The sequence below is a fragment of the Lysinibacillus sp. FW301-JW8 genome, from assembly GCF_058788755.1.
The window spans coordinates 1-57,671 of sequence record NZ_JBYTBB010000022.1; the positions used below are offsets into that span (position 1 = coordinate 1).

The following is a 57,671-nucleotide window of genomic DNA, read 5'->3' on the forward strand; positions in this document are numbered from 1 at the left end:
CTCGTTTTGAAAAAGGGCTATACTTTTTAATTTGTCACCTTGATGTCATTGACATAATAGTATTTCAACAACATGAACCTTACTTTGTTTAAATACAAAGTAAGGTTCTTTTTTATGGTAAAAGGCTTTATTTTATTATGAAAAAAATGGTTAATTGTTCTTTTGGAATGAACATATGTATTTTATATGTTTTTTTAGCACAATATTTTCAAGGGCTCATATACTGAAAATAAGGAATCATGCGTGGTATTTCACAAATATCTAAACATAAATGTTGTGTTTTTTATATGAACACATTATAATGGAAAACATCGAAAGTGTTATTAAATCAATGTTTACACATAATAAATTGTACTTTCCAAAAGTACAATTGTTCATAGGTGGAGGTTTGGAGAAATGAAAAAGATTATTGTTACCGGAGCACTTGGTCAAATTGGTTCTGAGCTTGTAGAAAAACTTCGTAGTATTTATGGAGAGGACAACATCCTTGCTACAGATATTAGAAAGCTAGAACATACTAAGGGACCATTTGAAATATTGGACGTGACAGATGGACAAAGAATGCATGATTTAGCAAAGGATTTTGGTGCAGACACAATGATGCATTTAGCAGCATTATTATCTGCAACAGCTGAAAGAAATCCATTGCTGGCATGGAATTTAAATATGGGTGGTTTAATGAATGCATTAGAAGTTTCGCGCGAGTTAAATCTACAATTTTTTACACCGAGCTCAATAGGTGCATTTGGTCCATCAACACCGAAGGACAATACGCCACAGGATACGTTACAGCGTCCTACAACAATGTATGGTGTGAACAAAGTAGCTGGTGAACTTCTATGTGATTATTATTACAATCGCTTTGGCGTAGATACACGTGGTGTACGATTCCCAGGATTAATTTCATATGTAACGCCTCCAGGAGGTGGTACGACAGACTATGCTGTTGAGATTTTCTATGAAGCGATTGAACAAGGTAAGTACACCTCTTATATTCAAAAAGGCACCTATATGGATATGATGTACATGTCAGATGCATTACAGGCAATTATTGATTTAATGGAAGCTGATAGCAGAAGCTTGATTCACCGCAATGCCTTCAATATTACAGCAATGAGCTTTGAGCCAGCCCAACTTGCAGCTGAAATTAAGAAGCATTTACCACATTTCCGTATGGATTATAATGTAGATCCAGTCCGTCAAGCGATTGCAGATAGCTGGCCAAATTCTTTAAATATTGAAGCTGCTCAGAAAGAATGGGGCTTTAAAGCGGAGTATGACCTAGCAAAAATGACAGTTGATATGCTAGAAAAATTAAAAATCAAGCTACAAACAAAAGCAATCTCATAAATAAATACTTTTTATATGAAACAGATGACGATTACACAACTAGTTTTCGTTATCTGTTTTTAATATGCCTAAATACATCTTTATTTTAGAAAAATTTAACAATAAAAAGAAAATTATTGGAATATATAGCGTAATTTATAAATTTAAAATATAATAACATTCAGAATATTAGTAGTATTCGGTTAAATAAAAACTATTAATATTCTGTAAGGGGAAAAGTTTACGAGATGAAGGGATGGATGGTTTTATGATGCAAACGCCATTAGTTTTAACAAGCTTTTTTAAACGAGCGGAAAGTTATTTTGCTAGAAAGATGATAGTCTCTCGAACAAGTCCAGAAAAAATTCACCGCCTAACATATGGTGAGTGGGCAAAAAGGACACGTCGTTTAGCAGATGCACTAACAAAGCTAGGAATGAAAAGAGGAGCGAAAATTGGCTCCTTTGCATGGAACCAGCATCGCCATTTAGAGGCATATTTTGCAGTACCATGCTCAGGTGCGGTCTTGCATATGGTGAATATTCGACTCTCGGAAGAGCATTTAATATATATTATTAATCATGCAGAAGATGAGATTTTAATGATTGATCAGGATCTTGTACCAATCATTGAAAACATTGCGCCAGAGCTTAAGACAGTAAAACATTTTATTATTATGACAGATGATGACGTTTTACCTGAAACAACATTGCCAAATGCATTATCCTATGAGGAGCTATTAGCAGCAGCAGATGAAAATTATCAATTCCCAGAGGATTTAGATGAGGATGCACCTGCTGGTATGTGCTATACAAGTGCGACAACTGGAAATCCTAAGGGGGTTGTTTATTCACATAGAGGCTTAGCATTACACAGTATAATGCTGAGTATGTCTGATTCCATGGGGATTGCGGAGCGAGATGTTGTAATGCCTATAGTACCGATGTTTCATGCAAATGCATGGGGACTACCTTTTGCAAGCGTTAATGTCGGCGCAACGCAAGTATTACCAGGTCCGCATTTTACATCAGCCTTAATTTTAGATTTAGTGGAGCAGGAAAAGGTCACACTAACAGCTGGAGTCCCAACGATTTGGATTGGGGCATTACAGGAGCAGGAGAAGCGCGAACGAGATATTCGTTCATTACGTGCAATTTGTTGCGGCGGCTCAGCTTCACCAACTCGACTAATTCGTACTTTTGAGGAATCATATGGTATACCATATATCGTTGTATATGGTATGACAGAAACAACACCAATCGTAGCATTATCGAATTATATGTCTTGGATGGATGAATGGCCAATTGACAAAAGAATTGAATCGCGAGCTATGCAAGGAATGACAATGGCAGGCATTGAATCTAGTATTGTGAATGATAATGGAGAGGTGCCTTGGGATGGAGAGACGATGGGTGAGTTACGCTTACGTGGTCCGTGGATTTCCCATGAATATTATCGTGATGAACGTACGGCTGATGCCTATCGAGATGGCTGGCTATATACAGGAGACATTGCAGTACGAACAGAAGATGGCTTTATTAAAATAACGGATCGTACAAAGGATTTAATTAAATCAGGAGGGGAATGGATTTCCTCAGTTGATTTAGAAAATGCATTAATGACTCATGATTCCGTTTTGGAAGCCGCAGTTATAGCGATACCGCATGCCAAGTGGCAAGAACGACCTTTAGCTTGTGTTGTGTTGAAGGAAGGGTCGTCTGCAACAGAAGAGGAGCTGCTAGCATTTTTAGAAAGTCAATTTGCAAAATGGTGGGTACCAGATGATGTTGTATTTTTAGAGGAAATTCCAAAGACATCTGTAGGAAAATTCCTAAAAGCGAAACTAAGAGATAATGTAGCAGAAATTTATCCTAAATTAAATACACTTGTATAATAAAAAGAGCGATTTCCAGTATTGGAAGTCGCTCTTTTACTAACAATAGAATATTATTTATTCAGCATTTGGAATACTTGCTCTACGTCTTTATCACCACGACCTGAGATATTAATAATAATACTTTCTTCAGGCGATAGAGTTGGTGCTAATTTAAGAGCATGTGCCACAGCATGAGAGCTTTCAAGTGCTGGAATAATGCCCTCAACTTTAGACAGCACCTGGAATGCTTCAAGCACTTCCTCGTTTGTCACGGTAACATATTCACCACGGCCAATTGTTTTTAAGTAGCTATGCTCTGGGCCTACTCCAGGGTAATCTAATCCAGCAGCAATCGAATAAGTTGGCAATGGATTACCCTCTGCATCCTGCAGCACTAAACATCTGAAGCCGTGTAAATCACCTGGAGTTCCTTCATTAAGTGAGGCTGCCTTATCGGGCTCAATACCGATGAGACGCACATCCTCATCTGAAATATACTCTGCAAACGCACCAATGGCATTACTGCCACCACCTACACAGGCAAGTACAGCTGTTGGCAACTTTCCTTCTTTTTCTAAAATTTGTTCACGACTTTCATGGCTAATAACAGATTGGAAGTGTTTCACCATGGACGGGAATGGATGTGGTCCTACTGCTGAACCTAGTAAGTAGAAAGTAGTTTCATAGTTTTCTACTAAGTCAGCAAATGCCTCATCCACCGCATCCTTTAGTCGTCCTTGGCCTTTATCGACAGCGACTACCTTTGCACCAAGAAGCTCCATGCGGAACACATTCAATGCTTGTCGTTTTGTATCCTCTAAGCCCATATAGATTGTGCAATCCATACCAAACATTGCACAAGCTGTTGCCGTTGCAACGCCATGTTGTCCAGCACCTGTTTCAGCAATAACGCGATTTGCACCCATGCGTTTTGCTAGTAAAATCTGTCCTAATACGTTATTGATTTTATGTGAACCTGTATGGTTGAGATCTTCACGCTTTAAATAAATTTTTGCGCCACCCAATTGCTTTGTTAGATTCTCTGCAAAATAAAGCGGCGATTTGCGCCCAACATATTCACGGAAATAATAATCTAGCTCATTTTTAAAGTCTTCATCGTCTTTGAATTTCTGGAAGTTTTCATCTAAAATATTCAATACATTTTGAAGCTCCTCAGGAACAAAGCTACCGCCAAATTCACCGAAATATCCCTTTTTCTCTGCTACTGTACCCATCTCTCTCGACTCCTCTTTCTAATTTTTCCATAAAAAAAGTCACTTCAATCCTTCTGGTAAAAAGGACGAGTAACCGTGGTGCCACCTTTATTCGCAAAAACTGCGCGCTTTCGTACTCCGGTAACGGGGAGTAAATTCGACCTCACATTTTTATGAGGCTGCTCCAAAGTCCATTCACAAGTATGTACTACTGATTTGCACCAGCCATCAGCTCTCTTTAAGTACTACTGCTTGCTACTATTCTTTTTCTTTGCATTTATTATTGAAAAGAATTGTAGAATATTTTCAGAAAACTGTCAAGAGCATAAAAAAGACGAATCTACAAGACTCGTCTGTTAAATCAATTGATTAAAGTTTAAACGTTTATTCAATATATACATAATCGGTGCACCAACTGCTAAGACCACAAATTCACCAGCAGCAACAGTTAACCATGTCCAGAAGAACGGTAATTCTAAAGCTAAGTTCAATTCAAAGGCGATGATGAACATTGTGCATGTAAATAAAAATGTATTGATGATTAAACGTGCCCAAATATTTTTAACAAATTTACAGATTAATATAAGCAGTCCTAGAGTAATCATGGAGTGTCCTACACCAAATAATAAATCATAGATGCCTAATGGTGAAAACAGATTGGAGATAAATACCCCAAGAATAACTCCAACGGCAAAGCGTGGATTAAAGGCCACTAGATGATTAAAAATTTCCGATACGCGGAACTGGACCTCTGTAAAGCCGAATGGTGCGACTAGCAATGTAACGGCAATATAAAGTGCTGCAATAATACCACTTGCCGCTAAAAACTTTATTTTCATATTCATTTCTCCTTAGTTTTTTTGCGTGGGATGGTTACGAACCACGGTGCTTTTCACACAATTAAATATTTTAGTATAGAAGGCTGAATAAAGTCAAATGTAAGAAATAGCAATCCTCTTATTGACAAATTAATTAATCAATAATATTGTTTTATTAATTGATTAATTAATCAATTAATAAAAGTTTGGAGGTTGTGTATGTTAAGAGTCGAGAATTTGGTTAAATGTTATCAAAATGGGAATGAATTGCTCTATGCGTTAAATTCAGTTTCGTTCTCCATTGGTGAAGGAGATTTCGTTGTAATCTTAGGCCCTTCTGGATCTGGTAAATCTACACTTCTAAATGTAATTTCTGGGTTAGAGCAGCCTGATTCAGGAAGCATAATATATGATGACTACGAGATTTGTGGATTAAATCAAAAGGAATTGACCATGTTTAGGCGAGACAAAACAGCTTTTATTTTTCAGGCATATCACTTACTCCCATATTTAAATGTGGAATCTAACATAAAGATGGGAGCTGATTTAAAAGGAAATCAAAATATTACTGAAATAATTGATGGAGTAGGGCTTAGTGGATTAGAACACCGTCTTCCTTATGAACTTTCAGGAGGACAGCAGCAACGAGTGTCAATTGCACGTGCATTAGCTAAGAAGCCTGATTTCTTATTTTGTGATGAACCAACTGGAGCATTGGACGAAGAAACAAGCAAACAAATATTAACATACTTGAAACGGCTTCAAAATCAATTGAAATTTACAATTATTATGGTAACCCATAATGTTAGTATTGCTCAGATTGCATCGAAAGTAATTAAGATGACTAGCGGAAACATAGTAGAAATCATTAACAATGCTCATCCACGTAATGTGAACGAGATAAAATGGTAAAAGGGATGGTGCACTAATGAAATTGAATAAACAATATCCGATAGTATTAGTTGTTGTCTTTTCTATGTTTATTTGTTCATTACTTGTTTTCTATCTTCAAAACACAAGTTCTATAAAAAAGGTTCTAGCAGGGCAGAATCAACAGGATTTTACACTTATTCTACAGAAAGAAGAAATAATAGAAGATCTTTCAAACGAATATTCTTTTACATATGAACCGCTAACATACAAAGTTATTTATGAAGAGAATAATATATTTCGTGTAATGAAAAATACACGTAGCATAGATATACCAATGTATGCTGAAGGTGTAGCACCTAACGAAATGAATGAAATTGCGATAGATAGAAATTTTTCCAAGCAGAATGAACTGACAGTAGGCGATTCAGTTGCTATCGGCAATACATCCTATTTTATTAGTGGCGTTTTTACTTTACCAGACGCAGTCACACCAGTAGTAGCGGATAATGGTATAACTTATAAATCAAATAATCAGGCATTTATACTATGTAGTGAAGCAATGTACTCAATTTGGGATGAACAAGAGAGAATAAGTTATTCTGGTCGATTTTCTGAGCATTTGTCAGAGAAGCAAAAGCAAAATTTCCTAGAAAAAATGCTTATAAATCCAAATGTAAAGTCAGTAGTAAGCAAAGAGGATAATCCTCAAATACTTTCTACATTAATTGCGAAAGAAAAAATGTTTAAAGTCTGCCTGATAAGCGCACTATGCTTCCTGATATTAACCATAGTAATATTACTTACTATAACCATAATCCAAAATATAAATGAAACAAAATCTGATATGGGTGTTTTCAAAGCACTTGGCTATACTACCGTACAGATTGCTAAAAGATATCTTTTAGTAGGCGTATTTGTATTAATCGGTGGAGTAATAGGATATTTAACTTCCTATATAATCAGTCCACTGTTTATTAATCGAATCAATTCTACATTTCTTGTACCGAATGTGTTACAAAAATTTGATACTGTACAATTTATTCTATTTACAACAATTCCAGCGCTGTTTTTCTCTATACTAGCTTTTGGAATTGCCGTATTTACCTTAAGGAAGCCACCATTAGAAATGATTCATAATGCAGAGTCAGTAAAATTAAATATTTTTGTTAAGCGAAGACAAAAAATTAGAGAAACTAATTCCTTTAAAAAAATAGTATTTAAATCAATTATTGCTAATAACATTTTATTAGTTTTATTGACTTTGCTCACAGGCTTTATGGCTAGTGCAAATTTGCAGATTGCTTTTTCTTTGCAAACAATGGCTGATAAGGTATCATCATTAACACTTAAGGGAGCCGAGTATGAAAGTAATGTTCGGTATAATGAGGCTAAGACAATGGAATCTTTGGACTCAGGAATACCTTATTTTGCGATAGATTGTAGATTTGAATTTCCAAACGGTAATGTATTGAACAATGGACAATTTATGGCATTATCTAATAGTTTGTCTATTTTTAAGCTCTATAGTATTCAAAAACAGGACAACATAGATATTTCAGAGCAAGAAGGTATTGTTGTGAATGATTGGATGCGTAAGAAATATGATTTGTCGATTGGGGATACAGTAAAGATATATATAAATAATGATGTTTATCAGCTACCTATAACCGCAGTTGAGCAATCAGTGTATGGAGAAATAGTTTATAGTAGTATTGAAACTGCGAACAAAGCTGGCATCTTAGAAACAAAAGAATATAATGGTGTATTTACGGATGACAATGTAGAGTTTGACAACAAACAGCATATATTTGTTTCAAAACAAGAAGATATAATTGATTCAAGCACTCAGCAAAAAGGAACGTATGTGGCTTTATCATTTTTATTTATCATAATTGGTTTAGCTTTAAGTATTTTAACAATTAGTATTGTTGTAAGGGTTATTATTTCTTCCAATCGAAAATATTTAGCATTGATGAAAGCTTTTGGCTATACGGATTCTGAATGCAATCGAATAGTCTTGTCAGGATTTCGTATAATTGCATACATTGGATTTATTATTGGAACATTTTATGCGATTATTTTGTCTAAATTTTTGTTTGATGCACTAGCTAAATCTTCTACAATGGCAATACCGATGACACCAGATATTAAGGTGATAGTACTTTCCCTTGCAATCTTTGCTGTTTCATACGAGGTCATTATGTTAATCTATAAAAAAAGCTTCAATGCTGTATCAGTGCAGGAGGTTATGATGAAATGAATAAACGCCGCGAACAGAAGGAAGTTAGACGAGAGCAAATTCTAAACGCGGGCTTGGATTTGTTTATAAGAAATGGTTACCATGGAACTACAACGAAAGAGATTGCAGACACATTTGGAATTAGCCAAGGATTGCTGTTTCATTATTTCGGCTCTAAAGAAGAGGTATACCTTGAACTATTAGAACGAGCTAAAACAAGTATGTCTGATATTCATATTTCTGAAGAGGAATTAGAGCATCCTTTAGAGCATTTAAATACGATGGTTACTATGATACTGGATTCTTTTAAAACTTATCCGTTATCAGCAAAATTATTTATGTTAGTTGCACAAACACAGATTGCAAGTAACTTACCGGATACAATTCAACAAGTGTCTAAGGATATCGCTGCCTCTAAGGAGTTTGAAAGTTTAGTTAATGCAGGCCAAGTTAAAGGGGTAATACGAGAGGGTGATTCTAAAGCACTTGCAGGTTGTTTTTATTCTGCAATTCAAGGTGTTGCGCAAACTTATGTTTGTTTCCCTGATATCCCTTTACCTCAAAGTAGCTGGTTAGTAGATATTTTGAAAAAGTAAAACTATAAAATAAGCCTGACATTTCTATTGAAAATTGTCAGGCTTTTTAATGTATATTTTGAAAATCAAATGTCAGAAAAATAAAAGTTTTTTATTTTGTCGATGTCCATTATATAACTTCGCAAAATTGTCATAAAAAAATTTATTATGTTAGAAAAAGAAATCACTTAATTAAAACAGCGTAATTTAGCGGTTTAAAGCGACAAATTGAATGAAAAACTAAAATATTTCGCCAAATGTAAAAGTCAGAACATTCATAATGTTGTTGACGAACCTCGATAATCACGATAATATAGCGATACGTTCACACTTTGTTTGAGTGAAGTGTGATAGGTATCAGAGAAAATAGTCGGGGGGATTATTTGTGAAGGGCAATTTAAAAAAGCTTTCGTTCCTATTATTTGGATTAGTATTGTTACTTGCTGCTTGTGGTAGTGGTGGCTCTAGTTCATCTGATTCAAAGGGAGACGAGAAAAATAATGCAAGCGATAGCAGCAAGGAAGCAGAAAAAACATATAAAATTGGGATTACTCAACTTGTCGAGCATCCATCTTTAAACGCAGCAACGGAGGGCTTTAAAAAAGCAATCGAAGACTCAGGCCTAAAAGTTGAGTATGATCCACAAATAGCTCAAGGTGATAACAGTCTTAGCACAACAATTGCCAACAATCTAGTAAGTGCAAATGTAGATTTAATCTTTGCTAACTCTACGCCGTCTGCACAAGCAGCAGCAACAGCGACTAGTGATATTCCAATTATCTTTACCTCAGTAACAGATGCAGTTGGTGCACAGTTAATCGAATCGATGGAGAAGCCAGGAAAAAATATTACAGGTACGATTGATTTACATCCTGAAACGATTGCTAAAACAGTAGCGTTCTTAAAAGAACTTGGCGTTAAAAATGTAGGTATGGTCTACAACGCTGGTGAACAAAACTCAGTAGCGCAAATAAAAGAAGTGAAAAAAGTGATGGCTGAGCAAGGTCTTGCGGTTAAAGAGGCTTCTGCAGCAACTTCTGCAGAGGTAAAACAAGCTGCTGAATCATTAATCGGTAAAGTGGATGCATTCTATATTATTACTGATAATACAGTAGTTAATGCTTTAGAATCTGTGATTGATGTAGCAAATGCCAATAAATTACCTCTAGTTGTAGGAGAGCTTGACTCTGTAGCACGTGGTGGCTTAGCTGCATATGGTTTCGAATATTTTGACATTGGTTATGAAGCTGGGCAAATGGCTGTGAAAATCCTAAAAGGCGAAGCAACGCCAGCTGATACACCAGCACAATACCCACAAAATCTGAAACTATTAATCAATAAAAAAGTGGCAGATGATTTAGGAATCGAAATTAAGGATTCTTGGGGAGCAGAACTTTTAGAAAAGTAATGTCCAAAGTGGCATTATATTGGGGTTAAGCGGGGGAGGATTGTCCCCGCTTTCTCTTCATTTTATACGATAATTTTAGGAGATGATTCAACGATGTTTTCAGCATTATTTGGCGCAACGGAGCAAGGAATCATCTATGCAATTATGGCACTTGGTGTGTACTTAACATTCCGTGTGTTAGATTTTCCGGATTTAACGGTTGATGGAAGCTTTGTAACAGGGGCGGCTACAGCAGCAACGATGATACTGCTTGGCTATCACCCAATCTTAGCGACTATAGTGGCAATTGTTGCTGGATTTATTGCAGGATGTATGACTGGAATTCTTCACACAAAAGGGAAAATTAACCCGTTATTATCGGGAATTTTAATGATGATTGCTTTATATTCTATTAACCTACGTATTATGGGGTTAACTGCAGAAAATACGATAGGTCGTCCGAATATTCCATTATTGAACTCAGAAACGTTATTTTCAAAGTTTCAAGCATTTTGGAGTAACTTAGGCATCGATGCTGCAATAAATAACCTATTAAAAGGCATGGGCGTTCAGCAAGTTCCAGCAACATGGGGCACGCTAATTGTCGTTTTAATCATCACGATTTTAATTAAGTTAATTGCAGACTGGTTCTTAAAGACAGAGGTCGGACTGGCTATCCGAGCAACTGGTGATAATAAGCGAATGATTCGCAGCTTCTCAGCAAATACAGATACACTTATTATTCTAGGGCTAGGTCTTTCTAATGCACTTGTCGCATTTTCTGGAGCTTTAATCGCACAGTATTCGAAGTTCTCAGATGTAAGTATGGGAATTGGTATGATTGTAATTGGTCTAGCATCCGTTATTATTGGTGAAGCCATCTTTGGTACAAAAACAATTATGCGTACAACTTTTGCTGTTATCGCAGGGGCTATTATTTATCGTATTATTTTAGCTTTAGCATTACGTGTAGATTTCCTAGATTCAGGAGATATGAAATTAATCACAGCCATTATCGTTATTCTAGCGCTTATCTTACCTCAATTTATCAATAAGAGTAAGGAGCGCAAACGTAAGATCAAACGCGCAGCAGAGCGTTCACAAGTAAAGACTGTTGAGCAGGGAGGAGGGAAAGGCCTTGCTTAAGCTAAACGGTATCAATAAAATTTTTAATGAAGGTACACCTGACGAAAAAATTGCACTTGCAGAAATTAATTTGCATTTAAAGCCAGGTGATTTTGTCACAATTATCGGTAGTAACGGTGCTGGTAAGTCGACGATGATGAATATGATTTCAGGTGCTTTAACGCCTGATTTTGGCTCGGTTTTAATTGATGGAAATGAGGTAACGACTTTACCTGAATATAAACGTTCTCACTACATTGGCCGTGTATTCCAGGATCCAATGGCGGGCACAGCGCCAACGATGACGATTGAAGAAAACTTAGCATTAGCTTACTCGCGAAATAAAGGAAGAGGCATACGAATTGGTGTTGATAAAAAACGTCGAGAGTTCTTTAAAGAATCTTTAGAGATGCTTGGCTTAAATCTTGAAAATCGTCTATCAGCAAAGGTTGGCTTATTGTCAGGCGGGGAACGTCAAGCTCTGTCACTTTTAATGGCTACATTTACAAAGCCATCTATTTTATTGCTTGATGAGCACACAGCGGCACTTGACCCTTCTCGTGCAGAGTTAATCACTCGCATTACAAAGTATTTAGTTGATAAGGATAACTTAACAACTTTAATGGTTACACATAATATGCAGCAAGCATTGGATTTAGGAAATCGTTTGATTATGATGGATAAAGGCCAAATTATATTAGAAGTTGGCGAGGATCGCAAACACGAATTGACGATTCCAGATTTAATGGCAGAGTTTGAACGCATCCGCGGAGAGAAAATGAATTCTGATCGTGCTTTATTAGGGTAATGAAAACGCTCATACATAGGTATGGGCGTTTTTTTGCTGTATGTAGATAAACAGATGAAAAGTTTCGATAAATCTCAAAGTTGTTTCGATAAAATGTATTATAATCTTGGGAAAGGAGGTGAAAAATATGCTATTGAAAAAGAGAGAAGTATCGTCGAAGCAACAGATGTTAGAGATAATTGAAAGAAGACTACCGAAATCTCACACAAAGTATACTTATTATCAAGACATGTTAAATAGAATAAAGGCAGGGTATGCTGGAGAGCAAAGAGTAGATCAGGAATGGCATGAGATTTATTTGGAGCATATATACTATGTATTGCACGATGTTGAATTGAAAGTTGATGGTGGATTAATACATCAAATTGATACATTATTCATATCACAAAATTTTATTTTAATAGTGGAGATTAAAAATATTTCTGGTCGTGTCGATCTTATGGTAGAAAACCATCAGTTCATAAGAGTTACTTCTGATGGAAGAGTAGATGGTTTTCGCAATCCGTTAGATCAGGTAAAGCGACATGCTAGATTTATGTATAGAATACTTCAAATGAGAGGGCATCCTATACCAATAGAATTTTTGGTTGTTTCTGCAAATCCAAATATGATTATGTCGCATCGTTTCAAGTCTCAGCCAATTCTCCATGTAAGTGGCTTGGCAGAAAGAATTGAGCAATTGTACAAGAAGCATCAACGAGTTTATATAAGTGAAGCTGATTTAATTGAGCTCTCGGAACATATGCTACAGATGCATAAGCCAACACAGTGGATTCCAGATATTCAGCTAGATGAGCTAAAGAAAGGGGCTTTGTGTTCACAATGTAATTTTGACCATATTTTATGCTATACACGTGGAAAATGGCGTTGCAGCAATTGCGGTATAATTGATAATCAATCAGTGCTTGTTGCATTGCATGATTTTCGATTAATGAGAGGTAACCATATTTCAAATGCTCAATTTCGTGATTTTTTTGATATTAGCTCAGAGAAAGCGGTTTATTATTTATTGAAGAAATTAAAATTTGAAGCACTTGGTGAAAATAAGAATAGAAAATATATAATTCCTACAAAATTGTTAGATTAGCGACTAAAACTATCGAGCGGTCAGATGGTGTCGATTTTAAGGTAGATGTCGATATTTTTTATAAGTTGGGCGATAACGCGCTGAAAAGTTTCGATAAACCAGAGAAAAGTCTCGATAAAACCCAAATTTGTTTCGATAAACCTCCCTTCATCCCCATAAAAAAGCCACACTTTCATAAAAAGTGTGACTCATTATATTAGACGAGTAAGCCAAAGAGCTGAATATCGTTATTTACCTCTTTATATTTAAAGCCAAACTCATTCATACGTGCTAGTAAACCTTCATACTCGTCACGATTGCCAAGCTCGATACCTACTAAGGCAGGTCCACTCTCTTTGTTGTTTTTCTTTGTATATTCAAACGTCGTAATATCATCATTTGGCCCTAGCACACTTGTGAGGAATTGGCGAAGTGCCCCTGCACGTTGAGGGAAGCTTACAATGAAGTAATAAAGTAGACCCTCGTGAATTAAAGATTTTTCTTTAATCTCCTGCATGCGCCCAATGTCATTATTACCACCGCTAATGATGACAACCACTGATTTCCCTTTAATTTCTTCTTTATAAAAATCGAGTGCAGCAACAGATAATGCACCAGCAGGCTCTGCAATGATGGCATGCTTATTATAAAGATCTAGAATTGTTGTGCATACTTTACCTTCAGGCACTAGGACAATGTCATCTAAATAGCGGCGACAAACATCATAGGTATGATGGCCAACGCATTTGACCGCAGCGCCATCAACAAACTTATCTATCCAGTCAAGTGCCACCGCACCACCCTCAGCAAATGCAGCTTTCATACTGCCCGCACCAGCCGGCTCTACACCAATGGCTTTACTTGTTGGAGAAAGGTTTTTAATATAGGCAGAAACACCAGACATTAATCCTCCGCCACCGACGCTACCAAACACGTAGTCAATAGGTTCCTCTATATCATTCATAATTTCAACTGCGACAGTTCCTTGACCAGCGATTACATCAAAATCATCAAATGGGTGAATAAAGATTTTGCCATGCTCTTCACAGTAGGCTAATGCACTTTCAGCAGAATCGTCAAAAGTATCACCTGCTAAAATAATTTCCACATATTCTCGACCAAACATACGCACTTGATCAATCTTTTGCTTAGGGGTAGTTTGAGGCATAAAGATGCTTGCATGAATTTTTAATTGTGCACAGGCATACGCGACACCTTGTGCATGATTACCCGCACTTGCACAAACAACACCAGCTGAGCGAGCCTCTTCTTCGATCTTTTTAATTTTATAATAGGCACCACGAAGCTTAAATGAGCGTACATGCTGTAAATCTTCACGTTTGAAATAAATATTAGCTCCGTATTTCTCGGATAAATAGTCGTTTTTCTGTAGCGGTGTGTGCACGACTACATCTTTTAAAAAATGATGTGCAATTAAGACATTCTCTACTTGCACAGTTCTAGTATCAGCAACTTCCATAGTGTTCATCCTCCGTTTTACGTATAAAACATTTATCTATGATAGCATACTTTATTAGAAATTTGTTATTAATTTTTAGTAAATTCTAAATTTTCGGTGTCTATTTTATGTTTAGCATGACTCGTATAAGAATAATGAATCGTATTCGAGAAAAAACAATGTTTATCGAGTTTCAAGAGAATGCCTGTTATTCAAAGAAATTTTCCTCATAACGAAAGTGGTCAAGCATATACTAGACTAGCTTAGGACTAGTAGGAGGGTATGTAATTGGAAATCATTCAAGGGATTCTATCTACATACATTCAATTTTTTGATTGGGACATGTGGAAGGAAGTTTTAACAGATCCTGTATCTTGGGGATTGATATCAACACTTATTGTTATCGAGGGTTTACTTTCAGCCGATAATGCGCTTGTATTGGCAGTACTAGTTAAGCATTTACCAAACAAGCAGCGAAAACGAGCGTTAATGTATGGTATGATGGGTGCCTATTTTTTTCGATTCCTGTTTATAGGCATCGGTGTATATTTGGTAGAATTCTGGTTTATAAAATTACTAGGGGCCTTGTATTTAGGATGGCTGTGTGTCGCTCATTTCTTACAAATAGGGGAAGCGGATAGTGTCAAGGAAGTTAAAAAATCAGGCTTGATGGTTCGACTTTTCGGGACGTTTTGGGCAACCGTCATTTCGGTAGAATTAATGGATATTGCTTTTTCGGTTGACGCCATATTTGCCGCATTTGCGATATCCAATCAAATATGGATATTACTGGTCGGTGGAATGCTAGGTATTTTAATGATGAGAACAATAGCAGGCTTATTTCTTATCATTATTGAAAAGATACCTGAACTTGAGACGACAGCCTTTATTATCATTGGCATCATAGCGCTGAAGATGCTAGTTAGTATAGTTGGTGTTCATGTTCCGCATTATATGTTTTTTGTTGTTCTCATTATTGTCTTTACGATTACTTTTATTATTCATTATTTGAAAAAATTAAGAGTGGCTTAACAAAAAGGTTCTGTTCTCAAAAAAAGAGAGCAGAACCTTTGTTAAATTACTTAGCATAATGATCAGGGTTTACAATATAGAATTTTTCGATATTCAGCCAGCTTTCGCTCATTGGCTCCCCGTCATCAATGCGCTTTTCGGTTTCCTTCATCATCCAAGCTGTTTGAGAGGCATGTGCCTGTAAAGCTTTCACTTTGTCCATCTTCATCTCACGAATATCATAGACAACATGAGGCTCTCCATTTTTCTCAATAGTATCATTTGCAAAGGCACAGCCAAATACTTGTGGACGCTCAGCTTTAGGAATACGACGAACAGCCTCAACTACTGCACGAGCAGTGGCCTCATGATCAGGATGAACAGCAAAGCCAGGCAGGAAAGTAATGATAAGAGAAGGCTTTAACTCTTCAATTAAACCTTCCACCAGCTTTACCATTTTTTCGTCGTCTTCAAACTCAATTGTTTTATCACGGAAACCAAGCATACGTAAATCCTGTATACCCATAGCCTCTGCAGCAGCAATAAGCTCCTTACGACGAATTTCAGGTAAGGATTCACGTGTAGCAAAAGGTGGATTTCCTAAATTACGCCCCATTTCACCTAACGTTAAGCATGCATATGTAACAGGGGTATTCATCTTCTTAGTATAGTAGGCGATTGTCCCAGCAACTGAAAAAGCCTCATCATCTGGGTGAGGGTAAACAATTAAAATATGACGTTGTGGTTGTAAATTCAAATAGTCGTCCCCCTTAATAAGTAAATGGCGTTTCACTAATTTCAAGCGCAATCGCCAATTTTCCAGAGTAGTCTAGCCCAGCCATCAATAAACGGCCTAAATCATCTAATTCATAATGTGTGATGCCTTGAGCATAAACCCATCCATGCGCCATTTTTAAGCCGACACGATGGGGTGAATCATCTACTACTTTTGCTAGCTCGTAATTAATCTTTGCATTGCGAATAAAGGCGCCTGCATTAAAAAAATTTTCATCAAAGTGTGCTGCATAAGAACCGTTCGTTGTCTCAAGATGAATATAAACGTCTTTGTTGGCGAAAGAATTCAATAATTCCTGCAACGTCTCTACTTGTACTTCTTGCATCTTAACACTCCTCTCGATTATTTCTAATTTAAGTATAGTAAAAAAAATTCACAAAGGGAAATTGAATGCTCTTTAGATGATAAATTAATCAGTTGTTTAAAATAAATAAGCATCTTTTAATCTATGACGTATTCATAAGCAATATTCTTGAAAAAATTATAGTAATGTATCAATATAAGAGTGTGAAAGCAATTTTGTACAAAATGTGTCGTTTTGTATAGTAAACGATTTCACAACTAATAAGATATTGCAACTATGGCTTCTTTTTGATATGGAGTATAGATAATTGTTTATGTTGAAGGGAAATTAAACTAGGAAATTTTACGAATTCTATCTTGGTACAATAGATGACGCTCCTTCAGCATGAATTAGTTATGTAGCTTAAAAAGGAAAGAAGACTGAAAGCTAATTATCATAGTATAGTAAAAAAGCCGCAATTCTCCATAACAGAGAATCGCGGCTTTTCATAGTGTTGAAAAATTAAATAGTCAAGGGACTCTTTGTGAATATTTAGTCAAAATGAAGGTGATTTCCGTTCCAGGCTACTCGCTTTCCTGTGGGCGAGCGACGAGCCGCTTCCTGCGCTGACGCTCCGTGCAGGGTCTCGTCTGTCTCGCTATCCCACGGGAGTCGAGTAGCCTTGCGCTCCAATCAGCAATAGTGTAGAACTTTCAATATTTTCTTCCCTCAAAAGTAAAGTAAAGTAAAAGTATGTTACTCACCATCATTAAATGGATAGAATATTGGTACAAATTCTATAGCTGTTAACCTACATTTTATGCGTAAAACTACTTTGTCACTTTACATAAAGTACTCCTCTGTTTTCGCATAGAAAAATGTTATCAAAGCTCCATTTTTGCACAATATAATGATGGCTAAGACTTCAAATTTATCACTATATATTTGTGTGAATTGCCAGAAGAAAATACGATGAGCAAAGGTTGATTGGAGTGTAGACTGAGTGACTCCTCGGGGATTCAGCGTCACAGATGAGACCCTGGAGCGAGCTACGCGAGTGAAGCGGCTCATCGGACGCCCCCAGGAAAGCACTCAGTCGGAACGGAGATCAACCCCTCGTTTTGAAAAAGGACTATACTTTTTAATTTGTCACCTTGATGTCATTGACATAATAGTATTTCAACAACATGAAAAGCCGCAATTCTCCATAACAGAGAATCGCGGCTTTTTAAAAGTGGCTGAAGGATTGGAAATATGTATCTTTAATATCTGTTGAGCTTTCGTTCGATGGAATCTAAACGATTATTAACATTCTGTAATTGTTTATACATTTGCCTAAACTGTAAATTTTGATCCTGTGCCTTTGATGTCTTTTCTTGAGCCAATTCCTCTTCCTCCTGCAATGCTAATATATTGGCGAGGGTTGATAATGAATAACCGAGTGTTAAAACAATTGAAGCAATTACTTCAACTTTGGAGGAGGTTATTTCTCCAGCTAATATACCAGATTCTTCATTCGTTCCTTCATATTTATGCTTTTTCATTTATCTCCCTCCCATATACAGCTAATATATGGTGGAGAAAGCGGTAGCGTAACTTGTCCTTCATTTTTCACATTGGAGGCTATAATTCCTTATTAAGGATTTGTAATTTTCTAATAATTTAATTGATTTTTCTAGAAGAATAGAGCATTATAGTAGAAATAAACCTATGTTTTGAGGGGGAATTGTTGTGAATAAGGGCTTTAAATATTGTAAAGAATCCAGAGTTATGCGTACAAGTCGAGTGTTTCCAAACGACGTTAACAATCATAATACACTATTTGGTGGTCGATTAATGAGTGATATTGACCAAGTGGCCTCTATATCTGCTGCAAAGCATAGTCGTAGGGATTGTGTAACAGCCTCAACAGATTCAGTTGACTTCCTTTATCCAATTCGCCCAACGGATTCTGTTTATTTTGAATCCTATGTAACATGGACAGGAACGTCTTCCATGGAGGTGTTCGTAAAGGTTATTTCCGAAAATTTAAAAACGGGGGAGCGGAAGGTTGCAGCAACGGCATTATTAACATTTGTAGCTTTAGATGAAAATAATAAGCCCGCACCGGTTCCTCGCGTTATTCCTGAAACAGTGGAGGAGACAAAGCTACATGAAACTGCCGCAGAACGAGCAAAGGCACGCGCAGAGCGGAAAAAAGAAAGTAAAGCGCTAGCTCAGTTTATTTCAATGAATGATCCATGGGATTATCGGCTCGAAATGATGGAAAACTATTATATGTGAAAAAATAGGCATCCGATTAGTAAGCCTATGCTAATCAGATGCCTTTTCATTTATAGTTCTGTCACCGTTACATCAGGTGCTCCAAAACGTGATTTTGCACCGTGCATCACTGGTCCAACATAGTCATTTAAAGCCCAGCCATGAGCAATTGCAGCAGATACAAACTCTTTTGCCTCTATGACTGCTTCTTTTACTGAAAGACCATTTGCAAGGTTTGCGGTTACTGAAGCCGCAAATGTACAGCCTGCACCATGATTATAAGTGGAAGCCACTTTTTCAGATTCTAATAAATAGAACTTCTCACCATCAAAGAATAAATCCGTTGCTTTTTCAGTGGCTAACGCTTTTCCACCTTTAATGACAATAGCCTTAGCACCTAGCTCATGAATTTTACGAGCTGCTGCTTTCATTTCTTCTATCGTTTTTGGTGTACCTGTTCCAGCTAATTGTCCAGCTTCAAATAAGTTAGGGGTTGTGACCGCAGCTAGTGGCAATAGATATTGAATCATGGCGTCTGTGTTACCAGGGTTTAATACTTCATCCTCGCCTTTACAGACCATTACAGGGTCAATGACAACATTGGATGTACCCGATTTCGCGATAGCATTTCCAGCAATACGAATAATTTCTTCAGTTGACAGCATCCCTGTTTTAATAGCATCGATGCCTGTTGATAGCGCCGTATCAATTTGTTTTTGCAGAAGTTCTGTTGGTAATGGTGTGACGTTATGTGTCCAACCATTTGGATCCATCGTAACAATTACTGTTAATGCCACCATGCCATATGTTCCGTGTTCCTGAAATGTTTTTAAATCAGCTTGCATCCCTGCGCCGCCTGAAGTATCTGAACCAGCAATGGTTAAAGTTTTTTTAAGAGTCATGTGAAAGATCTCCTTTATAGTTGAAAGTTTTAAAATTACCATCTAGTATAGTCTGATTCTGATTCTATAAAAATAGCCAGAATGCTATATTTTTACAGGGTCAGTTCGAATCTTTTTCAACTGATGTTCAAACATTCGCCGATTTAGAGGAACTCTGGCTAAAGCCCCAAGCCGCAATTATATCGATGCATAATTGATCTGATACTTGAATTCAACATTATTTTTTTGTACCGTTGAAAGAAGAGAAAGGGGCTTATAAAAGATGAAACAAGTATTCCCGAATGACTGGCAAGCAATACTAGCAGAAGAAATGGAAAAAGCATACTATAAAAAACTACGACATTTTGTAGCACATGAATATTCAACACAAACAATTTATCCACCTATGAATGATGTCATGAATGCCTTTAATACAACATCTTATCGTGATGTGAAGGTTGTTATATTAGGTCAAGATCCTTATCATGGTCCAAATCAAGCACATGGATTGAGTTTCTCAGTAAAGCCGGGAATTCCACATCCGCCGAGTTTACGTAATATGCTGCAAGAATTACAGGACGATGAGGGTTGTCCGATTCCTCAGCATGGCACATTAACGAAATGGGCGCAGCAGGGTGTCATGTTATTGAACACAGTTTTAACTGTTCGGGCAGGTCAAGCAAACTCCCATAAAGAACAAGGATGGGAACAATTTACGGATGCTGTGATCGATAAATTAGCAGCAAGATCAGAGCCTATTATTTTTGTGTTGTGGGGCAAGCCGGCACAACGAAAAAAACCATTGATTCGTAAATATTCAACGCCTCATGTTATTTTAGAGGCACCTCATCCAAGTCCACTTAGTGCCTATAGAGGTTTTTTTGGTAGTAAACCATATTCTAAGATTAATGCACAGCTACTAGAATGGGGAGAGCAGCCTATTGATTGGTGTCTAGCATAGATTGGCACAAATCGTTTATCTTCATTCAGAAGACTCCCACCTCTTCAAGTGGTGAATTGAATGTCGTTTTGGTTCCTTTTCATGTGGGTGTCCAAACCTGAATGAAGATAAGCCTCCGGCGGATGTCACGGATTTTCAAAGGAATGAATTGTGCAGGCACAATTCAAAATCCGGACGCAATTACGCCAAGGCGAAATTGATACACTATTAGATTCGTGATACAGTTACTTATAGAAGAAAGTGAGGGGCAACGATGAAGGTGAATTGTTTCAAATGTCAACATTTTAAAGTAACATGGGACCCGCAAACGCCACGTGCCTGTGCGGCATATGGCTTTAAAACAAAGCAAATACCATCCGTTGTCGTAAAACAATCCTCTGGCATGGACTGTTTAAAATTTGTACCCAAAGCAGAAAGTGGGAGAATGCAATGATTCCTTATCAAGCCGTTATTCAACAACTTGAAAAGCAATTATCAGGTGTGAAGAATGCTGGAAATGAGCAACAAATTCGAGAAGCCTTAACTGCGATTCGAGCATTATGTGATGTAGTATTAGACTCAGCTGAGGGCATATCAAAAGCACAGTCTAAGCATATACCACAAATGTTAGTATCAGAGCCAAAGCCATCAAGTTTATACACAGCAAAAATTGAAGAAGAAGACGGAGCAAATGGTGATTCAATTTTTGATTTTTAACCATTATTAAAGGCAGGGAGAATAACATGAAAAAATTTATCGTGACAGGTGCACTTCATGGCTTTTTAGCAGTAGCATTCGGTGCGTTTGGTGCACATGCGTTAAAAGAAGTTTTAGATGATTATGGTCGTGGTATTTGGGAGACAGCCGTACAATACCAAATGTTTCATGCGACAGGCTTGCTTGTTATTGGCTTATTAATGAGCTCAAAATTATTAGGAGAGGTAAAGCAATTAAATTTAGCTGGTATTTTCTTTAACCTCGGTATTGTCTTCTTTTCAGGCAGTTTATATATATTAGCCATCAGCGGCATTAAAGTATTAGGAGCTATTACCCCAATTGGCGGTGTACTATTTTTAGCAGGGTGGGTGCTCATTATCTTAACTGCTCTTAAACATGCTCGATAAAATTTTTGAGCAGTGATTCAACTTCAAGCTTATGCAGAATAAAAAATTAAACACTTTACTCCTTCGCATTATTTGTGAGGGGGTTTTTAGTTGTAGCATCTATTGAAAGCTCAAAAAAATTATTCTATCAATCTTCATTTTAATTCCTATTGTTTTTGTAAGGATTTATAGTACACTATTATTACCAAAAGAGTTCGAGTTTGAGAAAGTGAGGATTGTGGAATTATGGATAAATTATTTACATTACTTGATCATAATTTTGATGAAATGGTCGCCATTCGTCGACATTTACATGAGTATCCGGAATTATCCTTTGAAGAGGTGGAAACACCAGCATATATAGCAGCCTATCATCGTGCATTAGGGCATGATGTTCGTGAGCAGGTAGGAGAGCGTGGTGTTGTTGCGACATTACGTGGTGGGAAGCCAGGTAAGACGGTGGCGTTACGAGCTGATTTCGATGCATTAGCCATCCAAGAAGAAAATGAGATTCCATATAAATCTAAAATAGATGGTAAAATGCATGCTTGTGGTCATGATGGTCATACAGCAACATTATTAGGACTTGCGAAGGCATTAAATGCGATTAAAGAGGAAATTGCAGGAAATGTAGTATTTATTCATCAGCATGCAGAGGAGATTGCCCCAGGTGGAGCAAAGCCTATGATAGAGGATGGATGTCTGGATGGAGTAGATGTTATTTTCGGTACACATTTGTGGGCACCCACACCAATAGGAGATCTGTTGGTAAGAGGTGGAGCGATTATGGCTGCTGCCGATAAAGTGGAAATTACGATTCAGGGTAAAGGTGGTCATGGGGCAGAACCACATCATTCGATTGATGCAGTTGTGCTTGGATCACAATTTGTTGTAAATGCGCAGCAGCTTATTTCCCGTCGAATAGATCCATTAAAATCAGCAGTGTTAACGCTTGGTCATTTTGAGGCCATAAATCCTTTCAATGTGATTGCTGACCGAGTTGTGCTTGCAGGAACAGTCCGTACATTTGATGAGCAGGTGCGACAGCAGATGGAGGATGAACTGGAGTGTGTATTAAAGGCAACTTGCCAAACCTTTGGGGCAAGCTATGACTATCGCTATACAAGAGGTTATCCGCCTGTTTACAATCATGTGGAGGAGACAGCATTTATTGCACAGCTTGCAAATGATGTACCAGGAGTAGAAAATGTCATAACATGCCCACCATTTATGATTGGTGAAGATTTTGGCTATTACCTAGAAAAAGTACCAGGTACATTTTTCTTTACAGGTGCTAAAAAGCCTGAGTGGGAAGAAGCATATCCACATCATCATGCACGCTTTGATTTTGATGAACGTGCGATGCTAATTGCTGCCAAAACTTTAGGAAAAGCAACTTTACAATACTTACAGAAAAATGAATAGTCAAATGGCATGATAGGAATGTTCCTAACATGCCATTTTTAGTAAGTATCAATAATAACAACAGACTATTATTAGCTAGATAAGCAATGAATTATGGATTCTGATTAAAATAGGACATCTCTTCATCATATTCAGCAAAATCAAAGTAAATCATAGGGAAGAGAAAGCGATGATTTGATTTAAGCTCACGTATAATTACATGATCTCGACCAGCAGCTTCAACTACACCCCGCACAGTTTTAGTATTTTTTCCTTGCTCAATAGCATGCTCAAAAGAGAAATGGAAGGTAGCTGGTTTTCCACGATTCAAACGCAAAATATTTTCAATATAGGACTCTTCCCGTCCAGGTGGTCGTCCGCTACTTGGAATTGTTACTTGTGGGGGCATTTGTTGCGTTGTCGGTGTCCAATAATATGGCATCATCGATAATCAACCTTCTTTCTTTTAAATTTGTGGACAGTCTTCCTCAGTTGGTGAGAAAAAGCAATGCGATTTATATCTTCCTGTGTTCCATTGACCATACCATTGTGCTGGACAAGCTCCTTCAGGTCTAAAAAACCAGAGGGAGCGGGTTGCAGGATGGAACCGTTCACCTTGAATCACTCGTTTTGCTAAACGAATATCTAGATCACGTGCTCGTTGATAAAAGTAACCCTTTTGTGTTGCCTCGAAGCCTCCTGGACGCTGATAAACCATTTGTTCAATTGTTCGAATATCTCCAAAATCTAGGCAATCCCCTCGTACGCGGTTGACGCCTACGTTGCCAACCATCAGCATACCTAATTCTCCTTCACCTTCTGCCTCAGCACGCATAAGCCTTGCAAGCATTGCTGTTTGTGCATCATTGGTCTTTATAACAGCGATTTACATTCCTCCTCGCAGACAGTATATGCATGGAGGCATTGTAGACATGTTTATTTTCATGATAAAGATCATCACATTTCAAAGTTAGTAAGCATATATTAGTCATAACGAGTAGTCTGTAAAAAAATAGGGTAAGATCATTTAAAACCTTAGATATTTTTAAAAAAAAATTGGGTAAATAGAGAATAGCTAATATATAGGGAACATGAGATCATTTACGCCCCAGCGTAATTGCGTCCGGATTTTTTTGAGCTCGCTCATCCGCAGAGGGCTTTATCTTGACTCAGCGATGATTTGTACACTACTGAATAGGGAGAACGTCGCATCATCTTACTATCTATAGAGGTGGGAGTCTTCTGTATCTGCCGCTTCCGCTACCCTTACGCGCATAAAACATCAGCCGCTATCTTTCGATACAAAAACATTTGCTGAATCAAGATAAAAGTTGCATGTGTATTGAATACATGTGAGGTGACAGGAAATGGAGATTGGTGTTTGGTTTGGTATTTTATTGAGTGCTGTGCTGGCGTTTTTATTAGGTGATTTTTACGGACAGCCACTCCATTGGTATCTTTTTATTTTAATCATCGTTATTGGTTTTTTTATCAATACGATTATATTGATATTAAAGGTGAAGGATGAAAGATCCTGAGGGTTAAAGTAATATGAAAATAAGAAAGTGTCATCGTAGTAAAGGTGACACTTTCTTATTTTTGTTATTGAAAAGATAAAAACTTTTGTATGACAAGTATATTGAAAATAAACAGTGACATACTAAAATGGAAAAATATTTTTTGCTTTCATGAAGGAGTGTTACAATGCGTATTTTTGGTATGTTTGTAGCAATTATCGTAAGTGCATTCATAGCTGTAGGTATAGCAGAATTTTACCATCAACCATATAACTGGTATTTAGTTTTCCTAATGATTCTAACTGGTTTTTTTATTCATACCATTATTTTAATATTGGAATCAGAAGCAAGTGAAGAAAATGAATTTTAAAAAATGCGAGTCCATTTTAGGGCTCGCATTTTTTTAGGATTAGACTGTTAAGAATTTCACTAGTTTTTCGTTATCGAGAAGGTTACCAACGAAGAATGCACCGAACTCCCCGTAACGAGCCGAAACTTCATCGAAGCGCATTTCGTATACTAATTTTTTAAATTGTAATACGTCGTCTGCGAATAATGTTACGCCCCATTCATGATCATCGAAGCCAACAGAACCAGTGATGATTTGTTTTACTTTACCAGCATAGCCACGACCAATCATACCGTGAGAACGCATTAATGATTTACGCTCATCCATTGAAAGCATATACCAGTTATCATTGCCCTGACGACGTTTATCCATTGGATAGAAGCATACATATTTAGAGCGTGGAAGCTCAGGATATAGGCGTGCGCGTACATGTGGATTTTGATATGGATCTTCGTTTGATTCGCCAGCTAAATAGTTGGAAAGCTCTACAACAGATACATAAGAATATGTAGGAATTGTAAAATCAGCAATTGCTAATTTATTAAAATCAGCTTCAAGCTCTTGTAGCTCATCCATTGTTTCACGCAATGTCATAATCATAAAGTCAGCTTTTTGGCCAACGATTGCATAAAAGGCATGAGCACCTGTTTTAGCGATATCTGCTTCGTTTAATTTTTCTAAATATGTGACGAATTCTTCTACTGCTGCTTGACGTTCTTCAGCAGAAACGAGTTTCCAAGATGCCCAGTCGATTGAGCGGAAATCATGTAAAGCATACCAACCATCTAAAGTAATTGCTGCTTCATTCATTATTGAAAACACTCCTTTATAAGTGAATAACATTCAATTTTAGTTTATCATAGTTTGTACAAAATCCCTAAATTCATGATTGTATTTCACGAATTTGACACCTTCCACAGATTATGTATGCTTAAGAGAAGAGATGTAAATAGAGGAGCTCTAAGCATGAATAGTATTTTACAACAGCCAATTTGGCGTTTTTACGATCAATCCATTAGTGCAAAACAAAGATCGCCACTTGAATCCTTTGCAACGGATGATACTTTATGTCAGTTAGTGGGACAATTAGCTTCTCCGCCAACTATTCGTACATGGGTACATGATGCATCTATTGTCCTTGGTATTCAGGATCATCGCTTACCTTATGTACAACAGGGAATGGAGTTACTCAAAGCACATGCCTATCAACCTATCGTACGTAATTCGGGAGGTTTAGCAGTAGTCCTAGATGCAGGAGTATTAAATATTTCAATCGTTTTATCTGAACAAACAGAAGCATTAAGCATCAATGATGGCTATGATCTAATGGTTGCCCTAATCAAAGGATTATTGCCTGAGGTAGCAGATAGAATTGAAGCCTATGAAATTATAGGTTCCTATTGCCCAGGTTCCTATGATTTAAGTATTGATGGGAAGAAATTTGCAGGTATTTCGCAAAGGCGCTTACGTCAAGGAGTAGCTGTGCAAATTTATCTATGTATTGAAGGAAGCGGTTCTGAACGAGCAGCGCTTATTCGAGATTTTTATGAGAAAAGTTTACAGGGAGAGGAAACAAAATTTACGTATCCTAGCATTGACCCTAGTGTAATGGCTTCACTGTCAGAGCTTGTTGATGCAACTTTAACGGTGGAAGCAGTAATCATTCGATTACAGCAGCTCATTCATAGTATGACTGAAGAAATACGATTTGAATCTTTTCATGATGAGGAACTTCCGTTATATGCATTCTATTTACAACGAATATTAGAGCGCAATACGAAAATGCTCGCACCTAAATAAATAGAAGCAACAAAGGAAAAAGCGATGCTGCTAACTAAGCGCATCGCCATTTTCTTGATAATTAGAGCTGCTTACAACAAGATTTCCGTTTTTCTCCATTTTGAAAACAGGTGCAATTCGTTCTTCCTCTTCATCTAGTGTTACAAGTCGTCTAGCGCGGTTCATAATTTGTACAAATTGCTCGTAATCTTTGCGAATTGCTCTATTCTCTTCTTCTAACTGAGTAATGGTTTTTTCTAGTTTTTTATTTTTCTCAGATGTTACATGTACTAGCTGTCTCCATTTTGTAGACTCATTACCTAGCTCACCAGAATGCTGTAAACGTAGTAAGTAGGCTATGACAATATCAAGAGATAGTGCAGATAACGGAATGGATTTACCCTCTGCGGCACTGCTATTGACTGTAAACATACTAGAGGCACGTCGTCTTGCTGGTGCACCCAACACTCGCATTCTCTCTTTTCTTTCTTTTTTCGCTTCAGCTAATTGCTCCTCATATTCCTTGCGAACAACAGCATTCCAACGAAAACCACAGGCAGCGGCAGTACGATTTAACGCATCCCCTGCTTCTTCAAAAGCATTTAACTGTGTACTACCCTCTGTTACGTGGCGAATGACCGCCTCTGCTAATAATTCATCATTTTCTTGTAACCAAGCATCTTGTCTTACTTTACTCATATAAAATCCTCCCACCTTTATTTGGAACTTCTTTATTTAAGACTAGCATGACCAATCTTTTAACCTTTTATTCATCTATGTGGAAGGAATTATGCTTGAATACAAGGTGAAAAGTGCGATACAATACCCGATGTAGGTTTGTACGCATGCTGCATACTTAAATATGTGAAGGTCATGCGTTCAATAAAAGTGAAGTTTTGAATGAAAAAATACTATATAGAAAGGGTTGTTGACAAAATGGCAAACGAATTTAAAGTTTGCGATGAATGTCAGGCCGTTAACTTAAAAACGTTAATTCCAAAATTAAAGGAAATCGATCCTGATGCAACCATCGAAATCGGCTGTCATTCCTATTGTGGCCCAGGACGTAAAAAAACATTTACCTTTGTGAATAGCCGCCCTGTTGCAGCCTTAACGGAAGACGAGCTTATGGAAAAGGTATTGGCAAAATTAAAGAAATAAGTAAAATAAACATGCTATCTTCACTTGTTGAGGATAGTTTTTGTTTTCTTTAAGATGTTTAGGTATTTATAATCTTGAAAGAGCAATTAAATATAAATCAGTATTTTTATTAGGTCAATAGAAATCTAATTTTTTACGAATTTCCAATGATTTAGGTTGATAGTCTCTATAAAGTAAGAGAAATATGTATGCTAGTCCAATATTTATCGCATATAATAGAACAAATACGAAACGGGGGTGCTGTACAAATGACACATTATGCAAAAGCTAAATTGCAAGAGGAGAAAGTATTTAAGGACCCAGTGCATCGCTATGTGCATGTACGGGATCAGGTGATTTGGGATTTAGTGGGGACGAGAGAATTTCAACGATTACGTAGAATTCGTCAGCTAGGTACAACATTTTTAGTATTCCATGGAGCGGAGCACAGCCGCTTTAGTCATTCACTTGGTGTCTATGAGATTGTACGTCGTATAGTAGATGATATATTTGCTGGTCGTCCAGAGTGGGATGAAGAAGAACGACTTCTTGTGCTTTGTGCAGCCCTATTACATGATCTAGGACATGGACCATTTTCACATGCTTTTGAAAATGTCTTTGAGCTAGACCATGAATTTTATACAAGACAAATTTTACTGGGTAATACGGAAGTTAATGCAGTCTTAAAGAAAGTTGCTGCTGATTTCCCAGAGAAAGTATCTCAAGTCATTGAAAAAACCTATCCAAATAAGCAAGTCGTCAGCCTAATATCCAGTCAAATTGATGCTGATCGTATGGATTACCTACAGCGTGATGCCTATTTCACTGGCGTCAGCTACGGCCATTTTGATATGGAGCGAATCTTAAGAGTTATGCGCCCACGAAAAAATCAAGTGGTTATTAAGGCAACTGGTATGCATGCAGTGGAAGATTATATTATGAGCCGCTATCAAATGTACCTGCAAATTTATTTTCATCCTGTTTCTCGAAGTGCAGAGGTTATTTTAAATAATATTTTAAAGCGAGCAAAGCAATTAAGTTTAGAAGGTTATTATTTTAAGCATGAGCCTACACATTTTAAAGCATTTTTCCGCAATTCTATTACGCTTGAGGACTATCTTGCGTTAGATGAAAGCATTCTTTTTACATATTTTCAACTTTGGATGCAAGAAGATGATGCTATCTTAAGTGATTTAAGTCGCCGTTTTGTGAATCGTAAGTTATTCCAGTACATTGATTTAGATCCAGGGGTAGAGTTGGACAAATATCAAAAACTACAAAAGCTTTTCAAGCAAGCGGAGTTAGATCCAGAATATTATCTTGTCCACGATACGACAGCAGATTTACCATATGATTTTTATCGACCAGGTGAGGAAGAAGTGCGAGTTCCGATTTTTTTAGAAATGAAAACCGGAGAGTTACGAGAGCTGTCACGTGAATCGATTATCGTCGATTCCATTTCTGGTCGTATGAAACGAGATCATAAAATATATTTTCCTTTAGATTTTTTAGAGGATGATCAGACACATCCTGCCGTAAAGAAAGAAATTTTAACGTTGTTAAAAGGAAAAGGGAAAAATAAATCCTAGAATATATTTAAAATGTATAAATTTTGTATATCTATTTTTATTTTTACCAATATTTATAAGAAGAGCAGTGAACAAACTCAACTCGGGTGATTGTTTACTGTTTTTATTTTTGCATAAAAATCAATATATTTGGAAAAAAATAGATTTATTTGGAATTGTGTAAATGAAAAATATGGAATTGTTTAGAATTTGTTCAGTAGCGCTTTTTATAATGAGACTAAAACCCTAAAGGGGGTGAGGCCCATTTTAAAAGGCATCACAGTGTTAGTAAAATTGATATAAGTAGCTGTACAAGGACACATTGGTCATCATGATTACCAAGACGTGTAGGATGTATTTACCCTTGACGACAACTTAAATGAAGGAAAGAGAGACCAGCCTAATGTTTGTGGCATTCCTTTCCAACATAATGAAAGGATGCAACGTCGTCAGCAAACACTAACAGGTATCTCTCTGAACTTAGAAAAGGAGAGAAACATGAAGAAATTTAATATAGCAATAATTATATTGCTACTAGTCTTTCAAACAGTGCTTTCACCAATTTCAGTGTTTGCAGACGAGGGCCAACCTCCTGTGACACCTCCATCTGAATCTAGCGGAGATGCTGGAACTGGTTCTGGTGGTGAGGGAGATGACCCAAATGTAACAAGTGGAGATACCGCTGAAGTGACGGCTCCGGAGGATGAAGTTCAATCATTGATAATGCCGTTAGCAGCACCATTACCTCCTGTAGATTTAACTGCCTCAGCACGATTAGAGGTATTTGAATTAAAAATTAATGGTACTAATGTAGTACCACCAGCATTTACAACGGAGTTAGCACAAAATCAACAAGCAAATGGAAAATTTATTTTCAAGGTTGATTTGCCAGGTGATGTGAAGGCTGGGGATTTTTTCACCTACTCATTGCCAGCCTCGTTAATAGATTTTAATGGTGCATTCCATGGTCAAAAAAATTCAACTGCTGTTTCACCAGCATTTAAATGGGAAACAACTGGTAGCCAAGTTACTGTTACAATAACTGAAGATCCATCTGAGGATATTGCAGGCTCTAATGATGTTGGGTTTGAGATGAACTTTACATCTGGTTTTAATCTATTTGGCAATAATATAGAACAGGACTTAGAAATACCTTTAGCTGGTGGTGGAACAGATATTGTTAAACTGACATTCCTTCCAACTACTAGCGGTGAAAAAATTGTGTCCAAGGAATCAAAAGGCGTTACAATTGATGACGGTGACCGTATTATTGACTGGGAAGTATGGGTTAATAAAGCTGGTAAAAATTTGAATAATGCAACTATAAAAGACACACCAAAAGCAGGTCATGTAATTGTGCCAAATTCTGTTACAGTTGAGACGTATGAAGTGGGCTTAACTGGTGTAGCAGCAACAGCTACAGGAACACAATCAAACCAAAATTTCGAAGATCTTGTACTAGATGGTAGAAATGCATATAAAATCAAATATCAAACAAAAGTGAACTTACCAATTGCAGAGCAAGAGGGAACAAAAGAATTTTCGAATTCAATTACATTAACTGATCCTACCTATGGAGATTCAGATACTAAAAAAGCATCAACTACGTATGGTAAGGCATTAGAAAAAAGTTTAGATGGCACAAAAACAAGCAATAACTATATATCTTCATGGGAAGTTCGTTACAACTATAATCAAGCAGCGATTGACCAAGCAGACGCTTGGATAGAAGATACGCTACCAACAGGTCATGTCATTGATACAAATACGATTAAAGTATATGCAATGACAGTGAATGATACAGGTACGGCTACTGGAGCAGGCACAGAAATTGATGCGACAGAATATCAAGTAAATCCTATTATAAATAGTGGGCATACAGATGGCTTTACACTAGTATTTAACAATTCTATTACAAAAGCATATCGCATCACATATGATGCAAAATTGCCAAATGATTTCTATAGTAATAATGCAACAACAACAATGACAAACTCGGTCATTAGTGGTTCTGTAGCTGAAAAAAAACCAGCTACACATACCTTGACAGAAGGAATCTTAACAAAATCCCGTACAGTAGATACAAATAAAAAAGAAATCACATGGACAATTACTGTAAAGGCAGATAATGATACTGCTGATGGAAAAGATATTACTGGTTTAACAATTGCCGATACATTTACAGAGGGATCTCACAATGCACCGCATACACTAGTGGATGCGAATAATGACAGTGTAATAAATGCCTCTGATATTACTGTATCGAATATGACAGGGCAGAATATTTCTATTGATGCCAATGGCTTTACATTAACTGGCGGTACAGTGGCTAAGGGACAAACAGCAACAATCACTTATAAAACGGCCTATGAAATTTTGCCAGATGGTTCTGTTCATGAGCAAGGTTATGGCAATAAAGCAATTGCTAGCTGGACAACAGATAAACCGTATAGTGTTGAGAAATTAGCTCACTACAAACCTGAATCAAACTCAGTTAACAACGGTCGTAAACAAGGTAAGTATGACTACGTTGACCAGGTGTTTAACTGGGATATTAAAGTCAATATTAATAAGCAAAACATTAACAATGCAGTGCTTTATGATGTAATTGGTGAAGGGCATGTAATTGTACCAGGTACATTTAAGGTAAAAGAATTTACATTGGATACTACAGATAATGATGAAAATGGTACTGAAGGTACAGATTTACCGGCTGGCTTATATTCATTAGATATTCCGTCTGATAATAAAAGCTTTACACTTACTTTAGCTAATGATTTAGGGGTTGCGAATAACAAAGTATATATTGTGAAATACCAAACGAAGGACTCTGACAATATCATTGGTATTGAGTCTAGTAACAAAGCTGACAAGAACAAATCATATACAAACACGGCAACCTTTACGACAAATGTAGGTGGAATTCCGAAAGTTTACAATTTACCTGCAGCACCTGTTCCTGTAAACTATGCGAATAAATTAATTGAAAAAGGTAATCCAAGTTCTAACAGTAATCAGACTACAACACCTCCTGGTAGTAACTCTACTACTGAGCGTTTAACATGGACGCTAAATGTCAATCGTTCATTATCTACATTAGGCGAAGTGAAAGTTGAGGATGTACCATCAGGGAATCAAATGCTGTTAAAAGAGACAATTCAAGTAAGAAAAAATGCCGTGAATAAGGATACAGGCATCTCTTCTAGTGGAAGTTGGTCAACGCCTGCTTCTTTAGGATTTACAGTTACATTTACAGCAAATGGCGGATTTGAAATTGACTTTGGTGTATTAAATAAAGAAAGTTATCAAATTCAATATCAAACACTTGTACTTGGTAAACAGAATGATCCTTTTAGCAACAATGCAAAAATTAACTTTGGCTTTGCAACGGCAAACAACCAAGAAAAAGAAGCAAAATATAATGGTAACTTTAGTTTTAGTGCATCGGATGCAGATTTCTCGTTAACAAAAGGAAACTTGAAATTTAATAAGGTCGGCTTAAACGTATTAACAGGTATCAAAAAACCATTACCGGGTGTAGAATTTGATTTAGTTAAAATGGTAAAGGGATCACCATATATTGTGGCAACTGCAACATCTGATACAAATGGTAATGTAATATTCGAAGATGTTAACTATGCAAACTATATTGTTAGAGAGAAAAATGCGCCAACAGGCTATGCCCTAATGAATGACTATACAATTAAATTAGATGCAACGACTGATACAAAGTTAGCTGCCAATGCTACAAAAGTTATCGAACTTGTCAATAATGAACAGGTTGATACTTCTAATGCCTGTCCTGCATTCACATTAACTATGAAGGATATTGACGGAAATGTAGTAGCTAATAAAGCTATTAATTTAGTAGATAGTAATGGTGCTACTAAATACACGGGTACTACAAATGCTATAGGGCAAGTATCTGATATTAAACGACCAGGAACGGGTGGTAAAGAGGTTCAAGCTGGTCAATATAAGGTATTAGATGCAATTACAAATGTAGAGTTAGGTACTGTTCTTGTGAAATATGGTAACGGGCAATGTCATGGTGAAGTACAACCAACAAACTCATGTCCAATATTCACAATTACGGTGAATGATGAGCAGAATAATCCACGTCCTAACGTGACAGTATCATTAAAAAATGCAAGTAATACAGTTATTACGACTACAACAACAGATGGCAATGGTCAATTTACTGTTCCATCTACAACACCGTCAGGGACATACAAACTTTATGAAGGTACTGTTTTCCTAGGAAATGTAACGATAAGCTATCAAAATGGCAATTGTGGTGCTGTAATCACACAGGCACCAACATGTGAAACGTTTACATTAACTGTAAATGATGTAGACGGTAAACCACGTCCAGGTGTAACGGTGGAAATTAAGGATAAAAACAATCCAAATGCTGTAGTTCCACAACCTAATGGTGTCACTGATGTAGATGGTAAAGTAACAATTACGAATCTTCCATCTGGTGAATATGAAGTATATGAAAATGGTGAGAAAATTAACGGATTTACAGTTGATACGGACTGTGAAGGAACAGTTCAACCATTACCAGCATGTCCAGTATTCACGCTAACAGTGAAAGATGAGGATGGTATTTTAGCTGAAGGCACAGAAGTAACAATTACCAACAAAGCAACGAATAATTCGTTTACTGCAACGGTTGGTAAAAACGGTGAAGTGACATTCCCGTCAGCAACAACGCCTTCTGGTAAATATGAAGTAAGCATTACAGCATCAGGGAAAGTACTTGATGAATTTGATGTAACATATTCAGGCAACTGTAAGGATACTGCTGAAAAACCTCGTGCATGTGATATTTTCACGATTACAGTAAAAGATACAGATGGTAGCTTGAAAGGAAATACGAAAGTCATCATTGAAGATAGCAATGGAATTGTTGTGACAACTGGTCAAACAGATGCTAACGGTGAAATTAAGTTACCGCAAAACCAAGAACCAGGTATGTACACAGTCTATGAGGAAACTGATAGCGGTGCAAAAGGTGATAAAATTGGAGAAGTGAAAGTCACGTATACAGATGGCTGTAAAGGTGAAGTTCAGAAAAATTCTTGTCCAGTTTACACATTAACAGTTAATGATAATAACCTTAAGCCAGTTGGTGCAAATGTTTTAATCGTGATTAAAAACCAAGCTGGAGAAGTAGTGACATCTGGCAAAACAGATGCAGCAGGTAAAATTGTATTTGAAGATAAGACGAAGCTACAGCAAGGACAAAATTACGTAGTATATAATGAAGCTGGTATTAAATTGGGCGATATTACAGTAAGCTATATGGATAATATTTGTGGAGCAACTGTGCAAATTCCATATAATGCATGTCCAATTTTCACACTTACAGTTCAAGATTTATATGGTAATGGTCGTTCAAATGTAGCATTCACAATTAAAGATTTTTATCATAACACGATTGCCTCTGGTAAGACAAATGAACAAGGTGTGGGAACAATTCCTTATACAGTTCAACCAGGAATTTACAATGTGTATGAAGGTAATGTGTTATTAGGTACAATTACTGTAACTAATGTATGTTCAGGATTAGTAAAACCATCTTATACAGGTGGTGGTGGCTGGATACCGCCTAATCCAGATCCAGGCAAGCCAGTTGATCCAACACCGAACCCAGGTAAACCGGGTGAACCAACAGATCCAACAACAAACCCAGGCAAACCGGGTGAACCAAAGGATCCAACAACAAACCCAGGCAAACCGGGTGAACCAACAGATCCAACAACAAACCCAGGTAAACCGGGTGAACCAACGGATCCAACAACAAACCCAGGCAAACCGGGTGAACCAACGGATCCAACAACAAACCCAGGCAAACCGGGTGAACCAACAGATCCAACAACAAACCCAGGTAAACCAGGTGAACCGACGGATCCAACAACAAACCCAGGCAAACCGGGTGAACCGACGAATCCAACAACAAACCCAGGTAAGCCAGGTGAACCAACAAATTCAAATAATTCAGCGACTCCTGGAAAAACAGAAGCATCTAAACCTTCTGTTCAAAATGTCATTGATCAAGGGAAAAATTTACCGCCATATAATCCAACTAAAGCAACAAAAGACACGCTAGATGCGTATAAGGATTTCCTCAATAAATATAGTCTATTAACAAAAGAGGAACAGGAAGATGTTGCAGAATCTCTTGATATTAACAAAATTAAAACGGATGCAAAACGACTAGAAGATCAATTAAAAGCACAAGGTAAACTACCACAGACGGATGGTGCAGATCAAACTGCACTTACACTGATTGGTGTAGCACTTATTCTTGGTGCATTATTCTTCTTACGTCGCCGCAACGCTGATATCAAATAATTATTTAAAAGAAGCCCCCGAGACATTTAATCTTGGGGGCTTCGTCAATTTTTAAAATGCCTCTGATAGCTTTTCAGGTGCTTCATCAAAAGGATATTGCTGAACAAAATCAGCTTGTATAGCAAGGCGCTTTGTTCCATTATCAGCGCATGTAATGAGTGTTAAAACGGTTTTATTCGGGATATCATTAATTACATAAACATCTGTTGCAGCAATGACCTTCTTTGTTGTTAATTGGTATTCGTAAATATTGGTTAAATCCGTTATATAGACTGAATCCCCTATGCTTGCTTTATAAAGTGGACTGAATAAAATATCCTTTTCTTCGAAATAATGTCCTGCTAGGGCGTAGTTTCCTTGCCCAAGGCTTTGATTTGGCTTCATGGTACCTGCTCCTACGGCTAGGGCAACATTTCCAACTCCTTTAACGATAGGAAGCTGCATATCCACACTTGGTACAGCAATACTACCGATAACAGGCATTTTATTTGCCATTGTTTGAGCCTTTAACACTTCTGCTATGGACAGCGATTGTACATCCTCAAATATATAATCTACATCAACCTGATTGTTCTTTTCAATCTCTTCTGCACTAATTTCAGTAGTATTCAATTGATGGCTTAAATGGGCAATGATTGCATTTTGAATGGGGTTGATAAAAATAAGTAAAAGGCCAACGATGAGCATAGAGATGAGTAATGTTAGTTTCAGTTTATTCATTTCATAGATCACATCCTTGTCTTGAAATAGAGGGTTTTGCTCCAGCTTCTTATGCTCATTTTAAAAATGGGTAGAGCGCTAGGCTGCTCTACCCATCATACTTTTTTATTTATCGCTGAAACGAATGCCTGCAACGCCGTAATGGTTTTTAGACATTTCTTCGATAAAAACAGTTACGTTTTCTGCTGGCGCGTTTACTGTACGAGAAACAGCTTCTGTTACTTCTTTTACTAGGGCGCGCTTTTGCTCCTCTGTGCGGCCTTCTAGCATTTTCACTGTTACGTATGGCATAATATTGCCTCCTTTATAGAATAATGTTGTATAGTTAGGTTATAAGAAAGTAATAACTTCTTACTTAAATTTAGGCATTTGCGCTGTATTAATGTTGCTTTCACTGTGACATCCATGCGCATAATATGCTTTACTTTATAATAGCAGAATGGAGGGTTTTAAAGTATGGCAAATGAAGAAAAAGCAAAACAAAAAATGGGTTTTACAATTATCAAAAATGATCCAACAGACGGACATAAAGGATTTGGCATTGGCTCGCTTTCGCTAGAAAACGTATCGCCAGTCATTCTTGACATAGAAGAGGGGAAAGCATCCGTTGAAATCGGGGCTATGCATGCACGGAGTGATGTGGAACGAGGCATTAAATTTACGACAAATCGTGCTGATTCCGAAGGTGGTAAACCTTATTGGCTAGTATGGGTGACGATTGATCATAAAGAGGATGGACCTTACTATGCAGGTGTAACTGCATGTGAAATGGTGATTAACCGAGAAAAACGTCGCGGCTATAAAATTTTAGCTGATCATGTTAATAAAATGGATAAATCCATGAAGCGCCATATTATTGTAAATCATATGGATGCACCTTCCAAAAAAGTGTTAGCTTCCTTCCTAGAAGGGCTGAATCCGGACCTTTGGGCACGCAGTGAGGAGCAATTGCGTCAAGACTTATTTGCATAATAGACCTACAATGATTGAACAATCTGTGACATTTTGCAATCGCTTTCGATATAAGGTTGAAAGTAGGTTTGAAACAAAGTAAACTTGATGCAGAGCTTACATTTTAGTAAGCTAGGACACTTGGTTCTGCGAATAGTGATGAGCGCTATGTGGCATTTGAACAACCCAAACCCAAGCCAAATGCCCCATGATGCTCATCCATTTCGCGAACCATAAATAAGAAAAGCTTTCTGTTCCCACGGACACGTCTCCGGGGAAGAGAAAGCTTTTCTTTTTCGTATATGTCTATATTTCTTTGTCGAGAGCCTTCATTGAATTAGAACGTCTAGGGACATGGAAGGTTCCCGATGCTCCGCTAATTTTTAAAAATAGAGAACGGGAGCATATTCCAGAATTCTCCCCATGTGTCAGTATCGAGAATATCAAAATTTGTGCATTTTTCAGTTGGCACATCCTTTGCATCCAAATATACAAGACGCTGTTTAGGACATGCATCAGTTGCAAGCTTGCCAGTCTCAATATCAACTACAACACCTTTAACGTTTTTAGGTTTTACGAAATCTTCGTTCTTTGTACCTTTATTAACAGTCTCCATAAAATCAATCCATATTTTCTTTGTAGCAGCAGTATCTTCTTTTGCCGTTAAATTTTTGCCCTGATCGTAGCCATTCCACACACCAGCAGTTAAGCTAGGGGTAAATCCAATGAGCCATTGATCGCTATTTGTAGAGCCTGATTTTGCAGCATACGTATGTGTCATACGAGAGCGAATACTTATCCCAGTAGCAGGAGAGTAGTCACTAAATACAGGATCAAAAATACCTGTCATCATTTCTGTTAAAATATACGTATTTTCCTTTGAGAGTACTGTTTCAGCTTTAGCACTTACCTCTTTATTTTCATAGATGATGTCACCATGAGCATTTTTAATTGAAATAATAGTAGTTGGTAAAGTTTTTTGCCCCTGTGATGCCAGAACATTATAGGCATTTGTCATCTCATATAAAGTTGTTTCAACTGTTCCGAGTGCAATCGATAAATTGTCCTTTGCACCGATGTTAACGTTGAAGCGGCCAGCCATATCGTGAAATGTTTTAAACCCTATTTCCTCTAATGTTTTCACAGCATAAATATTATCAGAGATTGCGATAGCCTGGGCCATAGTCATATCATGTGTTGCAAACTCACCATTTACATTTTTTGGAGCATAGGTTGCTCGTCCATTATCATAAGTGAAGGTCGTCTCACCAACATCCAAAAACGTTAATGGGTTATAGCCATTCTCTAAAGCAGCTGCATATAAAATAGGTTTAATAGTTGAGCCTGGCTGACGTTTTGCCTGTGTAACCCTGTTAAATGAGCTTGTCGCATAGTCACGACCTCCAACAAGTGCCGTAACAGCTCCAGTTTTAGACTCCATGCTGACAAATGAGGCTTGCAGATCATTTGCTGGCAGATTTTTAGCTACAGCTTCCTCTGCGGCCTTTTGATGTCCAGGGTCCAAAGTTGTTTGAATCGTCCAGCCACCTTCGCTAATATCGAGATTTTTTGATTTCAGAATTTCACTAGCCTCTTGCCATGCTACATCAAGAAAATATGGTGCGACAGATTTTGTTGCTACCCAGCTATCATTTTTTAGAACAAGCTGTTCACTTTCTGCACGTGTTTTTTCATCTTGTGTAATAGCGCCTTGATCAGCCATTAGTTTTAAAATAACATGCTGGCGATTTGTAGCTTTTTCTATATTAGCAATAGGAGAATAGATACTTGGTCCTTTCGGTACGCCTGTTAACATTGCTGCCTCTGCTAATGTTAAATCACTTGCAGATTTACCAAAATAAAATCGACTTGCTGCTTCTACACCATACATACCATGTCCGTAATAGACAGTATTTAAGTAGCCCTCTAATATTTCATCCTTATCATAAAAAACTTCTAATCTATAAGCATACAGTGCCTCATTTAATTTTCGTGTCCAAGACTTTTCATGTGAAAGATATAGATTTCGAGCATATTGTTGTGTAATTGTACTTGCTCCTTGAACCTTACTCCCAGCTTTAAGATCGATTAACACAGCACCAGCGATACGTGAAAAATCAAAACCGCTATGCTCATAAAAATCTTTATCCTCAACAGAAACAACTGCTTTTTTTAAGTACGGTGACATTTCATCAAGACTAACCCAGTAACGTCGTTCATTGGTAAAGTGATCCCCAATTTGGTTCTCATTTTCATCTAAGAAAATAGAGGCCTTTGGTACGGTTAAAGGGGGAGCTCCAGCCACTTGCACATAAACGCGTAGAGCTACGAATGCTACTACAATTGCAGATGTAAAGGCGATAAAAAGGGTCAATGTTTTACGTGTACGCTTCGCACGTTTTTGTTTACGTTGATAGCTTTTTCTCTTCATCCGACTTCACCTCGTTTTCTCACACTTAGCCATAGTATGTGTCTGATCATTTATCTTTAATCGAAATTCTAGGTAAAAACTATTGCACTTTATTCAAAAACATCTATACTTTTTTTGTACTGTTTGAAATGCTAGCATTCGACATCTTGTAGATTTTAATCGAATTTTGCTAGATGTTCCAATAATGTATACGAGGATTGCGGGATAGAGGTTTCATTACAATCCTGTAAGCCCTTTAAGAGCAATGACAAATCAATTTCGCCTTGATGTAATTGTAGTGTCACGCAGATAAACAAAGTTTCGGATTTTGAATTGTGTTTAGATCTAACACGATGTTGATCCTAGAGGCTTATCTTCATTCCGTTGGTGTTTGGATACCCATAAAAAGTTTCTGAATGAAGATAAAAATGAATGAATAAAGATAATATCTAATAATAGTGGAGGGCAAGTAAATGAGATTTGATGAGGCTTATTCAGGAAATGTTTTTATAAAAAGTCATCCTACCTATGAGGATGCGCAGGCAGTCATTTATGGGATGCCGATGGATTGGACAGTTAGTTATCGTCCAGGATCACGTTTTGGTCCACAGCGTATTCGTGAAGTATCAATTGGTCTAGAGGAATACAGCCCATATTTAGATCGTGAGCTAGATGAGGTAAAATATTTTGATGCAGGTGATATTCCGCTTCCATTTGGCAATGCACAGCGCTCATTAGACGAAATTGAAAAGTTTATTGAAAAGTTGTTAGCAGACGGTAAGATACCAGTCGGCATGGGTGGGGAACATTTAGTGTCCTGGCCAGTAATGAAGGCTATTTCTGCAAAATATGATGACCTAGCTATTATCCATTTCGATGCGCACACAGATTTACGTGTAGAGTATGAGGGAGAGCCACTTTCTCACTCAACACCAATTCGTAAAATTGCTGAGCATATTGGTCCAAAAAATGTCTATTCATTTGGTATTCGTTCTGGCATGAAGGAAGAGTTTGAATGGGCAAAAGAAAATGGTATGCATATTTCAAAATTTGAAGTGCTAGAGCCATTAAAAGGGGTATTACCTTCTTTAGAAAAACGTAATGTTTACGTAACGATTGATATTGATGTTCTAGATCCAGCACATGCACCAGGCACTGGCACTGTAGATTGCGGAGGTATTACATCAAAAGAATTACTAGCATCAATTCATGCAATTGCAGCAAGTGGTGTGAATGTAGTTGGCTTTGACCTTGTGGAAGTGGCACCTATCTACGATTCATCAGAAATGACGGCAAACACAGCAAGTAAATTATTAAGAGAAATGATTTTAGGCTGGGTAAAATAAGCAGGTCTTTGTAAATGCTGATATGAAGCGGTTTGAGTGGGGGTTAGCTATGAGCTAGCCCCACTTTTTCGCTTTATTCTATCTTAGGAGGGGAGGAAGCTCGGAAATGCTCTTTTCAAGCTTTTGCAAGTTCATCTGATAGATACTTTATTATTCAAAAAGGAAGACGCTATCCTATACATTGGACAGCGTTTCGATATTTTGTAAAGTTCTATTAAGGGTTCGTCGACCAAAGTCCAGCATGTTTTAATACAACACGTGGATGAAGTTTTAGCTGTGCAACCATTAAATCTGCTAAATCTTCTGCTTGCATCACTTTTTCTGGATTACCGTCTGTTAAGTTAAGCTCAACCGCCATATCCGTAGCAACTGTACTTGGCGTTAATGTTGTAACACGAATGTTTTTCTTACGCACTTCAAGCATTAATGATTCACTTAGTCCGATAACCGCAGCTTTTGAAGCCGAGTATGCGCTTGTAATCGGAGCACCTTTTTGACCTGCTGTTGATGAGATATTAATGATGTCGCCTGTATTGCGCTCTAACATTTCTGGTAATACAGCGCGTGTTGTGTAGTATACACCTTTTACGTTAACATCGATAATATTTGTCCATTCTTCAGGTGTTAGGTCCATGAAGTTACCGAATTTTGAAATACCGGCGTTGTTTATTAAAATGTCGATGGCGCCAAGCTCTCCGCGAATAGATTCAACGGCTGCGGTGATAGAGTCCAAATCCGCTACATTGGCCGCGGCGATTGCTACCTTCACATCATACTGTTTAAGTTCCTCCGCTACTTGTTGTAAATTTTCAAGAGTACGTCCAACAAGACCTACGTGAATACCTTCTTGTGCAAAAGCTACTGCTGTTGCACGTCCGATTCCACGTCCAGCTCCTGTAATTAACGCCACTTTTCCTATGATTGTTTGCATGTTTATCGCTCCTTCGGTTGAAATAATTTTATTTAGACAAAAAAATAGATTAAGATTTGTCTTTAAGACTATCCTTATTTTACTACGGTTTTATATATAGGGAAGAGTGCACTTTTTGGTGCGGAGGTTACTAAAAGTTACTTATATGAAAAGGGAGTTAGCTCTATGTCAGATAAATTAAGAGAAGAGATAAAAGAGAGAATATTAAATAACGATTACCATTGTGAAAAAGAACTTACCTTATCAATTATTAGTGGTAAATGGAAAGTTGTTATTTTGTGGCATTTAGGTGTAGAAGGACCTCATCGCTTCAGTGAGCTTCAAAGACTTTTTCCGAAAATATCTCATAAAATATTAACAAACCAATTACGTGAACTGATGGAAGATGAAATTGTTCATCGAGAAGTATTTCCAGAAGTTCCTCCAAAAGTCGAATATTCCATGACTGAACTAGGGATGGCGTTATTACCGATCGTTGAGATGATGTATGAATGGGGAAAAAAGAGAATTGATCAAATTAAACAAGAAAGCAATGAGAAAAATAATAACAAAGTCATTTTCGATGATTTAAATAGCCGATGCTGAGAAAGTGAAATATCAGTCGAAAATGTAACAAATAGCTAAGGGAAATGATTTTAGGATTGTAAAACAATTTATTTTATAATGTGGGGCTAAAAGTAGGGAGGTGTAATAGCTTACTTTTAGCCCCACTTGCTTTTAAAAGTTGGCTAACAAATTAGTCGCAATAGCAATTTGCAAAGTGAGCTTGTTCATTACTTTGGAATTTTTTTGAATGCCGTATTGACATTGATAGGAAAATACTGTTATATTATAGGTAACTAATGTTACCTATCGGGGGAGGAAAATATTTTTGGCACCAAAAGAGCGATTTACAGAGGAAATTTTAATGGATTGTGCTTTTGAAATGGTTAGAAAGAGTGGCATTGATAGTGTAAATGCAAGGGATTTAGCAAAAGAGTTAGGCTGTTCGACAAAGCCTATATTTCGATTATTCTCGAGTATGGACGATTTAAAGTATGCAATCTATGAAAGGGCTGGAAATCTTTATAATGAAAGAATGGCTCAGGGTTTGCAAGAAAGTTCTTTTTTAGGAATGGGGTTAGCTTATATTAACTTTGCTCGCGAAGAAAAAAAGTTATTTGAGCTGTTATTCCTATCCAATAAATATAAGATCTCAAGCTTTTCGGATTTGGTAAATAACCTAGAAAACCAAGGAATAATAGCACTGATTTCCAAATTAACAGGATTAACACAAACCTCTGCAAAATCTTTATTTATAGATATCTGGTTAACAACGCATGGTATTGCGACAATGTGTGCAACGAATACCTGCGATTTAAATAGCTCGGAAATTGAAAGTATTTTAAAAGACGTTTATGAAGGTGTTAAACAAAAATTGTTCGATGGAGAGAATAAATGAAATGAAAAATTCACCTATTCTTTTATCCATACAGTTTACTTTGCTTGCACTTGTTTTTCCTACCATAGCTGGTGTAATTATATCTGTAAAAAATATAAGTAACTTAAGTTCTATATGTTTGATTCAATTTATTGCCTTTGCAGGTGGTGTTCTAGTTACTCTTTGGATCATGAAAAAAAGTAAATTCCCTTTCCGAGATTTCGGATTTAGAAAGTTTAAAGCAGAGGCATGGATAGCTGTTATCGTTGCTTTTGAGCTGGTTGCATTCTTAAATGGTCTTACAGATAATGATGGTTTTTCTGCGCAATATGTATTTATTTTGTTTCTATTTGTTATTGCAGTTGGTTTTTGTGAAGAGCTTATTTTCCGAGGCCTGATTTTCAAATATTTATCAGAGAAAGGGCTTAAAACGGCTATTCTAGGTTCCTCAATTTTATTTGGCATTGGACATCTTGTAAATTTAGCTTCCGGACAGGATTTTTTAATGACATTGCTACAAATTATTTTTGCATTCCTCTTTGGGTTAGTTTGTGCAGAAATTGTTGCAAAGACAAAAAGTATTATTTTCCCGATTATCTGGCACGCTACGCATGATCTTTTTGCATTCTTGACCGATAGTGAGCCGAATGTTCTTTCTGTTTCTATTTATGTCTTTCATTGCTTATTGTTAATTGGTCTAGCAATTTATTTCTGGCGAGCATTATTTTCTAAGAGAGAAACAACAGAATCTATGAAATTAAACAATGGAAATCCTGAGATTGGTGTTTAACAAAGGCTGTTTTCGAAAAGATTGTTGCTATACGAACGGGGCAGTTAGTTGTATAAGGAAAAATAGGGTTTTTGTTTAAATTTATGCAATAATGATTCAGGGAGGCTTTTATGCAAACTGCAATACCAGCTACATCTATGTTTATAATTATTGGATTGTTCATTTTAATTCGTAGAATCCGTTCTATGTACAAACCAACCAAAGGGAAAGGAGGCCGAATAATTCTTCCTCTTCTATTTTTAACACCTGGATTATCATTTTTTCTAAACGCTTCTGGGCACGTCACATACCTTCATTTATCTTTAGCAATTTTTTTAGGAGTGGGTTTTTCTATTCCTCTTATTTTATGGTCAGATTATGAAATACGAAATGATGGTTTAATTTATGCTAAGAAAAGTCCTGCTTTTATAATTACTTTCGCCATTATGATTGCTTTACGTTATTATTTTCGACAACATATTTCTACTATCGAACCAGGTACACTCAATATGCTAATTTTCTTACTTGTTATTTGTTATTTAATTCCCTGGAGAATAGCTTGCTATATAAAATATAAAAAGGTTCTTAAACTAAAAAATACAGTCAGTTTGTAGAACTTCGTATATCTCTAATACCCTCCAAAATGAAACTAAGAGTGTTGTTTGGTATTTTTCTTATACTTAGTTTGACAGCTTGTTCATCAACCAAACAAACTGATATAACAGATGAGGTTATCTTCTATGGAGAGGGAGAACATTGGAATGTAAAATATATTTACATTCCTGAATTGTATGGTGAAAAAAAGTAAATTGGGTTGAAATCGAATTGAAAGATCTAGAACTATCGCATGGGGATTTACATAATATTGACATTAAGTTTGAAGGTAGAGATGGGTTAATTACAGGGAATATTGGAGACGTGGTACCAAAAATTAACAAGAGCGTTATTTCATTTTTAGTTGGTACTGTTAATAATGGAAACCATAAAGAGGATGAATATAAAATCAAAATAAAATTCAATCATAAACAAGATGTTATAAGATTGCAGTTATTGAAATATCGGGGTCTTTATTCGATTTACGAAATACCAAACATAAAAACAGAGTTGATTCTACACATTTTGTAGATTAACTCTGTTTTTATGTTTTAACAGCAACAATATTTTAGAAAACAGCTTTAACAAAAGGGGAGGACACCTTAGATTTTTATTACGAATAACATCAAAAGCGTTTACTCATTAATTTGAGCAGATGCTTTTTTTAGTTTCTCATTTTAAGATGAACTACCTTATGTTTTGCAGCATGAATTGAATTGTAATATATAGGTAATTTATGGAGATGGGAATATTGCTTGGATACACTTGACTTCTATCTTGAAAAAACATGAGGATTCATCCTATAATAAAAAGGTTATAGGAAAAACAATATAGGGGAGCATCCATAATGGCGAATGAGGCAAAATCGCAGGTGAACATTAAGCTCATTTCGACGATTCGTCCGATTGATGGAGAATCCGAAAGTCAGGAAATGTGGCTGACAGGACAGCTACTGGAGAAGACAGGAAGCTTGTATTTAAAATATGAAGAAGTGCTAGAGGATAAAATTATCCGCACTACAATGAAACTAGGCAATGAGCAGGCGCTTATTATGCGATCAGGAGCAGTAAATATGCGACTTCCACTTAACATAATGGAACAACAGAAGGGCCATTATGATAGTGAATTTGGTTCAATGCCACTTGTCATCCATACGAAAAAAATGATGTTTTCAAAACAGGTAATTAACGGAGATTTCCATGTACAGTATGATTTACTAATGGGTGGGCAATCCGTTGGCAACTATACATTAGATATTACATTTACGGAGGTACAATGATGAACGCAGTAGAACAAGTACAACAGGCCATTAAGACGGCAATTGCGCAAGCTGTTGAAAAAGCTGGCTTAGTCGATGCTGGCACAGAATTAAATATTCACCTTGAAACACCAAAGGATAAGACAAATGGGGATTATGCAACAAATATTGCAATGCAATTAACAAAATTAGCAAAAAAACCTCCTCGTGGGATTGCTGAAGCCATTTTAGAAAATCTTGAAACTTCAGGGACAGATATTGAGAAAATTGATATTGCTGGTCCTGGCTTTATTAATATCACAGTGCGTAAGGATTTCTTAACAGATGTTGTGAAGGCAGTGCTTTCGCAGGGGGCTGATTATGGTCGTTCAAATGCTGGTGCTGGAGAAAAGATCCAAGTTGAGTTTGTATCTGCAAATCCAACGGGTGATCTTCACTTAGGGCATGCACGTGGAGCTTCTGTAGGAGACTCATTATGTAATGTGTTAGATATGGCTGGCTATTACGTATCTCGTGAGTATTATATTAATGATGCAGGTAACCAAATTAATAATTTAGCCTATTCACTAGAAGCCCGTTATAAGCAAGCTTTAGGTCTAGATGCTGAGATGCCTGAGGATGGCTACCATGGTGCAGATATTATTGATATTGCTGGTAAACTAGCTGGTGAGTATGGTGATACTATTTTATCCAAAACGGATGAAGAAAGATTTGCCTTCTTCCGCCAGCATGGTTTAGCGTTAGAATTAGATAAATTAAAAAAAGACCTTGCCAACTTCCGTGTAAACTTTGATGTTTGGTATTCTGAAACTTCACTATATGAAAACGGTAAGATTGAAGTAGCGTTAGATAAATTAAAGGCTAATGGTCATGTATTTGAAGAAGATGGCGCTACATGGTTCAGCTCTACAACATTTGGAGACGATAAAAACCGTGTATTAATTAAAAATGATGGTTCGTTCACATATTTAACGCCAGATATCGCCTACCATGAGGACAAAATTGTTCGTGGCTTCGATAAATTGATCAATATTTGGGGTGCTGACCACCACGGCTATATTCCGCGTATGAAAGCAGCGATTCAAGCACTTGGCTATGACCGTGATACACTTGAGGTTGAAGTTATCCAGATGGTTCAGCTTTATAAAAATGGCGAGAAATTTAAAATGTCAAAACGTACAGGGAACGCTGTGACAATGCGTGAACTAGTTGAAGAGGTTGGCTTAGATGCAGTCCGTTATTTCTTCGTAAAAACTGCAGGCGATTCTCATATGGACTTTGACCTTGACCTTGCTGTTTCTCAATCAAATGAAAACCCAGTGTACTATGCACAATACGCGCATGCACGTATTTCATCGATTTTACGTTCAGCCAATGAGCAGGGCTTCGCTGCAACAACAGATAATTTAACGCTGTTAACAGCTGAAAAAGAGATTGATTTATTGAAAAAAGTAGGCGATTTCCCGCAAGTGGTAGCTGAAGCTGCGAAGCATCGTACACCACATCGTATCGCAAACTATATTCAAGAAACAGCAGCTACATTCCACAGCTTCTATAACGCTGAAAAAGTGTTAGATGCTTCGAATAAAGAGCTAACAGAAGCGCGTTTAGCCCTTATTACTGCTGTGCGTACAACAATTGCAAATGCATTACGCTTAATCGGTGTATCAGCTCCAGAAAAAATGTAATCAAGTTTTTAGCCCCTAGCACGAAATTGTGCTGGGGGTATTTTTGTGGCTTGGGTGGATAGGAAATGTGAAATGATGGATGGAAGGGTCAAAGTGATGGATAGAAAATAGAAACTGGAGGATAGAAGCGGCAAACTGGTGGATAGAACTTAGAAATAGTTTTATTCAACTGCTTTGAGCATTGTTTTTTCTGTTAATTTCGAAAATTTCGTTGAAGTTTACGTTAACGTCAATGATATACTGGTGGAAATTGTGAGGGGGGAGAAGATGAAGACGATTCAAGAAGTGGCGAAGGAGTTTAATGTCTCTACACGAACCATACGCTATTATGAGGAGCTTGGGCTTCTTCATCCTAGTCGTTCATCTACTAATCAGCGAACCTTTTCAAAAAAAGAGTTAGCCAAGCTTAAGCTTATTTTTCGAGGAAAGCGTTATGGATTTTCACTTGAGGAGATTAAGGAGATGGTTCTGCTATTTGATTTTGATCGCACAGGAATTCAACAATTAGAGCGAACGGTCGAATATGGGGAACAAAAAATTCAAGAGATTGATAGTAAAATAACAGAGCTTGCACAAATGAAGATGGAGTTACAGCAATTGCATGACATGTTTAGTGAAAAATTAGCGATTTTAAAGGGAGAGATGCACGATGAATAGTTCAAATTTATTAGCACGGAATGCCCGAAAGTATCCATCAACTGAAGCAGTGATTTGTCATGACCGACGTGTGACCTATCGCGATTTAGATGAGCAGGTGACGAGGCTTAGTCATGCTTTGCTTGAAAGGGGTGTGCAGCAAGGAGATAAGGTCATCATTTTTATGCCAAATGTTGTAGAGTTTGTTGTTGGCTATTTTGCGATTCAACGCATTGGGGCAATTGTTGTACCGGTCAATGCGAAATTTACCTTACAAGAGGTAGAGTATGTGGCACAGCATGCAGAGGCTACAGCATTTCTTGTACATGAAGCTATTTTTAAAGTGGTCGAAAATATATCGGTTATTTCATTGAAAATTAAAACGGGTCAAGAGAAGGCTGGTTGGTTAAGCTTTGAGACAATAATTCAAAGTGCGACCTCTCAAATAATTGATTGTCAGCTCAAAGAGGATGACGCTTCAACGATTTTATATACTTCAGGGACAACTGGAAAACCAAAAGGCGTGTTATTTAGCTATCGTAATATTTTAACTGTAGCACAAATGATTGCAGTCGAGATGGAGGTAAAGCCTGAAAGCCGTATTCTTCTGATGATGCCGTTAACGCATTCAGCTCCCTTACATTTATTTTTAATGGCAGGAATTCTTGTCGGTTCAACACATGTATTAACCCCAACATTTACACCTGATTTGTTTTTGGATTCGATTGAGCAGGAGAAGACAACTCATTTCTTTGGCGCACCAGTTGCCTATTTGTTAACTGCTCAAATGCCGAGATTGCAAACCGCTGATTTATCCTCCATGAAGTGGTGGGTATATGGTGGCGCACCATTATCACAGAATGAAATCGGTTTTATACAAAAAGCTTTCTGCACAGATCATTTTACATGTGTTTATGGATTAACGGAGGCTGGTCCAAGTGGCTCATTATTGTTTGGTGAGGAACATAAGACAAAGGCAGGAAGTATTGGTCAGCGTGCACCTCTTGGAACGGAGCTACGTATTATTAACGATGATGGAGAGGATGTACGTGCTGGTGAGGTAGGTGAAATTGTGCTATTTGGAGAGGGCAATATGCTAGGCTACTATAAGGACGATATTGCGACGAAGGCTGTATTTATAAATGGTTGGTTAAAAACAGGTGATTTAGCTCGTGTGGATGAAGATGGGTATATATGGATTGTTGATCGCAAGAAGGATGTGATCATTTCTGGTGGTGTCAATATTTATCCAAAGGAAATTGAAGATTGTATTGTAAGCTTTGAAGGGATTTTTGAGGTAGCTGTTATCGGTGTACCACATCCACAGTGGGGTGAAACGGTAAAGGCTGTTTATGCTGCCAAAACGGAAATTGATGACAAAGCTCTTCAACATTATTTAGAACAGCATCTTGCTAAATTTAAAATTCCACGGATTTTCGAGCAAGTGGAAGCGCTTCCGCGGAATGCATCAGGCAAAATATTAAAGCAATCCTTGAAGGGACAAGAGGTGAGATAATTATGAAGGTACTACATCAGGAAGAAGTGAAGACAACGAATTTTTTTAAAGACAATGATACTCTCCATCGTATTTTAGAAATGATGCTCGATAAAGAGTTTGCGGAATACGCAACGCGAGAGCTAACAGATTTTGGAGAGCTTTGTGCTGGAGATATTGATAGAAGAGCGAAGCATACGGATAGAGAGGGCGAGCCTCGATTACAACGTTATAATTCCTATGGTGAAGAGGTATCAGAGATTTGGGTCAATGATGGCTATAAAAAAACGATTGAAGAGACGTACAATACCGGGATTGTAGGCTTTGTGCACAAGAATATTCCACAGCTAGGAAGAAGGGGTAACTATGTATATAGCTTTGCACAAGGATATTTACTATCCCATGCTGAGCCAGGCTTTTATTGTCCTGTTACATTAACAATGGCAACAGCTTATTTACTTGATCATTATGCGAATGATGAGGTGAAGGAACGCTTTTTACCACATGTTTGCGCAACTGGGGATACTGAGCTCTATGAGGGGGCAACCTTTTTAACAGAACGACAAGGTGGCTCGGATGTTGGGGCAAATGTTGTAGAGGCAAGACAGGAAGGTGAGCAGTTCCGTTTATATGGTGAAAAATATTTTGCATCCAATGTAGGAATGTGCGGTGTAGCGATGGTATTGGCTCGACTCGAGGGGGCTTCTACCGGCTCTAAAGGGCTAACATTATTTGCAGTTCCTTGGCGAGCGGAGGATGGTACTGTGAATAATCTTCGTATTCGCCGTTTAAAGGATAAGCTCGGTGTGAAGGCAGTACCCTCTGGTGAAGTAGAATTTGAGGGTGCACTTGGCTATATTGTAGGTGAGCCCAATAAAGGGATTTATTATATGCTAGAGGCACTTAATCTATCAAGAATTTGCAATGCTGTAGCTTCTATAGGTATTATGCGACGCGGCTTTTTAGAGGCAAAGCATTATGTGACAAATCGTTATGCCTTTGGTAAGCCTTTAACGCAATACCCAATGATTCAGGATACACTAGGAAAATTAGCGGCAAAGCTTCATGTAGAAGTAACAACAGTTTTTGATCTTATTCAGCTATATGATAAAGTGACAAGTGGTCAGGGCAATCATGAGGATATGATCATGAATCGTTTAAATATTGCCATTATGAAAAAGGAAACAGCCGAGCAAGCGGTGAAATATGCGAGTGAAGTGATTGAATTACATGGTGGAAATGGCTATATTGAAGACTTTGTAACACCTCGCTTACTAAGAGATGCACAGGTGCTTACGGTGTGGGAAGGAACTGCCAATATACTGGCATTGGAGCTGATTCGTTTAGTAGATAAATTCCAAGCCCATGAGTTGTTTGTACGTGTTATGGAGGAGCGCTTAGCTAAGTTAGCTGACAGCCCTCTAGTCCAATTAGTAATGGAACAATTAGTGCATTTGAAATCGACATTGCATACATTTAGCTCTTTGGATGAAGCAACGAAAACATTTGAGGCAAAAGCGGTAGCAGAAAAAATGGCGCATATGTATGAAAGTGTTGTAGCAGTTGAATGGGCACACAGATTCGGGGGGAAATATGAAAAGCTGGCAGATATTTATTTAGAGCATACATGGGCATTAAGAGAACTAGGGGCACCGATGAAAACAGTCCAGTATTTTACAGATATCATTTAATAAAGGGGAAGTCGTCTAGATTGGTAGGCGACTTCTTTTGTTTTCATGTATAATAAAATCAACTGAATATTATAAAGGTTCTTTACTTATGTAAAGTGAAAAGGGAAATCGGTGATATTCCGATGCGGTCCCGCCACTGTATGTGCTAGTTTTTTCAATGTACGCCACTGAAAGTTTTTCGGGAAGGCTTGAAAAAACGTATGTAGCACAAGCCAGGAGACCTGCCTTTATAGAAACACTTTTCAACCTACGAGGATAGGGTGGTGGATTTTGCGTATTTTTGTGCACTATTACCCCTCACTTTGAATGAGGGGTATTTGTTTTGATTAGAAAAAGTGGGCGATAAACTTACAAAGTTTGTCGATTACCGATCCATCAGCAAAATAAGTTGTTACAATATAGGCACCGATAAACTAGGAGGATTCACATGAAGAAATTTTGGAAATTAGGATTGGCCGCATTTTTGGCAATTGGCTTACTTGTGGCCTGTGGGGAAGGGGCAAAAAATGAAAAGCCCGCATCTTCTGAGCAGCAAGAAACATCACAGGTAGACAAAGCAACATTCCCAATGACGATAACGGATGCTGTTGGCAAGGATATTACGCTGGAAGCACCCCCTGAGAAAATAGTCTCTCTTATTCCAAGTAACACAGAGATTTTATTTGCTCTTGGCTTAAACAATGAAATAATTGGTGTTACCGATAATGATGATTATCCTGCAGAGGCAGCTGAAAAGCAAAAAGTTGGCGGCATGGAATATAATAATGAGCAAATTATTGCCTTAAATCCAGATATTGTGTTTGCTCATGAATCGAGTATGACACTTTCGGCAGGGGCCATTGAACAGCTTGAATCTGCCGGTTTAAAGGTTTTTGTTGTAAAAGATGCGAAGGACTTTAATGAGACATATACAACAATTGAACAACTAGGTCGTGCAACTGGGAAATTACCTGAGGCCGAAAAAATTATTAAAGATATGAAGGCAAAAGTAGAAGAGGTTCTAGCAAAACTCGAGGATGTAAAGCCAAAGAAAGTCTTTGTAGAAGCATCTGATGAGCCACAAATATTTACAGCTGGTAAAGATACATTTATGAATGAAATATTAAATATGATTCATGCCGAAAATGTTGCAGCAGATACAGCAGGCTGGTATGAAATCAGTTCCGAACAAATTATTGCAAAAAATCCAGATGTCATCGTGGTGACATATCATTATGTACCTGATATTTTAACAAAGCTACCACAGCGTGCTGGCTTTGACACAATTAATGCTGTGAAAAATAAAGCCATTGTTCAGGTAGATGAGAGTACAACAAGTCGTCAAGGACCTCGTTTAGGAGAGGGACTTGAAGAATTAGCGAAAGCTATCTACCCCGAGGCATTTGAGTGAGTAAAATAGTTGCAGCCTATGTAACCGCCATAACGCTTCTTATCATCAGCATCTGGTGCGGCGTAGCAATAGGCTCTGTTCATATTCCGCTAGAGGTATTGTGGAATAAAGCAGCTGATGAAACGGCTGCCAATATTTTTTGGAAAATACGCCTGCCACGAGTTTTCCTAGCAGGGCTTGTGGGTGCGTCACTTGCCATTGCAGGAGCTGCTTTTCAGGGCTTGTTAAAAAACCCTTTAGCAGACCCTTATACATTAGGTGTTTCTTCAGGTGCATCAGTTGGAGCCGTAATGACAATATTTTTTGGCATATCAATTCCAGTAGTTGGACTCTATGCATTGCCAACCTTCAGTATGCTTGGAGCAGTGTTAACGATGGTAGCAGTCATGAGCTTTGCAAGAATAGTAGATCGTTCATTGAAAATGGAAACGCTGATTTTAACTGGGGTCATCTTTAGCTCATTTTTAGGCTCACTTATTTCTCTAATGATTGCCTTATCTGGTGAGGAGCTGCGGCAAGTGATAGGGTGGCTGCTTGGTTCAGTATCCATGCGCGGCTGGCCTTTCGTGCAAATGATTATCCCATTTGTAATAGTAGGTTCATTAATGCTTTGGACACAAAGAAGGGAATTAAATGTACTGCTATATGGGGAAGAACGTGCAAAGCACTTAGGTGTTAATGTGAAGCGGAGTAAGTATTTAATTTTAGTAGGTGGATCCATGCTGACAGGAGCAGCAGTAGCTGTTTCAGGAACGATTGGTTTCGTTGGATTAGTTGTACCACATATGACAAGGATGATTTGGGGCTCAGACCATCGTCATTTATTACCATTATCATTTTTAAATGGCGCTACATTGCTTATTATTTGTGACTTAATCGCACGAACAATTATTATGCCAAGGGAGCTACCGATTGGTGTTATTACTGCATTTATTGGGGCACCTGTTTTTTCCTATATTTTTTATAAGCAGCGAAGAAGCAAGGGGGTACGGGCATGATTGTCGTTGAACATCTATCAGGTGGCTATGATGACGTACCGATCGTCAAAGATATTAGTTTTTCAGTGGAAAAGGGGAAGATATTAGGAATATTAGGTCCAAATGGTAGCGGAAAATCCACACTGTTAAAAGTGATTAGCGGCATATTACCAGCAACGGCAGGTACTATAAAAGTGGATGGCAAAAATATTAATTCATACAACGCTCGTGCCCTGGCAAAAAAAATGGCTGTTCTTCCACAATTACATGCGAATACCTTCTCAAACAGTGTACGGGAGGCTGTATCACTTGGACGCTATCCACATCAATCAGGCTTCTTTTCCAGCTGGTCAGATTATGATGAACAAGCAGTCCAACACGCAATGGCCCAAACAGGTGTGACACGCTACGAACACACACCCATGGAATTTTTATCCGGTGGTGAGCAGCAACGAGTTTTTGTAGCTCAAGCTTTAGCGCAGACAGCAGAAATATTATTGCTGGATGAACCAACCAATCATTTAGATATTGCACATCAGCGGCAAATTTTAGATATGGTGCGGAAAGAAGCAGTAGAATGCGGATTAACCGTTATTATGGTGTTACATGATATGAACTTAGCTTCACTTTATTGTGATGAATTATTATTAATGGAATCGGGGCAGATGCGTGCTTTTGGGGTACCCCATGAAGTATTGATGGCTTCCCAAATTGAAGATGTCTATCAGGCAAGGGTAGCGACCTATGCACATCCTGAAATTCCAAAGCCACAAATAACGATGATGCCTGAATCGGGTGAGCATCTGCAACGTGCACATATTAACAGAGAAAATTTTATGGTTACTGAATATTATATTCAGTTAAAATCTGATTTTCCTTTAAAAACAGTTTCCTCTGCTGTCCATAATCCAGGAATTGGCTGGTATGATTGCCTCTTAAATCGCTCAATTCCAGGGGATTATGTCATAAGTGATGTCAAGCGAGAGGTTGCAGCATTTTTACAAAGGGAGGAATTTTCTTCTACGAGTACGGTTGTCATGTTAACAGCTGTTCCAACAAGGCTAGTAGCAATTAATGAATATACAGCATCCTTTGGCAGTGTGCTCGTTGCGGTTACTGCTGGTGTGGGCAATGCTGTGGATGTTTCTCGTGCACATGAACGACAGATCGAACCATATATTGGTACTATAAATACATGGGTTATTATCAATGGAAGTCTATCAGAGGAAGCTTTTTTCCAAGCAATGATGACTGCAAATGAGGCAAAAACTAAGGCATTACAGTCAGAAGATATTCGCGATGAACTTAGTGGAACTATTGCTACAGGAACTGCTACAGATAGTTTGCTGATTGCTGCTACACAAAAAGGGAAAGAAATGCTGTATGGCGGGCCCATTACAGAGGTAGGAAAAATCATTGGTAAAGGTGTTTTTGCGACAACTGTGCAAGCCATTAAAAATTATAAAAATGGATGATAGGAGATGAGAGAGATGAAGCTTTACACGAAAACAGGGGATACAGGCAAAACAAGTCTTATTGGTGGACGCGTTGACAAGGATAGCTTACGAGTGGAAACTTACGGGGCTATTGATGAATTAAATTCATTTATTGGTAAGGCAATGAGTGAATTGGATCGTGAGCTTTTTAAGGATGTTCTTATTGACTTAGAAGCGATCCAGCATGAGCTTTTTGATGCAGGAGGGGACCTTGCAAATGTTATGAAGGAGCGTCATTATAAGCTTACTGAGCAGCCGATTGAAGTGTTAGAATCACGAATAGATGCTTTATCAGATGAAGCACCGCCTTTACAGCGTTTTATTTTACCAGGAGGTGCTCCAGCCGCTGCAACTTTACACATTGCCCGTACAGTTGCACGTCGAGCAGAACGCCAAATGGTAACCCTCATGAAGGAAATTGAGGATGTACCGACAATTGTTCAAAAGTATTTAAATCGATTATCTGATTATTTATTTGCCGCTGCACGAGTTGTGAACTTTAGACTGAAGGTTTCTGATATTGAATATATTCGAAGCGGTAATGTTTTTAAAAATTAAGGTAAAATTATTGTAAAGAAATTGAGAAATGGCTACTTTGATAAAATTCAGGGTGGCTTTTTTTCTTGGAAAATGTAAGAATATAAAATTATCAGAAATATTTCCGTTTTATGTTGACTGAATGCTCACTCATTTATTAGAATAGGAATATAATGATGTACATTTACGTATGAGCTAGCAAATTTACCACAAAGAGAGAAAATTACGACAAACTAAAGGGGGGACCAACCATGAGTCCATTATTAATTGCAAACATTGTTTTAACAGTCGTGGTTGTGCTTTATGCAGTAGGATTATTCTTCTATCTGTTAAAAACACGCTATAAGTTTGTGCAATTGGGGAAAAAGGTTGAGTTTGATGAAAGTGTAAAAGAACGAATTCGTTATATTATGGTCAATGTATTTGGCCAAAATAAACTTCTGAAAGATCCAAAGAGTGGATTAATTCACGTGATGTTCTTCTATGGATTTTTAATGGTGCAGCTAGGTGCCATTGATTTAATTTGGAAGGGATTAGTACCTGAATCACATTTGCCGCTGGGTATTTTCTATGGTGTCTTTACGTTCTTCCAAGAGCTTGTGGTCTTAATGATTTTAGTAGCAGTTGTCTGGGCGTTTTATCGCCGCTATGTAGAAAAGCTAGTACGTCTAAAACGGGGCTGGAAAAACGGTCTTGTATTAATATTCATTGGTGGCTTAATGGTATCAACATTAATCGCTAATGGTATGGGGTTAATTTGGCATGGTGAGGATTTAACATATACAGAACCAGTTGCTTCTAGTATTGCTGCTATTTTTAGTTTCCTACCAGCAACTGCAGCAGCAGCTATATTCTATGTGATGTGGTGGGCACACTTATTAATTTTATTAACATTCCTAGTGTATGTACCGCAATCCAAGCACTTCCACTTAATTGTTAGTCCACTTAATGTTTATATGAATCGTCTAGATCGTGTAGGAACGCTAACACCAATCGACTTTGAAGCATTAGAGGAAGCTGGAGAAAATGCTGAAAGTGAAGATGAGATGCCATCTATTGGGGTTGGACGAATTCAGGACTTTACGCAAAAGCAAATGCTAGATTTATATTCCTGTGTAGAATGTGGGCGCTGTACAAATATGTGTCCTGCAACAGGAACAGGTAAAATGCTATCACCGATGGATTTAATTGTGAAGC

General features: G+C 37.5%; 54 protein-coding genes, 2 riboswitches and 1 other annotated feature (1 of these 57 running past the window's edge). Of the genes, 39 read left to right on the forward strand and 15 right to left on the reverse strand.

What is annotated here, in order from left to right; all coding sequences use genetic code 11:
- Positions 1 to 396 precede the first annotated feature (396 nt).
- Entirely contained in the window at positions 397 to 1,350 is a 954-nt protein-coding gene (locus tag AC3WOM_RS10985; RefSeq protein ID WP_492446727.1) for an L-threonine 3-dehydrogenase, read from the forward strand.
- Between the two features lie 247 nt (positions 1,351 to 1,597).
- Entirely contained in the window at positions 1,598 to 3,223 is a 1,626-nt protein-coding gene (locus tag AC3WOM_RS10990; protein ID WP_492446788.1) for a long-chain fatty acid--CoA ligase, read from the forward strand.
- 53 nt (positions 3,224 to 3,276) lie between these two features.
- On the opposite strand, the gene trpB is transcribed toward AC3WOM_RS10990, so the two are convergent.
- Both trpB and AC3WOM_RS11000 read right to left on the reverse strand, forming a co-directional pair.
- The gene (gene trpB / locus AC3WOM_RS10995) at positions 3,277 to 4,440 is read right to left on the reverse strand and encodes a tryptophan synthase subunit beta (protein WP_427549416.1); all 1,164 of its coding nucleotides are present in this window, start codon (positions 4,438 to 4,440) and stop codon (positions 3,277 to 3,279) included.
- Positions 4,441 to 4,498: 58 nt separating this feature from the next.
- Positions 4,499 to 4,700, reverse strand: a binding site (T-box leader).
- A 75-nt stretch (positions 4,701 to 4,775) separates the two neighbouring features.
- A complete protein-coding gene (locus AC3WOM_RS11000) occupies positions 4,776 to 5,258 on the reverse strand; it encodes a QueT transporter family protein (protein WP_427549418.1) in 483 nt (160 codons plus the stop codon).
- Positions 5,259 to 5,264: 6 nt separating this feature from the next.
- Positions 5,265 to 5,309: riboswitch (PreQ1 riboswitch) on the reverse strand.
- A gap of 147 nt (positions 5,310 to 5,456) precedes the next feature.
- Between AC3WOM_RS11000 and AC3WOM_RS11005 the strand changes: the two genes are divergently transcribed.
- The 7 genes from AC3WOM_RS11005 (at position 5,457) to AC3WOM_RS11035 (ending at position 13,331) form a co-directional block, all read left to right on the forward strand.
- Positions 5,457 to 6,149, forward strand: a complete 693-nt coding sequence (locus AC3WOM_RS11005; RefSeq protein WP_492446729.1) for an ABC transporter ATP-binding protein — start codon at positions 5,457 to 5,459, stop codon at positions 6,147 to 6,149.
- Between the two features lie 16 nt (positions 6,150 to 6,165).
- On the forward strand, positions 6,166 to 8,370 hold the full coding sequence (locus AC3WOM_RS11010; RefSeq protein ID WP_492446731.1) for an FtsX-like permease family protein: 2,205 nt from the start codon (positions 6,166 to 6,168) through the stop codon (positions 8,368 to 8,370).
- Complete coding sequence (locus tag AC3WOM_RS11015; RefSeq protein ID WP_492446733.1) at positions 8,367 to 8,945, forward strand: TetR/AcrR family transcriptional regulator; 579 nt, start codon at positions 8,367 to 8,369, stop codon at positions 8,943 to 8,945. The genes AC3WOM_RS11010 and AC3WOM_RS11015 overlap by 4 nt, the downstream gene beginning before the upstream one ends.
- Positions 8,946 to 9,309: 364 nt before the next feature.
- Positions 9,310 to 10,332, forward strand: a complete 1,023-nt coding sequence (locus AC3WOM_RS11020; protein ID WP_492446735.1) for an ABC transporter substrate-binding protein — start codon at positions 9,310 to 9,312, stop codon at positions 10,330 to 10,332.
- A 93-nt stretch (positions 10,333 to 10,425) separates the two neighbouring features.
- Positions 10,426 to 11,457, forward strand: a complete 1,032-nt coding sequence (locus tag AC3WOM_RS11025; RefSeq protein ID WP_492446737.1) for an ABC transporter permease — start codon at positions 10,426 to 10,428, stop codon at positions 11,455 to 11,457.
- Entirely contained in the window at positions 11,450 to 12,244 is a 795-nt protein-coding gene (locus AC3WOM_RS11030) for an ABC transporter ATP-binding protein (RefSeq protein ID WP_427549433.1), read from the forward strand. Before AC3WOM_RS11025 ends, AC3WOM_RS11030 begins: the two co-directional genes overlap by 8 nt.
- Before the next feature lie 127 nt (positions 12,245 to 12,371).
- Entirely contained in the window at positions 12,372 to 13,331 is a 960-nt protein-coding gene (locus AC3WOM_RS11035) for a nuclease-related domain-containing protein (RefSeq protein WP_492446739.1), read from the forward strand.
- Between the two features lie 196 nt (positions 13,332 to 13,527).
- Here the strand turns inward: AC3WOM_RS11035 and ilvA are convergent, their stop codons facing one another.
- Positions 13,528 to 14,790 (reverse strand): threonine ammonia-lyase IlvA, encoded by a 1,263-nt coding sequence (gene ilvA, locus AC3WOM_RS11040; protein WP_427549437.1) that lies wholly within the window; start codon positions 14,788 to 14,790, stop codon positions 13,528 to 13,530.
- A 267-nt stretch (positions 14,791 to 15,057) separates the two neighbouring features.
- On the opposite strand from ilvA, the gene AC3WOM_RS11045 reads away from it, so the two are divergent.
- Entirely contained in the window at positions 15,058 to 15,801 is a 744-nt protein-coding gene (locus tag AC3WOM_RS11045) for a TerC family protein (RefSeq protein WP_427549439.1), read from the forward strand.
- Positions 15,802 to 15,847: 46 nt separating this feature from the next.
- Here the strand turns inward: AC3WOM_RS11045 and bshB2 are convergent, their stop codons facing one another.
- The 3 genes from bshB2 to AC3WOM_RS11060 form a co-directional block, all read right to left on the reverse strand.
- Positions 15,848 to 16,537, reverse strand: a complete 690-nt coding sequence (bshB2, locus tag AC3WOM_RS11050; RefSeq protein WP_427549441.1) for a bacillithiol biosynthesis deacetylase BshB2 — start codon at positions 16,535 to 16,537, stop codon at positions 15,848 to 15,850.
- Positions 16,538 to 16,550: 13 nt separating this feature from the next.
- Complete coding sequence (locus AC3WOM_RS11055) at positions 16,551 to 16,901, reverse strand: YojF family protein (protein ID WP_492446741.1); 351 nt, start codon at positions 16,899 to 16,901, stop codon at positions 16,551 to 16,553.
- Between the two features lie 1,220 nt (positions 16,902 to 18,121).
- A complete protein-coding gene (locus tag AC3WOM_RS11060) occupies positions 18,122 to 18,403 on the reverse strand; it encodes a hypothetical protein (RefSeq protein WP_492446743.1) in 282 nt (93 codons plus the stop codon).
- A gap of 187 nt (positions 18,404 to 18,590) precedes the next feature.
- Between AC3WOM_RS11060 and AC3WOM_RS11065 the strand changes: the two genes are divergently transcribed.
- Positions 18,591 to 19,142, forward strand: coding sequence for an acyl-CoA thioesterase (locus tag AC3WOM_RS11065; protein WP_427548469.1), 552 nt, complete (start codon positions 18,591 to 18,593; stop codon positions 19,140 to 19,142).
- 50 nt (positions 19,143 to 19,192) lie between these two features.
- Here the strand turns inward: AC3WOM_RS11065 and thiD are convergent, their stop codons facing one another.
- A complete protein-coding gene (gene thiD, locus AC3WOM_RS11070; protein ID WP_492446745.1) occupies positions 19,193 to 20,023 on the reverse strand; it encodes a bifunctional hydroxymethylpyrimidine kinase/phosphomethylpyrimidine kinase in 831 nt (276 codons plus the stop codon).
- Between the two features lie 262 nt (positions 20,024 to 20,285).
- Between thiD and AC3WOM_RS11075 the strand changes: the two genes are divergently transcribed.
- The 5 genes from AC3WOM_RS11075 to AC3WOM_RS11095 all read left to right on the forward strand — a co-directional run bounded on the left by AC3WOM_RS11075 (position 20,286) and on the right by AC3WOM_RS11095 (position 23,470).
- On the forward strand, positions 20,286 to 20,963 hold the full coding sequence (locus AC3WOM_RS11075; protein ID WP_492446746.1) for a uracil-DNA glycosylase: 678 nt from the start codon (positions 20,286 to 20,288) through the stop codon (positions 20,961 to 20,963).
- Positions 20,964 to 21,216: 253 nt separating this feature from the next.
- Positions 21,217 to 21,396, forward strand: a complete 180-nt coding sequence (locus AC3WOM_RS11080; protein ID WP_054770279.1) for a hypothetical protein — start codon at positions 21,217 to 21,219, stop codon at positions 21,394 to 21,396.
- On the forward strand, positions 21,393 to 21,659 hold the full coding sequence (locus tag AC3WOM_RS11085; RefSeq protein WP_427548474.1) for a YwdI family protein: 267 nt from the start codon (positions 21,393 to 21,395) through the stop codon (positions 21,657 to 21,659). The genes AC3WOM_RS11080 and AC3WOM_RS11085 overlap by 4 nt, the downstream gene beginning before the upstream one ends.
- A gap of 26 nt (positions 21,660 to 21,685) precedes the next feature.
- The gene (locus AC3WOM_RS11090) at positions 21,686 to 22,066 is read left to right on the forward strand and encodes a DUF423 domain-containing protein (RefSeq protein WP_427548475.1); all 381 of its coding nucleotides are present in this window, start codon (positions 21,686 to 21,688) and stop codon (positions 22,064 to 22,066) included.
- A gap of 225 nt (positions 22,067 to 22,291) precedes the next feature.
- Positions 22,292 to 23,470, forward strand: coding sequence for a M20 family metallopeptidase (locus AC3WOM_RS11095; protein ID WP_492446749.1), 1,179 nt, complete (start codon positions 22,292 to 22,294; stop codon positions 23,468 to 23,470).
- 91 nt (positions 23,471 to 23,561) lie between these two features.
- Here AC3WOM_RS11095 and gerQ read toward each other — a convergent pair whose 3' ends face one another.
- Together gerQ and AC3WOM_RS11105 are read right to left on the reverse strand one after the other, a co-directional pair.
- Positions 23,562 to 23,894 (reverse strand): spore coat protein GerQ, encoded by a 333-nt coding sequence (gene gerQ / locus AC3WOM_RS11100; RefSeq protein WP_427548479.1) that lies wholly within the window; start codon positions 23,892 to 23,894, stop codon positions 23,562 to 23,564.
- Between the two features lie 21 nt (positions 23,895 to 23,915).
- Complete coding sequence (locus tag AC3WOM_RS11105; protein WP_427548481.1) at positions 23,916 to 24,299, reverse strand: cell wall hydrolase; 384 nt, start codon at positions 24,297 to 24,299, stop codon at positions 23,916 to 23,918.
- A 517-nt stretch (positions 24,300 to 24,816) separates the two neighbouring features.
- On the opposite strand from AC3WOM_RS11105, the gene AC3WOM_RS11110 reads away from it, so the two are divergent.
- Together AC3WOM_RS11110 and AC3WOM_RS11115 are read left to right on the forward strand one after the other, a co-directional pair.
- Positions 24,817 to 24,987 (forward strand): hypothetical protein, encoded by a 171-nt coding sequence (locus tag AC3WOM_RS11110; RefSeq protein ID WP_427548483.1) that lies wholly within the window; start codon positions 24,817 to 24,819, stop codon positions 24,985 to 24,987.
- A 166-nt stretch (positions 24,988 to 25,153) separates the two neighbouring features.
- Positions 25,154 to 25,336, forward strand: a complete 183-nt coding sequence (locus AC3WOM_RS11115) for a hypothetical protein (protein WP_427548484.1) — start codon at positions 25,154 to 25,156, stop codon at positions 25,334 to 25,336.
- 39 nt (positions 25,337 to 25,375) lie between these two features.
- Here the strand turns inward: AC3WOM_RS11115 and hemQ are convergent, their stop codons facing one another.
- The gene (hemQ, locus tag AC3WOM_RS11120; RefSeq protein ID WP_492446751.1) at positions 25,376 to 26,125 is read right to left on the reverse strand and encodes a hydrogen peroxide-dependent heme synthase; all 750 of its coding nucleotides are present in this window, start codon (positions 26,123 to 26,125) and stop codon (positions 25,376 to 25,378) included.
- Positions 26,126 to 26,281: 156 nt separating this feature from the next.
- Between hemQ and lipL the strand changes: the two genes are divergently transcribed.
- Positions 26,282 to 27,115, forward strand: a complete 834-nt coding sequence (lipL, locus tag AC3WOM_RS11125; protein ID WP_492446753.1) for an octanoyl-[GcvH]:protein N-octanoyltransferase — start codon at positions 26,282 to 26,284, stop codon at positions 27,113 to 27,115.
- A 30-nt stretch (positions 27,116 to 27,145) separates the two neighbouring features.
- Here lipL and AC3WOM_RS11130 read toward each other — a convergent pair whose 3' ends face one another.
- Complete coding sequence (locus AC3WOM_RS11130; protein WP_427548489.1) at positions 27,146 to 27,793, reverse strand: RsfA family transcriptional regulator; 648 nt, start codon at positions 27,791 to 27,793, stop codon at positions 27,146 to 27,148.
- Between the two features lie 237 nt (positions 27,794 to 28,030).
- Here AC3WOM_RS11130 and AC3WOM_RS11135 point away from each other — a divergent pair, with 237 nt between their 5' ends.
- The 3 genes from AC3WOM_RS11135 to AC3WOM_RS11145 all read left to right on the forward strand — a co-directional run bounded on the left by AC3WOM_RS11135 (position 28,031) and on the right by AC3WOM_RS11145 (position 36,165).
- Complete coding sequence (locus AC3WOM_RS11135; protein WP_004227652.1) at positions 28,031 to 28,255, forward strand: YuzB family protein; 225 nt, start codon at positions 28,031 to 28,033, stop codon at positions 28,253 to 28,255.
- A 248-nt stretch (positions 28,256 to 28,503) separates the two neighbouring features.
- On the forward strand, positions 28,504 to 29,823 hold the full coding sequence (locus AC3WOM_RS11140) for an HD domain-containing protein (protein ID WP_492446790.1): 1,320 nt from the start codon (positions 28,504 to 28,506) through the stop codon (positions 29,821 to 29,823).
- Between the two features lie 477 nt (positions 29,824 to 30,300).
- Positions 30,301 to 36,165 (forward strand): collagen binding domain-containing protein, encoded by a 5,865-nt coding sequence (locus tag AC3WOM_RS11145; protein WP_492446755.1) that lies wholly within the window; start codon positions 30,301 to 30,303, stop codon positions 36,163 to 36,165.
- A 51-nt stretch (positions 36,166 to 36,216) separates the two neighbouring features.
- Here AC3WOM_RS11145 and AC3WOM_RS11150 read toward each other — a convergent pair whose 3' ends face one another.
- Together AC3WOM_RS11150 and thmT are read right to left on the reverse strand one after the other, a co-directional pair.
- On the reverse strand, positions 36,217 to 36,885 hold the full coding sequence (locus tag AC3WOM_RS11150; protein WP_427548493.1) for a class A sortase: 669 nt from the start codon (positions 36,883 to 36,885) through the stop codon (positions 36,217 to 36,219).
- 105 nt (positions 36,886 to 36,990) lie between these two features.
- Positions 36,991 to 37,176 (reverse strand): 2-hydroxymuconate tautomerase, encoded by a 186-nt coding sequence (gene thmT, locus AC3WOM_RS11155; RefSeq protein ID WP_427548495.1) that lies wholly within the window; start codon positions 37,174 to 37,176, stop codon positions 36,991 to 36,993.
- A 165-nt stretch (positions 37,177 to 37,341) separates the two neighbouring features.
- Between thmT and AC3WOM_RS11160 the strand changes: the two genes are divergently transcribed.
- Positions 37,342 to 37,857 (forward strand): YwhD family protein, encoded by a 516-nt coding sequence (locus AC3WOM_RS11160; protein WP_492446757.1) that lies wholly within the window; start codon positions 37,342 to 37,344, stop codon positions 37,855 to 37,857.
- Between the two features lie 355 nt (positions 37,858 to 38,212).
- On the opposite strand, the gene AC3WOM_RS11165 is transcribed toward AC3WOM_RS11160, so the two are convergent.
- Positions 38,213 to 40,267 (reverse strand): transglycosylase domain-containing protein, encoded by a 2,055-nt coding sequence (locus tag AC3WOM_RS11165; RefSeq protein ID WP_492446758.1) that lies wholly within the window; start codon positions 40,265 to 40,267, stop codon positions 38,213 to 38,215.
- A 452-nt stretch (positions 40,268 to 40,719) separates the two neighbouring features.
- Between AC3WOM_RS11165 and speB the strand changes: the two genes are divergently transcribed.
- On the forward strand, positions 40,720 to 41,592 hold the full coding sequence (speB, locus tag AC3WOM_RS11170; protein ID WP_492446760.1) for an agmatinase: 873 nt from the start codon (positions 40,720 to 40,722) through the stop codon (positions 41,590 to 41,592).
- A gap of 214 nt (positions 41,593 to 41,806) precedes the next feature.
- On the opposite strand, the gene AC3WOM_RS11175 is transcribed toward speB, so the two are convergent.
- Positions 41,807 to 42,523, reverse strand: a complete 717-nt coding sequence (locus AC3WOM_RS11175) for a 3-ketoacyl-ACP reductase (protein ID WP_427548502.1) — start codon at positions 42,521 to 42,523, stop codon at positions 41,807 to 41,809.
- Between the two features lie 165 nt (positions 42,524 to 42,688).
- On the opposite strand from AC3WOM_RS11175, the gene AC3WOM_RS11180 reads away from it, so the two are divergent.
- The 15 genes from AC3WOM_RS11180 to AC3WOM_RS11250 all read left to right on the forward strand — a co-directional run.
- Positions 42,689 to 43,108 carry a winged helix-turn-helix transcriptional regulator gene (locus AC3WOM_RS11180; RefSeq protein ID WP_427548504.1) on the forward strand — a complete coding sequence of 140 codons (420 nt, stop codon included), beginning with the start codon at positions 42,689 to 42,691 and terminating at the stop codon, positions 43,106 to 43,108.
- A gap of 286 nt (positions 43,109 to 43,394) precedes the next feature.
- Positions 43,395 to 43,964 carry a TetR/AcrR family transcriptional regulator gene (locus AC3WOM_RS11185; RefSeq protein WP_492446762.1) on the forward strand — a complete coding sequence of 190 codons (570 nt, stop codon included), beginning with the start codon at positions 43,395 to 43,397 and terminating at the stop codon, positions 43,962 to 43,964.
- 1 nt (position 43,965) lies between these two features.
- Positions 43,966 to 44,733 (forward strand): CPBP family intramembrane glutamic endopeptidase, encoded by a 768-nt coding sequence (locus AC3WOM_RS11190; RefSeq protein ID WP_427548508.1) that lies wholly within the window; start codon positions 43,966 to 43,968, stop codon positions 44,731 to 44,733.
- A gap of 110 nt (positions 44,734 to 44,843) precedes the next feature.
- Positions 44,844 to 45,326, forward strand: coding sequence for a CcdC family protein (locus AC3WOM_RS11195; protein ID WP_427548510.1), 483 nt, complete (start codon positions 44,844 to 44,846; stop codon positions 45,324 to 45,326).
- A gap of 211 nt (positions 45,327 to 45,537) precedes the next feature.
- Positions 45,538 to 45,837, forward strand: a complete 300-nt coding sequence (locus AC3WOM_RS11200; protein WP_427548512.1) for a hypothetical protein — start codon at positions 45,538 to 45,540, stop codon at positions 45,835 to 45,837.
- A 316-nt stretch (positions 45,838 to 46,153) separates the two neighbouring features.
- On the forward strand, positions 46,154 to 46,585 hold the full coding sequence (locus tag AC3WOM_RS11205; protein WP_427539803.1) for a YwiB family protein: 432 nt from the start codon (positions 46,154 to 46,156) through the stop codon (positions 46,583 to 46,585).
- On the forward strand, positions 46,585 to 48,252 hold the full coding sequence (gene argS, locus AC3WOM_RS11210) for an arginine--tRNA ligase (protein WP_492446765.1): 1,668 nt from the start codon (positions 46,585 to 46,587) through the stop codon (positions 48,250 to 48,252). The genes AC3WOM_RS11205 and argS overlap by 1 nt, the downstream gene beginning before the upstream one ends.
- A gap of 267 nt (positions 48,253 to 48,519) precedes the next feature.
- Complete coding sequence (locus AC3WOM_RS11215) at positions 48,520 to 48,909, forward strand: MerR family transcriptional regulator (protein ID WP_492446767.1); 390 nt, start codon at positions 48,520 to 48,522, stop codon at positions 48,907 to 48,909.
- On the forward strand, positions 48,902 to 50,404 hold the full coding sequence (locus tag AC3WOM_RS11220) for a class I adenylate-forming enzyme family protein (protein WP_492446769.1): 1,503 nt from the start codon (positions 48,902 to 48,904) through the stop codon (positions 50,402 to 50,404). The genes AC3WOM_RS11215 and AC3WOM_RS11220 overlap by 8 nt, the downstream gene beginning before the upstream one ends.
- A 2-nt stretch (positions 50,405 to 50,406) precedes the next feature.
- Complete coding sequence (locus AC3WOM_RS11225; RefSeq protein ID WP_492446772.1) at positions 50,407 to 52,074, forward strand: acyl-CoA dehydrogenase family protein; 1,668 nt, start codon at positions 50,407 to 50,409, stop codon at positions 52,072 to 52,074.
- 58 nt (positions 52,075 to 52,132) lie between these two features.
- Positions 52,133 to 52,317, forward strand: a riboswitch (cobalamin riboswitch).
- Positions 52,318 to 52,501: 184 nt separating this feature from the next.
- The gene (locus tag AC3WOM_RS11230; protein ID WP_427539818.1) at positions 52,502 to 53,464 is read left to right on the forward strand and encodes an ABC transporter substrate-binding protein; all 963 of its coding nucleotides are present in this window, start codon (positions 52,502 to 52,504) and stop codon (positions 53,462 to 53,464) included.
- Complete coding sequence (locus tag AC3WOM_RS11235; RefSeq protein ID WP_492446773.1) at positions 53,461 to 54,462, forward strand: FecCD family ABC transporter permease; 1,002 nt, start codon at positions 53,461 to 53,463, stop codon at positions 54,460 to 54,462. Before AC3WOM_RS11230 ends, AC3WOM_RS11235 begins: the two co-directional genes overlap by 4 nt.
- Positions 54,459 to 55,916, forward strand: a complete 1,458-nt coding sequence (locus AC3WOM_RS11240; protein ID WP_492446774.1) for an adenosylcobinamide amidohydrolase — start codon at positions 54,459 to 54,461, stop codon at positions 55,914 to 55,916. The genes AC3WOM_RS11235 and AC3WOM_RS11240 overlap by 4 nt, the downstream gene beginning before the upstream one ends.
- Positions 55,917 to 55,931: 15 nt before the next feature.
- The gene (locus AC3WOM_RS11245) at positions 55,932 to 56,495 is read left to right on the forward strand and encodes a cob(I)yrinic acid a,c-diamide adenosyltransferase (protein ID WP_492446776.1); all 564 of its coding nucleotides are present in this window, start codon (positions 55,932 to 55,934) and stop codon (positions 56,493 to 56,495) included.
- Positions 56,496 to 56,725: 230 nt separating this feature from the next.
- Positions 56,726 to 57,671, forward strand: the 5' portion of a protein-coding gene (locus AC3WOM_RS11250; protein WP_492446777.1) for a heterodisulfide reductase-related iron-sulfur binding cluster. 1,289 nt of this gene lie beyond the right edge of the window; 946 of the gene's 2,235 nt are visible here — the first part of the coding sequence; its start codon is at positions 56,726 to 56,728; its stop codon lies off the right edge, out of view.

Bases quoted from the DNA above. Each gene is read 5' to 3' on its own strand.
- AC3WOM_RS10985 (WP_492446727.1), top strand. From the start codon at position 397: ATGAAAAAGATTATTGTTACCGGAGCACTTGGTCAAATTGGTTCTGAG.
- AC3WOM_RS10990 (WP_492446788.1), top strand. From the start codon at position 1,598: ATGATGCAAACGCCATTAGTTTTAACAAGCTTTTTTAAACGAGCGGAA.
- trpB (WP_427549416.1), bottom strand. From the start codon at position 4,440: ATGGGTACAGTAGCAGAGAAAAAGGGATATTTCGGTGAATTTGGCGGT.
- AC3WOM_RS11000 (WP_427549418.1), bottom strand. From the start codon at position 5,258: ATGAAAATAAAGTTTTTAGCGGCAAGTGGTATTATTGCAGCACTTTAT.
- AC3WOM_RS11005 (WP_492446729.1), top strand. From the start codon at position 5,457: ATGTTAAGAGTCGAGAATTTGGTTAAATGTTATCAAAATGGGAATGAA.
- AC3WOM_RS11010 (WP_492446731.1), top strand. From the start codon at position 6,166: ATGAAATTGAATAAACAATATCCGATAGTATTAGTTGTTGTCTTTTCT.
- AC3WOM_RS11015 (WP_492446733.1), top strand. From the start codon at position 8,367: ATGAATAAACGCCGCGAACAGAAGGAAGTTAGACGAGAGCAAATTCTA.
- AC3WOM_RS11025 (WP_492446737.1), top strand. From the start codon at position 10,426: ATGTTTTCAGCATTATTTGGCGCAACGGAGCAAGGAATCATCTATGCA.
- AC3WOM_RS11035 (WP_492446739.1), top strand. From the start codon at position 12,372: ATGCTATTGAAAAAGAGAGAAGTATCGTCGAAGCAACAGATGTTAGAG.
- ilvA (WP_427549437.1), bottom strand. From the start codon at position 14,790: ATGGAAGTTGCTGATACTAGAACTGTGCAAGTAGAGAATGTCTTAATT.
- AC3WOM_RS11055 (WP_492446741.1), bottom strand. From the start codon at position 16,901: ATGCAAGAAGTACAAGTAGAGACGTTGCAGGAATTATTGAATTCTTTC.
- AC3WOM_RS11060 (WP_492446743.1), bottom strand. From the start codon at position 18,403: ATGAAAAAGCATAAATATGAAGGAACGAATGAAGAATCTGGTATATTA.
- thiD (WP_492446745.1), bottom strand. From the start codon at position 20,023: ATGACTCTTAAAAAAACTTTAACCATTGCTGGTTCAGATACTTCAGGC.
- AC3WOM_RS11075 (WP_492446746.1), top strand. From the start codon at position 20,286: ATGAAACAAGTATTCCCGAATGACTGGCAAGCAATACTAGCAGAAGAA.
- AC3WOM_RS11080 (WP_054770279.1), top strand. From the start codon at position 21,217: ATGAAGGTGAATTGTTTCAAATGTCAACATTTTAAAGTAACATGGGAC.
- AC3WOM_RS11085 (WP_427548474.1), top strand. From the start codon at position 21,393: ATGATTCCTTATCAAGCCGTTATTCAACAACTTGAAAAGCAATTATCA.
- AC3WOM_RS11090 (WP_427548475.1), top strand. From the start codon at position 21,686: ATGAAAAAATTTATCGTGACAGGTGCACTTCATGGCTTTTTAGCAGTA.
- AC3WOM_RS11095 (WP_492446749.1), top strand. From the start codon at position 22,292: ATGGATAAATTATTTACATTACTTGATCATAATTTTGATGAAATGGTC.
- gerQ (WP_427548479.1), bottom strand. From the start codon at position 23,894: ATGATGCCATATTATTGGACACCGACAACGCAACAAATGCCCCCACAA.
- AC3WOM_RS11105 (WP_427548481.1), bottom strand. From the start codon at position 24,299: ATGCTTGCAAGGCTTATGCGTGCTGAGGCAGAAGGTGAAGGAGAATTA.
- AC3WOM_RS11110 (WP_427548483.1), top strand. From the start codon at position 24,817: ATGGAGATTGGTGTTTGGTTTGGTATTTTATTGAGTGCTGTGCTGGCG.
- AC3WOM_RS11115 (WP_427548484.1), top strand. From the start codon at position 25,154: ATGCGTATTTTTGGTATGTTTGTAGCAATTATCGTAAGTGCATTCATA.
- hemQ (WP_492446751.1), bottom strand. From the start codon at position 26,125: ATGAATGAAGCAGCAATTACTTTAGATGGTTGGTATGCTTTACATGAT.
- lipL (WP_492446753.1), top strand. From the start codon at position 26,282: ATGAATAGTATTTTACAACAGCCAATTTGGCGTTTTTACGATCAATCC.
- AC3WOM_RS11130 (WP_427548489.1), bottom strand. From the start codon at position 27,793: ATGAGTAAAGTAAGACAAGATGCTTGGTTACAAGAAAATGATGAATTA.
- AC3WOM_RS11135 (WP_004227652.1), top strand. From the start codon at position 28,031: ATGGCAAACGAATTTAAAGTTTGCGATGAATGTCAGGCCGTTAACTTA.
- AC3WOM_RS11140 (WP_492446790.1), top strand. From the start codon at position 28,504: ATGACACATTATGCAAAAGCTAAATTGCAAGAGGAGAAAGTATTTAAG.
- AC3WOM_RS11145 (WP_492446755.1), top strand. From the start codon at position 30,301: ATGAAGAAATTTAATATAGCAATAATTATATTGCTACTAGTCTTTCAA.
- AC3WOM_RS11150 (WP_427548493.1), bottom strand. From the start codon at position 36,885: ATGAATAAACTGAAACTAACATTACTCATCTCTATGCTCATCGTTGGC.
- thmT (WP_427548495.1), bottom strand. From the start codon at position 37,176: ATGCCATACGTAACAGTGAAAATGCTAGAAGGCCGCACAGAGGAGCAA.
- AC3WOM_RS11160 (WP_492446757.1), top strand. From the start codon at position 37,342: ATGGCAAATGAAGAAAAAGCAAAACAAAAAATGGGTTTTACAATTATC.
- AC3WOM_RS11165 (WP_492446758.1), bottom strand. From the start codon at position 40,267: ATGAAGAGAAAAAGCTATCAACGTAAACAAAAACGTGCGAAGCGTACA.
- speB (WP_492446760.1), top strand. From the start codon at position 40,720: ATGAGATTTGATGAGGCTTATTCAGGAAATGTTTTTATAAAAAGTCAT.
- AC3WOM_RS11175 (WP_427548502.1), bottom strand. From the start codon at position 42,523: ATGCAAACAATCATAGGAAAAGTGGCGTTAATTACAGGAGCTGGACGT.
- AC3WOM_RS11180 (WP_427548504.1), top strand. From the start codon at position 42,689: ATGTCAGATAAATTAAGAGAAGAGATAAAAGAGAGAATATTAAATAAC.
- AC3WOM_RS11190 (WP_427548508.1), top strand. From the start codon at position 43,966: ATGAAAAATTCACCTATTCTTTTATCCATACAGTTTACTTTGCTTGCA.
- AC3WOM_RS11195 (WP_427548510.1), top strand. From the start codon at position 44,844: ATGCAAACTGCAATACCAGCTACATCTATGTTTATAATTATTGGATTG.
- AC3WOM_RS11205 (WP_427539803.1), top strand. From the start codon at position 46,154: ATGGCGAATGAGGCAAAATCGCAGGTGAACATTAAGCTCATTTCGACG.
- argS (WP_492446765.1), top strand. From the start codon at position 46,585: ATGAACGCAGTAGAACAAGTACAACAGGCCATTAAGACGGCAATTGCG.
- AC3WOM_RS11215 (WP_492446767.1), top strand. From the start codon at position 48,520: ATGAAGACGATTCAAGAAGTGGCGAAGGAGTTTAATGTCTCTACACGA.
- AC3WOM_RS11220 (WP_492446769.1), top strand. From the start codon at position 48,902: ATGAATAGTTCAAATTTATTAGCACGGAATGCCCGAAAGTATCCATCA.
- AC3WOM_RS11225 (WP_492446772.1), top strand. From the start codon at position 50,407: ATGAAGGTACTACATCAGGAAGAAGTGAAGACAACGAATTTTTTTAAA.
- AC3WOM_RS11230 (WP_427539818.1), top strand. From the start codon at position 52,502: ATGAAGAAATTTTGGAAATTAGGATTGGCCGCATTTTTGGCAATTGGC.
- AC3WOM_RS11240 (WP_492446774.1), top strand. From the start codon at position 54,459: ATGATTGTCGTTGAACATCTATCAGGTGGCTATGATGACGTACCGATC.
- AC3WOM_RS11245 (WP_492446776.1), top strand. From the start codon at position 55,932: ATGAAGCTTTACACGAAAACAGGGGATACAGGCAAAACAAGTCTTATT.